Source organism: Komagataeibacter nataicola (genome assembly GCF_003207795.1).
GTDB classification, from domain to species: domain Bacteria; phylum Pseudomonadota; class Alphaproteobacteria; order Acetobacterales; family Acetobacteraceae; genus Komagataeibacter; species Komagataeibacter nataicola.
Genome location: NZ_NIRT01000006.1, coordinates 1 through 54,504, shown reverse-complemented (window position 1 = coordinate 54,504; position 54,504 = coordinate 1). Strand labels below are relative to the sequence as shown.

Below are 54,504 nucleotides of genomic sequence, written 5' to 3'. Positions count from 1 at the left end.
TTCGGCATTGAGGGCGGGGTTGACGCGCAGCCGGGCAAGGGCTGCGAGCACGGCGGAGGCATCGAAGCCACGCGTGCGCGAATCCACGCCAATGGCCACCGGGCGTTCGGCACGGGCTACGATCTCATCGAGCATGCCGAGCGGCGGATTGTCGATCACCTCGTGCCCCAGATCCTCCAGAATACGCAGAATCGAGGATTTGCCCGCCCCGGACAGGCCGGTCACAAGCAGGATGCGACGGGGGAGAGGTGTGTCTTCATGCATGGTGTCAGTCACGCAAAACCCTGACTTCTCTCAGCCATTTGCCGGATGACAGATCGCTGTATCATGGCGGGATCGAAACCTTTTCCTGAACCCATTCTCCCCCGAAAGGGCAATCATGGAAAGTGGCAGCCGCATCACATCTGTCTTTCATCCAGCAATTGGCTCCGTCCGGCAACGCAGTCAAGGATCAGGCCCACGCGCGCCACGGCCGAGGGCTGGGCCGGGTCGAGGCGGAACGCGGGCACGCCGGTCAGCGCATCGGGTTCAGGTGCGGGAGGCAGGCGGGAAGCATAATCGGGCGCTGACACCAGCCTTGCAAGGGCTACCACCCGCACGCGTTGCCGCCATGCCATGCGGATGATGCCGATGCCGCGCACCTCGAGCAACCCCGCAAGGGCTGCAGGCGGGCTGGCCCACCCCGCCTGCAGGCAGACCTGATCATCGGCCACGAGGGCATAGCCCGCATCAATGAGGCGCAGCAGAAGATCCGACTTGCCCGCCCCCGATGCCCCCATGAGCATGATGCCCTGCGCACCGCGCGCGGCACAGGAGGCATGGATGTGGAGCGGCGCGTTCATGCCCGTGCTTTACCGGACGGGGCGTGGTTTCGGGAAAGGAAAAATTTTTATGGACAAAGCATGGCGACTTCATGATTCTTTTGCAGATGGAAGAAAACACGTCGTTGCGCCCGCAGCCCGAACTCCACCTCCGGCACCTGACCGGGATCAACGCGCAGACCGGTGGCTTCCCCCCTGAACTGTTTGGCCAGATCCGCCAGGCGCTCATGACGGGCATGGACCAGCTAGCCAGCCGGGGCATGGGGGCGGAGAACGTCACGCGCATCATCTTCATGCTGCACGACACGGCGGGATTTGCCGCCTGTTTTCCGCTGCTCAACGATCTGTTTGGCCGTACCTGCCCCGCCACCACGTTGCGTCTGGTCAAGCCGTTTGAACAGCCGGGCCAACTTGCCGAGATCGAACTGCTCGCCACAGTCGAGCCGGACGACACGGAGACCTGAAGAACATCAGCCTGAACGAAACGCAGCAATTTTCATGAAATCAGGGGGGATCGTGGTGGAGCTGAGGGGAATCGAACCCCTGACCTCCTCATTGCGAACGAGGCGCTCTCCCATCTGAGCTACAGCCCCACAATCCTCGCGCGATAGATAACCCGCAACGGGCGCAAGTCAAGGCCAAATTTGGGGCTACATATAATTTCCCGCTCCGGTATGGCGGTTCATGGCGGTTGTATGCGCCCTCTGACGACACTAGATTCCGGTGTGTCGTCACCTATGAAAGTTGGCCCGTTGATCCCCATAATCTTTAGCCTGCTGGCTGAACTGATACAGCTTTACACCTATGTGGTGCTGGTCTCGTGCCTGTTCAGCTTCCTGCTGGCATTCGGCATTCTCGACCAGCGCAACCCGATCGTGTGGAATATCGGCAATTTCCTGTATCGCATGACCGAACCGGTGCTACGCCCCATCCGCAGCGTGCTGCCCAACTTTGGCAACATGGATTTCAGTCCGCTCGTACTGCTGCTGCTGATTCAGTACCTGGCGCTGCCGATCCTGTTCAGGATCGAAGGCATGCTGCTTGTTCCCCCGATGTAAGCGGGCTATCGCCGCCGCCATCGTGCGGCCTATAATGGGTGCACGGGCCCTGCTTTTTCACTCGGACCGCATTTTCAGGAGTTAGTATTCACATGAAAAAATCAAACCGTTTCCTGGCGCTTCTCGCCGCCCTGCCCGTAGCGGCAGCCCTTTCTGCCGCCCCCGTGCATGCCGAAGGTCTTGGCAGCCTTGGTGGGCTTGGCGGCGACGCATCGAGCCTGCTGTCGGGCAGTGGCATGAGCATGCCCTCCGTTTCCTCGCTCGCCCCTTCCAACGTCACGGGCCTGATGAGCTACTGCGTGCAGAACAACTACCTGCAGGGCAACACCCCCTCCACCCTGCTTTCCTCACTGAAGCAGAAAGCCGGGCTCGATACCTCGAGCAGCCAGTATTCAAACGGCCAGAACGGCATTCTTGATACCGGCAATGGCAATACCTTCTCGCTGTCCTCGCTGAAAGGCAACATCAAGCAGAAGGTCACCACAAAGGTCTGCAAGGCCGTGCTCAAGCAGGGCAAGTCCCTGCTCTGATCCACGCCTGACGGGGGCCGCCTGATCGGTTCAGAACGGGCGGACCACCACCATGATGACGATGACCATCATCAGCACGGTCGGCACTTCATTGGCCATGCGATAGAAGCGTTCGGGCCGCGTATTGCGGTCATTGGCGAAGTCACGCCGCCACCGTCCGCACGCCCCCTGAAAGCCCGCCAGGGCGAGCACGCAGGCCAGCTTGACCAGCCACCATCCCGCATGCCAGTCGATCACCCCCGGTATGGCGGCCAGCAGCCCGCCAAACACGAAAGTGCTGATCATCGCGGGCGCCATGATGAAGCGCAGCAGCTTGTATTCCATCACCTTGAAGCGTGCTGATTCCGGTGAACCGGCCACCACCTGGCAGTGATAGACAAACAGGCGCGGCAGGTAGAACAGCCCCGCCATCCACGCAATCAGTGACATGATGTGGAACGCCTTGAGCCACAGCATGAAGGGAATGAGGGCGCTACCCATTCACACTGCCCGCCTGCTTCTGGCTGGCCTGGATGCGCGCAAGCAGCGGCACGAATTCATCCAGATGCGCGATCCGCAGCAGCCCCGGCCACTGTGGAGCCGGCAGGTCGGGCGCGCGCAGCAGCACGCAGCCCATGCCCGCGGCCTGAGCCGCGCGGGCGCCGGTATCGGTATCTTCTAAAACGATGCAGCATTCCGGCGGCACGCCCTGCGCCTTTGCCGCCGCCAGATAGACTGCCGGATCCGGCTTGGGCTGGCCCATGTCACGCGCGGAGTGGATGCTGGCAGGCGCAATCAGCGCATCAAGCCCGGTGCGGCCGAATTTGGCCTCCATTTCCTCCACCGAGGAATTGGAGCCGATGCGGTAGGGCAGTCCCAGCTCTGTCACGCCACGCAGCATGGCGGGCGCGCCCTCGATGGTTTCCGCCTCATTGCGCATGAGGGTGACGAGGTTGCGCTGCATCCGGGCAGGCCAGTCAGCGGGCAGGCTGATGCCCTCCTCATCCTCGATCTCGTGCTTGAGCGCGGTCAGGGCATGGCCTGCAAAGCGGCGCACGGCGTCTTCATCGCTGATCTCGGGGCCATAATCGCGCAGGGTACGGGCGATCATGCGGCATGAGGGGCCTTCACTGTCGATCAGCACGCCATCGCAATCGAAAATGACCAGCCTGAGCGCGCCATCTGGGCGCAGGGCGGAGGGCAGCATGGCTCAGACCTCCCGGATGGTCTTGATCAGGTCGCCCACATGCTCGGGCGGCGTGGTGGGAATGACGCCGTGGCCAAGGTTGAACACATGCGGGCGACCCTTCATGGCATCCCGGATGGCGCGCGCCTCGGCCCGCATGCCTTCGCCACCAGCCAGAACGCGTATGGGGTCGAGATTGCCCTGCAGCACCAGCGTGCCGGGCACCTTGTCGGCTACGGCCTTCATGTCCGCCCCAGTATCGAGCGCCATCGCGTTCACGCCGGTTTCACGCCCGTATTCAACTGCCATCAGTCCCGCCAGCCGGGGGAAGCCAATGACCGGCACGCCGGGGTGGCGGGCGTTGATGATGGCGGTAATGCGTTTTGCCGGTTCAATCACATGCTTGCGGAACTGCGAAGGCGGCAGCAGCCCTGACCAGCTATCGAACAGCATGACCGCCTCGGCTCCCGCCTCGATCTGGGCGCACAGCATATCCGCCGTAGACGTGGTGAGCAGGTCGATCAGCCGATCGAAAAACGCGGGATCGGTATAGGCGAGCCTGCGGGTTTCCTCGAACTCACGCGAGCCATGGCCTTCCACCATGTAGCATGCCACCGTAAACGGCGCGCCAGCGAACCCGATCAGCGTCACCTGCCCCGGTCGTGCCGGACCGATCGCCTCCGGCCCATCGACAATGGCCCGCAGCCTGCGCAGGGTCTGCATGACCGGTTCAACCGCCTGCGCCACCCTGCCCGGATCAAGCTGGTCGAGATCGGCCTGTGAGCGCACGGCCCCCAGAACGGGGCCCCGTCCCGGCACGAATTCCAGTGACTGCCCCATGGCCCAGGGCAGGATCAGGATGTCGGAAAACAGGATGGCCCCATCCATGCCGAAACGGCGGATGGGCTGTAACGTAATGTCGACCGCCATGTCGGGGGTCATGCAGCGGGTTATGAAATCCGCCTTTTCACGCAGGGCCCGGAATTCTGGCAGGAACCGGCCCGCCTGCCGCATCAGCCATACCGGAGGGGGCCATGTCGCCTCTCCCAACAGGGTGGCGAGCAGGGGTTTGCGTGTTTCTGTCATCGATCCGTCGTTCTGTTTCGTTGTGGCCGGACTATCTCGTACTTTCGGGCTGACGGATAGCGGGCAGGGCGCAACGCGCGCGCCCCTTTCAAAACAATAAAAGAAAAGAGAAAGAAATTTCTTGATGTGCTTTTAGTGCTGTGGATCACGGGGTACCCATGTTTCCGAAAATGTACCCCGTTTTCCCCACAGTGTGTACCGTTTCCGACTCCAAGGATTCCCACGGAGTCGGAAAGTTATCCCGAATGTACCGACATAAGGCTGTGTACAACTCACCGGAATGGGGCGGGTACACGTTGTCCACGGTACTCGGTACGGCACAGAATTGTTTGGAGTACTGTCCCCATGTACCCCAGTACTCCAGAGCCCCGAATTAAATGTTTCACTTCCGCAGTACGGAGAGCGCGATGCCGGACGACTCCAGTTTAGTACTAAAGCCCGCCCCATTACAGGTGGAGTCGCCACCGATAGTACTGGCCAGCCGCTCGACGGCGCGGCGCGCCCTGATGGAATCGGCGGGACTTTCGGCCCGGTTCATGGCGGCGGATGTGGATGAACACGCCATTCGCGCGGCACAGCGCCGTGCCGGGCACGACGCCAGTGCTGCTGCCCTTGCACTCGCCCGCGCCAAGGCCAGGGCTGTGCAGGTTGACCCCGGCACGGTGGTGATTGGCGCGGACCAGATCCTGTCCTGCGGGGAGGAATGGTTCGACAAGCCCGAAGACTGTGATACGGCCCGCGCGCAGTTGCTGCGCCTGCGCGGCCGCGCGCATGTGCTGCACACGGCGGTGTGCCTGCTGCGCGATGGCCACGAGGTCTGGCATCACGTGGCCTGCCCCGTGCTGCATATGCGTGCCTTCAGCGAGTCCTTTCTCGGGTGGTATCTGGCGGCCGAAGGCGAGGCGATTCTATCCTGCGTGGGGTGCTACCGGCTTGAAGGGCGCGGGATCCAGCTTTTCTCCTGCATTGAGGGGGAACAGTCGGCCATTATGGGCCTGCCGCTGCTGCCGCTGCTCGCGGCCCTGCGCACGCATGGCATTATCTTGCCGTGAATAATCTTCCGGAGGGGGTTGCATCGGTCTGCGCTTGAGGTTATACCCCCGTCACCGGACCACGGTGGCCATGCAGATGGCCAGCACCCGTCGGAACAGTGGGGCCATAGCTCAGTTGGGAGAGCGCCTGAATGGCATTCAGGAGGTCAGGGGTTCGACTCCCCTTGGCTCCACCAGATTCCTTAATCTGGTACCCCCACACTTTAAATTATTGATGATGTCGTCAACGCCTTCATGTGCTGCATGAGGGCTTTGTGCGTCCGGATCTTATGTCCTGAAATCATGAAAAAGGTTTCGGTGATGCTTTTTTCAGACAGTTTCAGATGACGCTGCCTTTTCAAAAAAAGCAGAATCCAAAAATATTTATTTCTTATCAAATGGTTATTTCAAAATATGCCCTTAATCGGTTCGTAACCGATGCTGCGTTAAAACTGCATTTCAAAGTGATGAAATAACCCGACCGGATAGCGAGCACGGCCATGATGCAGCATTCAACCAATTGCCCGACCATGCGAGCGTGCTGAAAGTGGAAACGCAGTCTTCTGTCCGCGCCCGGCCGAATTTGGGCCGCATGGCGGCAGGGCATGCCCTTCAGCTCGAGGCTCTGCCGCTTGAAGGCCTGCTTTTGTTTACTCCGCCCCGTATTGAAGAGGAACGCGGGCTTTCCAGCGCAGCCGGTCTGGCCCGGATCGGCATGGCCAGCCCTTTTGCGCAGGATCACCATTGCCTGTCGCGGCAACGGGGCATGGTGAGGGGCCTTCACGCCCAGGTGGCGCCCCGCGCGCAGGGCAAGCTGGTGCGGTGCACGCGCGGGGCGATATGGGATGTGGCGGTGGATGTGCGCACCGGCTCGCCCACCTTCGGTCAATGGGTGGGTGTTACCCTGAATGCCGGGAATGGCAACCAGTTATGGATACCGCCGGGCTTCCTGCACGGTTTCTGCACATTGACCGACCATACGGAGGTGCACTGGCAGTGCACCACTCCCTCCGACCCCACCTGCGCGCGCAGCCTGCGCTGGAATGATGCAACACTGGGCATTGAATGGCCCGTGACCGATGGCCAGGCCATTGTTTCGGAGCACGATGCGGCGGCACCGCCCTTTTCCGCCGTGATCGACTGGTTCCATTACGCGTAACGCGCCGGCCTTTTCCACCGCAGCTGGGCGGGCGGCGTTCGGTCCTGCCTGCTGACAGGATGCCCTGGCGCGGGGATCAGGCCGAGTGGTCGAGCTCGTCGAGTTCGATCTGCCCGGCTTCGCCGGTCTGGGGCGGGGGAATGACCGGCATGGCCTGTTCCGTGGCCCGGTCGCCCGGGTGCAGGCGTCTCACCACGGAAAAGGCGGTGAGCACCGCGCAGGAGCCAAACAGCACGCTGCCCAGCACCTGCCCCACCTGCACGCCGCCCGGCCCGTAACGCATGCCCATCCACACGAACGGAATGGTGCCCAGCGTCGCCCGCCCCCAGTTGAACAGCGTGGAATACAGCGGGTGGCCCAGATTGTTGAAAGCGGAATTGGCCACGAACAGCATGCCGATGAACACGTAGCCCGCGATGGTCCAGTTACAGAACAGGTGGATCAGCATCGCCGCCGTGCCCTGCGCTGAAAACACCCGCACCACCAGGTCCTGTGTCAGGAACAGGATGGCCCATGTCAGTGCAACACAGCCCGCGACCAGCCACAGCGAGGCCACGAGTGTCGCCCGCACGCGGTCGAGTTTACCCGCGCCAAGGTTCTGCGACATGATCGGCCCCACCGAGCCCGTCAGGGCAAAGACAAAGGCGAAGGCCACCGGCACGATACGCTCGATGGTCGCCTGCCCCGCCACCGCCGCCAGTCCGAACCCCGCCATGGCATGGGTTACGAACACGCTGCCCACCGGCGTTGCCAGGTTGGTCAGGATGGCGGGCATGGCCACCTGCCCCACCAGCTTTGTGTCGGCCACGACATGGGTGCGCACGGGCCATGCCAGCAGGCCGTGACGGCGCGCGCAGCGAAAGCCCATCAGCGCCACGATCCCGCGTGAGAAAATGGTGCTGATCGCCGCCCCCTTGAGCCCCAGCCCGAGGCCCACGATCAGCACGGGGTCGGCTATGGCCGAGATCATGGCGCCGATCAGCGTTACATTCATGGAGATACGGGCCGCCCCGATGGCGCGCAGCAGCCCCGAGCACCCCATGCCTGCCGCGATCAGCGGCAGCCCGGGCGAGACGATGCGCAGGAACGTGGCCGCCTGCCGTGCCGCATTACCCTGTGCCCCGAGCAGGGCCAGCAGGAGCGGTGCGAGCCATGCGGTAAACACCCCGATGAGCAGGCAGCAGCCGAGCATGACAATGCCGAAGGAGGAGGCGACCCGTTGCGCCTGCTCCATCTTGCCCGCGCCGATCAGCCTGCCGGTAATGGCGCCGATACCGATGGACAGCCCGATGGAGACCGCGATCTGCACGAAGCTGATGACACCGGAAAAGCCGATGGCCGCCGTCAGCGCGGGATCGCCAAGCCATGAAATGTAGAAAAGGTTCAGCAGGTCGACAAGGAACACGGCCATCAGGCCGATGGCACCCGTCCCGGCCATGACCACGACATGGCGGACAATGCTGCCCGTGCAGAATGCGGCTTTTGGTCGGGTCGCGGGTTGTCCCCCCATTCGGGTGTCCTGTCTGCTGCAGTGGGGGCGGCCTGGCCGGTGCCGCCATGGTCACGCCCCATGATGCGGGGCATTGAAACCGGGCACAAGACCCCTGTCCGGCCTGTTTTTGCCGCCTGGCAGAAAATTGCCGTGTTGTTGATGTATATAATAAAATTTGATTGTGCAGTGCAAAATAACCATACCGATTGTGCAGTGCAAAAAAAGTAAAATCGTATTTTTATTTATATTTATTGTTGACGTTTAAATAGGGCGATGGCATAAGGGGTTACACGAAGCCGCTGGCTTCCATAAAAACCAATAAAATCCGGTCATGATGCCGGGCTGGACGTGTTACCCTCCGGTATCAACGTTCTACTGACAGGGTCGCCCCATGGGAGGCCCTGTCTTTTTTTGTGCCCTGCCCGTGCAATACCACCTGGCCCGCAAGGGGGGCAGGTCGGGTTAAAAATTGGACCGGGTCGGTCCATTTCTGGCAAAGGTAACAGTCCTGCCGTGCAACCCGATCCGCCTGAGTATCGCCCTTCATGAACCGCATGTCCCTGCCGCCAAAATATTCCTGCCTGCTCATCGGCCTTATGGGCGTTCTGCTCGGGGTGGTGGAGTGGCTGTTTGAACCCGACAGCAGCATACTCGACGACCTGCGCAGTCCGCAGGGACAGCAGATCCTGCAAAACCTGTCAGGCCCGCTGGCGGTTGTAATGTTTATGGCATCCGTGCTGCGCAGGCAGATCATCTATGCACTGGGACACAATATTCTGGACGATACCGTGTGCATGAGCGTGCCTTACTGGTTCATTGGGCATCTATCCCGGCTTCGGCCGCTGCACAGGACCGGGGTGTTCGTGCTGGTGACCCTCAGCCTGCAGGGGGCGTGGGCCTACTGGCAGTGGGGGTATGGCAGCGCCCTCCTGTTTGGCATCGAATGGCTGGAAATCCTGTGCGTGACCACCGCCTATCTCATATCCGCAAGGCACAGGCTGCTTATGACCGTATCCTGCGCCATGGTGTGCAATGTGGTCATGCTGGGTTGTGACTATGTCGTGGCCATGCCGATGCTGTGGGCACGGATGCAGTCCGTCGAGACCGCGCGGCCCCTGCCCGGTGGCCTTGCGCCTGATGGGCGGCATCACGTGGCCCATGAGGTCGAGCAGGATCTGTAAGCCTTCTGCCAAAAGAAGGTTTTGGTGAAGCTTTTTTCAAAAAGCTTCGAAGAACGCTGCCTTTTTGACAAAAGGCGGCACCCGAAAACTTTTATCATTGCGCGGGAGACCGGCGCTTTTACCGCTGGTGGCGAACAGGGCGTCTCCATTACGCTAAAGCCGGTTCCCGCCCGTGGCAGGAACCCCTGCATTAAGGGAGGAATACCGATGTCCAGACTGACGGCGGCCGAACGCAATGCCCTGCCCGATTCAGCTTTTGCCCTGCCGGGCCGACGCTACCCCATACCCGACGCCACCCATGCGCGTGACGCGCTGGCCCGTGCGAGCGAGATGCTGCACCGGGGCGACCTGAGCCAGCAGGACTATGACACGGTGGCCGCCCGCGCCCATGCCGTGCTGGAAAATGAATAGACCCGCATGACAAAAAAAGGGGTGCCGGACAGACCGCCCGGCACCCCTTTACGCATAAGCATGGCCCGCAGGGGTCAGCCTGCCTTGTCGAGTTCGGCCTCAAGCTGCGGCAGGATGGTGAACAGGTCGCCCACAATCCCGTAATCCGCCACCTGGAAGATCGGTGCCTCAGGGTCCTTGTTGACGGCAACAATGACCTTGCTGTCCTTCATGCCGGCCAGATGCTGGATCTGCCCGGAAATGCCCATGGCGATATACAGTTCCGGCGCCACGATCTTGCCGGTCTGGCCCACCTGGTATTCGTTCGAGACAAAGCCCTTGTCCACTGCCGCGCGCGATGCGCCAATGGCGGCGCCCAGACGGTCGGCCAGCGGCTCGAGCAGCTTGAAGTTTTCCTCATTGAGCATGCCGTTACCACCCGAAACCACCACGCGGGCAGATTCCAGTTCCGGCCGCTCGGACTTCGAGAGTTCGGTGGCGACAAAGGTGGAGCCACCTGGGCCCGCGGGCAGGGCGACTTCCTCGATGGTGGCGCTGCCGCCTTCCGCCGGGGCGGGATCGAAGGCGGATGCGCGCACCGTGATGACCTTTTTCGCATCAGCCGACTTCACGGTTGCCAGCGCGCTGCCCGCATAGATCGGGCGCACGAAGGTCTCGGCATCGTTGATGGCGACGATATCGGGGATCGGCTGCACATCAAGCAGGGCCGCCGCGCGCGGCAGCACGTTCTTGGCCGTGGCGGAAGACGCGGCCAGGATATGCGTGTAACCGCCCGCAAGCTGCACCAGCAGGGCTGCGACCGGCTCGGCGAGTTCGCTGTTGCCGGTGGTGTCGGTTACGGCAAATACCTTCTTCACGCCGGGGATGGCGGCAGCCGACTTCGCGGCAGCGGCGGCATCCGGACCGGTGACCAGTACATCGACATCGCCGAGCCTGGTGGCCGCGGTGATGGCGGAGCGCGAAGCCTGGCGGATCACGCCGCCTTCATGATCGAGGTAAACGAGAACGGTCATGATCAGATCACCTTTGCTTCGTTACGCAGACGCGAAACCAGTTCCGCTGCCGAATCGAGTTTCACACCCGCCTTGCGCTCCGGCGGCTCGGCCACCGAGATCACGCTCAGGCGCGGGGTCATGTCCACGCCCAGATCGGCTGGCGTGATCTTTTCCATAGGCTTCTTGCGCGCCTTCATGATGTTGGGCAGCGAGGCGTAGCGCGGCTCGTTCAGGCGCAGGTCGGCGGTGATGATGGCGGGGAGCGCCAGCTTCACGGTCTGTGAGCCGCCATCGATCTCGCGCGTCACCGTAACCGCGCCATCAGCTACTTCCACCTTCGAGGCGAAGGTGGCCTGCGGGCGGTCGAGCAGGCCTGCGAGCATCTGGCCGGTGGCGTTCATGTCATCGTCAATGGCCTGCTTGCCCAGAATGATGAGTTCCGGCTTTTCCTTTTCCACCAGTGCCTTGAGCACCTTGGCAACGGCGAGCGGCTCGGTTACGACATCGGTCTCGACCAGAATGGAGCGGTCAGCGCCCATGGCCATGGCGGTGCGCAGCGTGTCCTGCGCCTTGGCCTCGCCGATGGAGACGGCGATGATCTCGCTCACTACGCCTTTTTCCTTCAGGCGCACGGCTTCCTCGACCGCGATCTCGTCAAACGGATTCATGGACATCTTGACGCCAGCGGTTTCCACGCCGGAACCGTCGGCCTTCACGCGGGGTTTGATGTTGTAGTCAATCACGCGCTTAACGGGTACAAGAACCTTCATTGCATATTTGCCTGTCTGTCTTCGGATAAGGGCAATCGGTGTGGCGGATACATACCGTACCCGCCGGGCAATTACATCCCGCCCGGATAGTTCGGGCCGCCCGCCCCCTCCGGCGTGGCCCAGTCGATGTTCTGTGCGGGGTCCTTGATGTCGCATGTCTTGCAGTGCACGCAGTTCTGCGCGTTGATCTGCAGATGCGGGTCAGTGGCCTCATCGGCCACTTCATACACGCCCGCCGGGCAGTAGCGGCTTTCGGGCGCGCGGAACACATCCCAGTTCACCGTCTTCCACAGCGACATGTTGCGCACCTTGAGGTGGACGGGCTGGTCTTCCTCATGGTTGGTGGCGGACAGGAACACCGAGGAGAGGCGATCGAAGGTGATCTTGCCATCGGGTTTTGGGTAGTCGATTTTTGGCGAGATCGAGGCCGGTTCCAGCACTTCGTTATCGGCGTGGCGGGTGTGCAGCGTCCAGGGCGCACGGCCACGCAGCAGCATGGCGTCGATGCCCGCGTAAAGCGCGCCGCCCTTCATGCCGAATTTGGCGAAGGCGGGACGGATGTTGCGCACCGTGCGCAGTTCATCCCACAGCCAGGAATCCTTGATGCGGCGGGTATAGGAGCCCGGCTCCACGCGGCTGGTGGCCAGCGCTTCGCCCACGGCCTCGGCCGCGAGCATGCCCGACTTCATGGCCGTGTGCGTGCCCTTGATCTTGGGCACGTTGAGGAAGCCCGCCGTATCGCCAATCAGCGCGCCACCGGGGAAGGTCAGGCGCGGGATGGACTGGATCCCCCCTTCCGACAGGGCGCGCGCGCCATAGGCGATGCGCCGCCCGCCCTCGAAATACGGGCGGAAGGAGGGGTGCAGCTTCACGCGCTGCATCTCGTCAAACGGCGAGAGCCAGGTATTGGGGTAATCAAGCCCCACCACAAAGCCGTAGGAGACGAGGTTGTCGCCAAAATGGTACATCCACGCGCCGCCATAGGTCCGGTCATCGAGCGGCCAGCCAAAGCTGTGCTGGATCAGGCCGGGGCGGTGCATCTCTTTCGGAATTTCCCACAGTTCCTTGATGCCCAGCCCGTAGGTCTGCGGGTCCACGCCCTGGCGCAGGTTGTACATCGCCATGACCTGCTTGGTCAGCGAGCCACGGCAGCCTTCGGCAAACAGGGTGTATTTCGCGCGCAGTTCCATGCCCGGCGCGTAATTGCCGGTAGGCTCTCCGTCGCGGCCCACGCCCATGTCGCCCGTAGCGACACCGGCTACGCGCCCGCTGTCATCAACCAGCACCTCGGCCCCGGCAAAGCCGGGATAGATCTCCACGCCGAGTTCCTCGGCGCGGCCCGCCAGCCAGCGGCACAGGTCGCCAAGGCTTACGATGTAGTTGCCGTGGTTGCGCATGTGCGGCATCACGCGGTCGAGGAACGGGACCTCGATACCGCCGTTCTCGGTCAGGTAGAGCATCTGCTCTTCCGTCACGGGCGTGTTCAGCGGTGCGCCTTCTTCCTGCCAGTGCGGCAGGAGTTCCGCCAGCGCGCGCGGCTCGATCACCGCGCCGGACAGGATATGGGCGCCAATTTCGCTGCCTTTTTCAATCAGGCACACGGTGGCATCGGGGGCAACCTGGCGCAGCCGGATGGCCGCGGCCAGGCCAGACGGGCCGCCACCAACAATGACGACATCGAATTCCATAGTCTCGCGCGGGGTCTCGCTCATACCTCTGTTGTCCTCTTGCGTCATGACCGGGATGACATGGGATGAATGGGATTACACTTGTATAGGTGTGTTTCCTAGAACCGATTGGTGCGCGAATAAAGCCTTGCGTGCGTATTCTGTTCCGTCCGGCCGCATCATGGGGCCGTATTCAGGCGGCATGTGGCATCTGGGCCAGTTCCTCGGTCGCCCGCCATTCGGGGCTGACGTAATTGACGATCAGCGTGCGCCGCACCCCCCTGAGCGGCCTGCGCACGAAGCCATGCCATGATTTCGAGGACGGAATAAACAGCAGCCCCGAATTGAACAGCCCCGAGGCACGGGCCACCGGCGTGCCCTCCGCTGTCATGATATCGGTGCCCCAGTCCATCGCCTCAGCCCCCATCGAGAGTGAGACCAGCAGCGTCAGCCGCTTGGCGCCGATATCGGTATGTGGCTCAAGCCAGAAGCCATCGGTATCGAGGCACAGTTCAAGGCGCAGGGCGGCGTCCTGCAGCCGGGCATGGCACTGGTGGGTGAAGCCCGCGCGCGTGGCGGTGGCATCGAACAGGCAGGCCAGCTGGTCGAGTGCGGGATGGGCCGCGCGCTGGGCGGGGGTTACGAACAGCCGGTGCCCATTGCGGCCCGCGCGCTGGCCACCGCTGTCGCCGCCCATGAACCGCGCGCCGGGTACCCATTGCACCAGGGAGGCGGCAATGGCGGCAGGCAGCACGTCATGCAGTTGCCAGTGGGGATAGGGCCATGGCACGACAGGGCTTGCGGCAAGGGCGGCGGTGACGCAGTTGGTTTGCATGAAGGTCTGCTGCTGGCTGTGGGGTGGGCCGTGCTGGTGCCGTGGGGCCGCGCTTACAGGGCGCTGGCGTGGCGGGTGCTGCTCCGGGCCGTGAGGTAACGGTCAAAAACTGCCGCGACATGCCGCACGAAAGGCCGCCCCTTTTCGGTAAGACGCACGTCCCGGCCCGTGAGGGTGACAAGCCCGTCCGCCACCATGGGCGCAAGGCGGTTTCGTTCGGAGTCGAAATGACCGGCGGGCAGGCCGTGGCGGGCGCCCAGCGCATCAAGATCGACCCGCATGGTGCACATGAGCTGCTCAATGATATCGGCGCGTGCCCGGTCATCATGCTGCAGGCGCACGCCACGCGCCACGGGCAGGCTGTCGGGCCGGGCCATGTGGCGGGCATAGGCGGCGGCCGATACGGCGTTCTGCGTCATGCCGCCGGGCAGCGAGGAAATGGCTGAGGCCCCGATGCCGATCAGCACCGGCGCGCTGTCGGTGGTATAGCCCTGAAAATTGCGGTGCAGCGTGCCGGTGCGCAGGGCTTGGGCCATGCTATCATCAGGGCTGACGTAATGATCTAGCCCCACGGGCAGGAAACCGGCCTCGCGCAGCACGCTGTCCATCGCCGCGCGCTGCATGATGCGTTCCTGCGCGCCGGGCAGCTCGCCTACGGGCATGAGATTCTGACGCTTCTGCTTCCATGGCACATGGGCGTAGCCGAACACGGCCAGCCGGTCTGGCTTCAGGCTGGCCACGGCCTGCGCCGTGCGGGCAACGCCCTGCACATCCTGCCGGGGCAGGCCATAGATCAGGTCGATGTTGATGGAGCCAATGCCCGCCCCGCGCAGGGCATCAAGGCAGTCGCGCGTCTGTTCCCAGCTCTGGATGCGGCCACAGGCCTCCTGCACGCGGGCATCAAGATCCTGCACGCCCATGCTGGCGCGGTTGAAGCCAAGCTCATGCAGGAGTGCCGGGTATTCGGGCGGGAGATGGCGGGGATCGACCTCAATGCTGATCTCGGCATCGGGGGCTATCTCGAAGTCACGGCGTATGGCCTGCATCACGCGGCGCATTGCACTCGCGGGCAGTGTGGTGGGCGTGCCGCCCCCCCATTGCAGATGGGTCACGCGGCGACCGGGGCCAATCAGGGCAATGACGCGACGCAGTTCCTCGTGCAGCAGGGCGGCATAGGCGGCCCGCGCATCGGCATTGCGCAGCACGGCGGTGTTGCACCCGCAGAACCGGCATAGCGTGTCACAGAAAGGAACGTGCAGGTAAAGGGAAACCGGCTGGTCCGCCGGGAGGGAGGACAGCCATTCGCGGCTGTCGTCCGGGCCCACCGCATCCGTAAACTGGGCTGCGGTGGGGTAGCTGGTATAACGCGGCAGGTTGCCCCCATAGCGGGAAAGCAGGGTGCTGTCCGCCGCGCTCATGCCATCAGAACCGGTAAGCGATACCAGCGGAGATGACGGTCGGGTCCAGCGAGTCGTGGGCCTTGATCTTGGTGGTTTCACCAGCGTCTTCAGCCTCGGCGTGCATGCGCACGAACATCTGCTTCACATCGAAGTTGAAGAACCAGTTGCCAACCAGCTGGTAGTCAACACCGGCGTTGATGGACGGGCCACCGGTGAAGCTGGAGTTCAGCTTGGTCAGGCCCATTGCGCCGCTGGCATGCATGTTGTGGAACCACATGAAGGTGCCACCAACGCCCACATACGGGTTCAGGCGCTTGTGCGGACGGAAGTGCCAGGCCACCGTGAGCGTGGGGGGCAGGACCCAGGCGCTGCCCACATCGAGCTTGCCACCGACAGCGGCGCCTTCGGCCGCGACTTCATGGCGCGTGCTGGTGGCGATCAGGTCGAGCGAGACGTTGTCGGTCAGGAAGTATTCGAACGTCAGTTCCGGCATCACCTGGTTGGTGGTCTTGATGCGCGTGCCGCTGATCGCGCTATAGCGGCCGCCGCTGGCGGCAGACCACACCCGGCTGTCACGATCTTCGGGCAGCACGCCCACGGCGGACAGGCGGATCATGAAATCGCCGCGGCCCAGGCCGATCTTGGTCGAGGCACAGGTCTCGAAGATGCCGCAGTGGCCCTTCGGCTGCGCCGGGGCAACGGGGGCTGACAGCGGGGCATTGACGTAGGTGGAGGGAGCGGTCGTCTGTGCGTGGCCAGCCACGGGGGCCAGCGCCGAGGCGCCGAGCACTGCCGACAGGGCAAGTTTGCGAATGTTCTTCATGGTAAGCAGACCCTAATTTCTTTCCCGGCTGGCAGGCAGGCGAGAGCGTTAAGAATACTCAAGTTAGTTTGATGTGTGCAGAAATCACGGCCACCTAGCACTCGGCCTTGATATGAATCAATCAACCAGACAGAACTATTTACGTGTTGTGGTCCAGCCTGACTGTTCTTTCGGTAATGTTGCCGTATGAACACAGTCTGGGAAACGCGCTGTGTGTTTTTGCAGCGGGTTTACTATGGGTGATGGTTCGTATGGCGTCACACCCCCACTCGCGCGCCAGTGTTTCCATTGCGGGGAGCAGCGCATCGATAATGGTCTGCGCCCCGGTGTAGGACAGGGTGATGATGTAGTCCGATGTCAGGGTATCGCCCGAACACAGGTCGAACCCGCGCCGGAAGGTGGCCATGCCGCACGGCGGCCTGGCATCGCCATAGCGGGCGACAAGGATGCCCTGCCGCGCCCGCGCGCCGGGGCGGGCCAGCCTGCGGCCGATCCGCATCCATTCGCGCAGCGTGAGGTGTGGAAAGGACAGGCGCACAAGTGGATAAAGGAGCGGGACATCGGCGGGGTCCAGTCGTCTGACCATGGGCGGGGGGACGGCCTGCACGCGTCGGGATTTCCTCGGGCTAAGAATTTTTTGTTATGATCCGTCGTGTTTACCTTATATTTCTGGGTTGACCGCATTGATTTACATCAACCCATCAGCCATAGTCTGCGCTCTTGGCGAATGCATTTATTGTATTTCTAGGGAGCCAGGGCATGTCCGGTTACTTCGGCGCCGGAACGCGGGCGCCTGAAAGTGAATTGGAAATTATCATGTCGGATATGCCTTCGTGTCAGTTTGAATCGAGGCCACGGCGTATCGTGATCGGGTCGGGCGGCGTACAGGCGGATTTCTGCGCCAGTTGCAGCGTTCGCCCCACCAGTGTCTGTAGCGTGATCGAACCCTCCGATATCTCCCGCCTGGCCGAAGTCGCGGTGGAAACCATCATTTCCCCCGGTCGCGGCTTTATCGAGGAAGGCGCACCCGCGACCGACTTCTTCAACGTGACATCGGGTACCGTAAAGCTGTTCAAGGCCCTGCCCGACGGGCGGCGCCAGATTACCGGTTTCGCGGCGCCGGGGCATTTTCTCGGCCTTGCCGTGTCCGACAGCTATGCCTTTGGCGCGGAGGCGATCGACACGGTGCGCGTGTGCCGCTTCTCACGCGAGAAGATGGGCGAGCTGCTCGATGATTTTCCCAAGCTCGAGCGCCGCCTGCTTGAGGAAGCCTCCAACGAACTCGTTGCCGCCCAGAACCAGATGCTCCTGCTTGGCCGCAAGACCGCGCGCGAGCGCGTGGCGAGCTTCCTGCTTGACCAGATGCAGGCAGGCCTCCTGCCCGGCCAGCCGCCGCCATCGGGTGGCCGGCTGCACCTGCCCATGACCCGCGGCGACATTGCCGACTATCTTGGCCTGACCATCGAGACCGTCAGCCGCACGCTGAGCTGGATGCGCGCGCAGGGCATGATCGAGGTGGGCAAGGGTTACGCCATTACCATCGTGTCAACGCCCAAGCTTGAGGTGCTGGCCGCAGGCAACAGCTAGTCTTCCAGCCGGTCGGGGTCTTCACCCGGCGTGGTGCTGTCAGGCATTTCGGTAAAGAGCGGTTTCTGTGGCGCGGGATGGGCCGGGCCACCGACGATGTGGCCCAGCGGGGTCAGAATTTCCACATGGTCGCAGATGATCTTGAACACCGCGAGCAGGGGCACCGACAGGAAGGCCCCGAAAATGCCCCACAGCCAGTCCCAGAACATGAGTGACGCCATGACCAGCACCGGGTTGAGCGTAAAGCGCCGCGCCAGCACCATGGGGGTTATGGTCTCGCCTTCCGTCAGGTGGATGCACAGGTAGATGGCCGGGGGCAGGAGCGCCTGCCACACCGATGGATAGACGAACAGCCCCACCAGAAAATAGATGATGATGCCCATCATCGGCCCGATGATGGGAATGTAGTTGAGCAGGAACGCCATAACCCCCCACAGCAGCGGGTTGGGCATGCCCAGCAGCCAGCACTGCACCATGTTCACCACGCCCACGAGGCTGTTGATGATGGTGATGGTGGCCAGATATTCCGACACATTGCGCTCGATCTGATAGGCGATCTGCACCGTGCGGCGCTTGTCGGCGAAGGTGGGCATGATCTCGACAAAGCGCCTGAGCAGGCTGTCCCCCTGCGCGAGCAGGAAGAACAGCATCAGGATCATGGTAAAGAACTGGCCCATGAAGGCCTGCGTGCCCAGCAGGATGGAGGAGGAAAAGCGGTCCAGCCCCGCCACCCCGCCACCGCCCGTTGGGCTGGACACGATGATGACGTGCCCGTCCTGGGTCTGTGCATCGGTTGCGGCCGCCGTGGCATGCCCGCCTGCGATGGAAAGGAAGTTATGGATCCGGTCCGAGGCGCCGGTCAGGAGCTGGAATGGCCCGCGCAGGAAGGCCAGGCGCTCCTGTAATGTATTGATCGCCTCGGGCGCGCGCTCGAGCCAGCCCGTGGCGGGCACGGAAATGGCGGTGCCCACCGCCCCCACCACGCCAAATACGCACAGGATCAGGCACAGGGCCGCCAGTGGCTTGGGCAGGTGCAGCCGCGTGTGCAAAAAGCGCAGCGGCGAGGACAGCAGCAGGTTGACCACCAGCGCCAGGATCATGGGCAGGATGATGGCCGAGGCGAAATACAGCGTATAGAACACCGCCAGCACGCTGAGCAGCAGCAGGCAGGCCGTGCGGGTGTCGAGGCGGCTGTGGCGCATGACCTCGATGGCGCGCTGCTGCTGGACCTGCTCGTAGGATGGTGGCGGTGGGGGCGGTGTCTCGGGCGGCATCGGTTCAGGTCCTGGCTTGTGCTGGCTTGGCCCGTATGGCCGGGGGGCTGGTTGTCCGCTTTCCCGTGCCCACCCGCTCCTTATGGCTGTATCGGGCAGGCAGGACCAAGGATTTTGGCACATTCCCGCTACGCAACCATTGCAGGGGGCGGCGCGGTACACGCTAACGTGAATTTTCCGGCCCCATATGCCCCCTCACACGACTTGAAAGTGGCGGGAGACAGGGATCAAATACGCCTTAGACGAAGGTTCCTGCCTTTCGCATACAATCAATGGAGAGTCCCATGGCCTGGAATACCCCCAAGATCGTTGAAGTCCCCCTGGGCGCCGAGATCAACAGCTACGTCTGCGGCGAAAAGAAGTAAGATGGAAACATCGCCGCCTGTCTCGCACAGGCGGCGATTTTCTTTTACACTCTGCGTCCATGATCGACATTATCGTTCTCGGCGCGGCGGCGGGTGGCGGATTTCCCCAATGGAACTCCAACGCTCCCGGTTGCAGGCGGGCCAGGGCCGGCGATCCGGCAGCCCTGCCCCGCACACAGGCTTCCATCGCCATCAGTGGAGATGGAAAAAACTGGTTCGTGGTCAACGCATCGCCTGACCTGCGTACCCAGATCAACCAGACCCCGGCCCTTCACCCGCATGAAGGCCTGCGCTCCACGCCCATCGCCGGCGTGATCCTGACAGGTGGCGAGGTGGATACCATCACCGGCCTGCTCACCCTGCGCGAGCGACAGCCCTTTACCCTTCTGGCCACGCCCGAAGTGCTGTCCATGCTGGACGCCAACCCCATTTTTGAGGCCCTGAACCGCGCGGTCGTGACCCGTGAACCGATGGGACTCGACCAGCCCCTGGCGCTGAAGCTGACCGATGGCGCGCCCGCGGGCCTGACCATCGTGCCCTTCGCCGTGCCTGGCAAGGTGCCGCTTTATGCCGAGTCCGGCCCCGATCCCGCCGCCATATGCGAAAATGGCGAGACGATCGGCCTCGAGATTTCCGATGGCAGCCACCGCGTATGCTTCGTGCCCGGCTGCGCGCGCATGACCGATAACCTGCGCGTGCGCCTGCGCGGGGCGGATGCCGTCTTCTTTGACGGCACGCTGTGGGTGGATGACGAGATGGTGCGCGCGGGCCTGGGTGAAAAGACCGGGCGCCGCATGGGCCACATGTCCATGGATGGCATGGACGGCACCATCGCCGCCCTGCGTGACCTGGGCATCAGGCGCAGGATTTTCATACACATCAACAATTCCAACCCTGTGCTGCTGGCGGATACGCCCGAGCGCGCCGCCGTCGAGGCCGCAGGGTGGGAAATCTCCCATGACGGGATGAGGATTACGGCATGAGCGCACCCCTGCTTTCCCCCGATGAACTCGAGGCGGCACTCCGCGCCATCGGGGCGGAACGCTATCATAACCTGCACCCCTTCCATCGTGCGCTGCATGACGGGCGGCTGAACCGTGCGCAGGTGCAGGCCTGGGCGCTGAACCGCTATTATTACCAGGCCAGCATTCCCGCCAAGGACGCAACGCTGCTTGCCCGCCTGACCACGGCGGAACTGCGGCGTGAATGGCGCCGGCGGCTGGTCGACCATGATGGCGATGCACCGGGCACCGGCGGCGTAGCGCGCTGGCTCAAACTGACCGACGGGCTGGGTCTGGACCGCGCCTATGTGGAGTCGCTCGAAGGGCTGCTGCCCGCCACCCGCTTCGCGGTGGATGCGTATGTGGCTTTCGTGCGCGACCGTTCCATCCTCGAGGCCATTGCCTCGTCGCTGACCGAGCTGTTCTCGCCCACCATCATCAGCGAGCGCGTGGCGGGCATGCTGCGCCATTACGACTTCATCACGCCCGAGACGCTGGCCTACTTCCAGCCGCGCCTCACACAGGCCCCGCGTGATTCCGATTTCGCGCTGGCCTACGTGAAGGAGCATGCCCGCACGCCCGAGCAGCAGCAGGCGGTGCTTGGCGCGCTCAAGTTCAAATGCGGCGTGCTGTGGGCCATGCTCGATGAGCTGGAATATGCCTACGTCAATCCCGGCCGCATCCCGCCCGGTGCGTTCCGCCCGGACGCGGCATGAGCGCAGACCTCACAGACGACAGCATTATCCGCTTCGCGCGCGGGGTGCGGCTGCAGCATGACCGCGTGCGCGAGCGCTGGATCATCCAGGCGCCGGAGCGGGCCTTCATTCCCGACCCCATCGCGGCGGAGGTGCTGAAGCTCGTTGATGGCACGCGCACGCTGGGCCAGATCATTGCCGATCTGGCCAGCCGCTTCGCGGCCCCGGTTGATGTGATCGGGCGCGATGTCCATGTCATGGTGACTGATCTCATGACCCGACAGGTGCTGGTGGCATGACCGAAACCATTCTCTCGCCCATGAGCCTGCTGGCGGAACTCACGCATCGCTGCCCGTTGCAGTGCCCGTACTGTTCCAACCCGCTGGCGCTGGAGCCGCGTCAGAACGAGCTTTCCACCGCCGAGTGGATCAGCGTGCTCGACCAGGCCGCCGAGATGGGGGTGCTGCAGGTCCATTTCTCGGGTGGCGAGCCGATGAGCCGCCCCGATCTGCCCGAACTCATCCGTCATGCGGTGGGGCTGGGGCTATACACCAACCTCATCACCTCCGGCGTGCTGCTTAACGAGAAGACCTTCCCGGCGCTGGTGGAGGCGGGACTCGATCACGTCCAGCTTTCGTTTCAGGATATTGATACGGCAAATGCCGAGCTTGTTGGCGGCATGAAGGGCGCGCAGGCCCGCAAGATCGAGGCGGCGCGGCTGGTTGCAGCCGACGGCATGCCGCTGACGCTGAACTTCGTCATCTACCGCGAAAATGCTGCGCGCGTGCCACAGATGCTTGAGGCCGCCGTGCAGATGGGCGCGCGCCGGGTCGAGATCGCCCATACGCAGTATTATGGCTGGGGGCTGGCCAACCGGGAGGCCCTCATGCCCACAGCCGCCCAGCTTGAGCAGACGACCGAGGCGGTGGAAGCCGCGCGCAAAAAATACGAAGGCCGCCTGACCATCGATTACGTAACACCCGATTACTATGCCGACCGGCCCAAGCCGTGCATGGGCGGCTGGGGGCGGCGGTTCATCAACATCTCGCCCTCGGGCCGGGTGCTGCCGTGCCATGCGGCCGAGACCATCCCCAACGTCGCCTTCCCCGACGTAAAGCATGACACGCTGGACCATATCTGGCGCGAGGCCCCGCTTTTTACCATGTTCCGCGGCACGGACTGGATGCCCCAGCCCTGCCGCAGCTGCGACCAGCGTGAGAAGGACTGGGGGGGCTGCCGCTGCCAGGCGCTGGCGCTGGCGGGTGATGCGGCAGCGACCGACCCGGTATGCGCGCGCGCGCCGGACCATGAGCGGGTCAAGGCCGTGCTTGATACCCTGCCTGCTGAACCGCCGCCCTTTCGCTACCGGCGTTACGCGCGTGCTACGGATGAGGTCGGCTGACCTCACCCTTCACATCCACGCGCGGCAGGCAGATCACGAAGCGGGCGCCCTGCACGTGGCCATCGGCATCCATGCGGTTTTCAGCACTGATGGTGCCGCGCAGGGCCTCGATGATCTGCTTGCTGATCGACAGGCCCAGGCCGGAATGCTGGCCGAAATTCTCGCTGCTCGGCCGCTCGGAATAAAAGCGGTCGAAAATGTTGTCGAGCTTGGCCTGCGGGATGCCGGGGCCTTCATCGCTGACCGCAATCTCCACCATGCCGCCCGCAGGCACCGCGCTGAGCAGGATCTTGCCATCAGGCGGCGAGAACGAGATGGCGTTGCCGATCAGGTTGCGCAGCACCTGCACCAGCCGGTCCTCCACCGCCAGCACCACCAGCCTGCGCTCGGGGCTGTCGCCGCTGCTGGCCACAGCCATGAAGGGCTGGCCCGGCTGGCGCGTGGCCTGATGGATTTCAGCCAGAACAGACAGCAGCGGCACGATGGCCACCGGCTCGGCGCGGGTGCGTGAGAGTTCGGCATCGACGCGGCTGGCATCGGAAATATCGGTAATCAGCCGGTCAAGCCTGCGCACGTCGTCATTGATGATCGACATCAGGCGGCGCTGGCGCTCGGGGTCATCAATGCGCAGCAGGCTTTCAATGGCCGAGCGGATGGAGGAGAGCGGGTTCTTGATCTCGTGGCTGACATCGGCGGCAAAGCGCTCGATGGCATCCATGCGGGCCCACAGCGCGCTCGCACTGTCCTGCAACGCGCGGGCGACCTCGCCAATCTCGTCACGCCGGGCCAGCAGGCGCTCGGGCACCATGTCGGTGCGGTCGGAGGATTCGCGCATGGTATGGGCCGAGGCCGCGAGCCGCAGCAGCGGCCGTGCGATGGTGAGCGACAGATACCATGACAGCAGGATGGTCAGCGCCAGCGCCATGAGGAACAGCGACAGGATGGAAGAGCGCACCGCAAACAGCGAGCGGTCAACATCGCGCGCCTCACGCGTGAGCTGGATGATGCCCACCGTGGTCTGCCCCGCATGCATGACAGGCTCGGCCACCGTCACCATGAGCTGGTGGTCGGCGTTGCGACGGATATAGGGCGGGATCTCCATCACCCGCGTGCCATCAGGTTGGGTGACAGGCTGGATCGACGGGTCCGAATCCGGCGTGTCCAGCTTCATGATCCGCTCGCCCGAGAGCGTGGGCAACTGCGCCAGCAGCCAGTTATAAAGCCGCTCGCCCATATTGATCGAGGCCCCGTGGGGGGGAGGCGGATGTTCGTCTTCCTCGGCGGGTGGAAGGGGTGTGGCCTTGATGCCGAAGCCTGCCTGTTCCACGCGGCTGTCGGCCACGACCTGCCCATCAGGGGCGAACAGGCGGGCATGCGCACTCGGGCTGGGCTCTGTCAGGCGTAGCAGCAGCGGGCCTGCAAGGTCAGGGGCCAGGGTCACGTCGCGGTGCGACACGATCACGGCGCTCTGCCCCAGCGCGCCCGCATAGATGCGCGCCTGCTCGCGCAGCGCCGAGACCTCGGCCTCGAGCAGGCTGTTCTGGAACTGGGTCAGGTAGAGCAGCGTCAGCGCCAGCAGGCCGAGCGGCAGCGTATTGACCAGCAGGATGCGCCGCATGAGCGGCGAAACCAGCCGGGGGCGGTATTCCATGAATTCCGCAACCGCGTTCTGTTGCTCCCCGCTCCACCGCCGGGGCAGCAGGCGGCGCAGCGGGCGGGAAAACGGCAGGGAAGACAGGAGGAGACGGGACACCGGCGTGCTCATTCCTCCTTGTAGCGGTAGCCGATTCCGTACAGCGTCTCGATCTGGTTGAACTCGTCATCCACCTGCCGGAACTTCTTGCGCACGCGCTTGATGTGGCTGTCGATGGTGCGGTCATCCACGTAGATGTTCTCGCCATAGGCCGCGTCGATCAACTGGTCGCGCGACTTGACCAGGCCGGGGCGGGCGGCCAGCGCCTTGACGAGCAGGAACTCGGTGACCGTAAGCTGGATGTCGCGCCCGTGCCACAGGCACTGGTGGCGGGTCTCGTCGAGCGACAGGCCGCCGCGCACCATGGTGCCGGTAGGGCTGATGCCCGCCGCCTCGCTGCGGCTGACCTCGTTGCGGCGCAGCAGCGCGCGGATGCGCTCGAGCAGCAGACGCTGGGAGAACGGCTTGGTGATGTAGTCATCAGCCCCCAGGCGCAGGCCCATGAGCTGGTCCACTTCCTCATCCTTGGAAGACAGGAAGATCACCGGCAGCTGCGAGCGCGCGCGCAGGCGCTGGAGCAGTTCCATCCCGTCCATGCGCGGCATCTTGATATCGAGCACCGCCAAGTCGGCCGGGCGCGATGACAGACCATGCAGCGCACTCTCGCCATCGGTATAGGTGCGGACGATGAAGCCTTCCGCCTCCAGTGTCATCTGCACGGAGGTCAGGATGTTCCTGTCATCGTCAACCAGCACGATCGTCTGTTTCGTTGGCTCCATGGGGGCTCTCTTTTTGCTCCTTCGCCGATCCGGGCATGACCGCCAGCATCTTGCCTGGCAGGCGCGCGCAGCATAGCGTCATAACCGCCCGCATGTCATGAGGGGATGCGGGCGCCGGGATCCCCTGGAATGATAACGTCATTCCGGCTGCTCCGTTCACGTCGGGGATGTTGCGCAAAATCGGCATGCCTGCCGGGAGCGCAATGCCTTGTCCATCGGTCAGTCGTTACCTACTTGTAAGAGCATGAGCGAGAACACAGACCCCACCCCCTTTGCCGACGCCACCCCCGGCGACGGCACGCCCTCCGGCGCGCAAGGCGCCCACGCCCATGAATCGGCTCCCCCGCCCGAGGCGGAGGCCGGACCCGATCCGCGCATAGCCGAGCTTGAAGCCGAAGTCTCGGCCATGCGCGACAAGTGGATGCGCGCGGAAGCCGACATGCAGAACCTGCGCACCCGCACCAAGCGCGAAGTGGAAGACGCCCGGCAGTATGCCGTGCAGAAATTCGCCAAGGACGTGGTCGAGGCCGCCGAGAACCTCAAGCGCGCGCTCGCCAGCCTGCCCCAGCCCACCGAGGGCGAGGACAAGCTGCTGACCAGCATGCGCGAAGGCATCGAGAGCACCGAGCGTTCGTTCATGGGCATTCTCGAGCGCAATGGCATTAAGGCGGAAGACGCGAAGGGCAAGCCCTTTGACGCCAACCTGCATCAGGCCATGAGCCAGCAGCACAGCGACGAACACCCCGCCGATACCGTGATGGAGGCCTGGACTCCGGCCTGGACCCTGCACGGGCGGCTGCTCAAGCCGGCCATGGTGGTCGTATCAAAAGGACCGGCGCAGGCAGGGTGAAATCCCGCCCGTGCATGGCTGGATCCTCTTGAAAGCGATGCCCGGGCTGCCTACATCGGATAATGATGACGGCGTGCGGATGGATGTGAAAAAACAGTCCGCGCCACACGCCGGAATACTGAAAAAGAAGGGTCTGTCCCGATGCTTCGGGTCCGGACAGGCCGCTGAAAAGGAGAAGACTTTATGAGCAAGGTTATCGGTATCGACCTTGGTACGACCAATTCCTGCGTTGCCGTGCGTGAAGGCGACGAGACGCGGGTTATCGAGAACAGCGAAGGCGCACGCACGACCCCGTCGATGGTCGCCTTTACCGACAGCGGCGAAATGCTCGTCGGCCAGGCCGCCAAGCGCCAGGCGGTCACCAACCCCGCCAACACGCTTTATGCCGTCAAGCGCCTGATCGGCCGCCGTTATGACGACCCGACCGTGGCGAAGGACAAGGGTCTTGTCCCCTACGAGATCGTCAAGGGCGACAACGGCGATGCATGGGTCGAGGCGCAGGGCAAAAAATATGCTCCCGCGCAGATCTCCGCCTTCATTCTGGGCAAGATGAAGGAAACCGCCGAGTCCTATCTTGGCGAGCCGGTCAAGCAGGCCGTCATCACCGTTCCGGCCTACTTCAACGACGCCCAGCGTCAGGCCACGAAGGATGCGGGCCGCATCGCGGGCCTTGAAGTGCTGCGCATCATCAACGAGCCGACCGCTGCTGCACTGGCCTATGGCCTGCAGAAGAAGGACGGCGGCACCATTGCGGTCTATGACCTTGGCGGCGGCACGTTCGACGTGTCCATCCTCGAGATCTCCGATGGCGTGATCGAGGTGAAGTCCACCAACGGTGACACCTTCCTCGGCGGTGAAGACTTTGACGCCCGCATCATCGGCTTCCTGGCCGACGAGTTCAAGCGCGAGCAGGGTATCGACCTGCGTCAGGACAAGCTGGCCCTGCAGCGCCTGAAGGAAGCGGCGGAAAAGGCGAAGATCGAACTCTCCTCCTCCAAGGAGACCGAGATCAACCTGCCGTTCATTACCGCTGATGCATCCGGCCCCAAGCACCTTGTGGTCAAGCTGAGCCGTGCGAAGCTCGAAAGCCTGGTCGATGACCTGATCCAGCGCACGCTCGAGCCCTGCCGCGCGGCGATGAAGGATGCGTCGGTTTCGGCTGGCGAGATCGACGAAGTCATCCTCGTGGGCGGCATGACCCGCATGCCCAAGGTGATCGAGGCCGTCAAAGAGTTCTTTGGCAAGGAACCCGCCCGCAACGTGAACCCCGACGAAGTGGTCGCCATCGGCGCCGCCGTGCAGGGTGCGGTGCTGCAGGGTGACGTGAAGGACGTGCTGCTGCTCGACGTGACCCCGCTGTCGCTGGGCATCGAGACGCTCGGTGGCGTGTTCACCCGTCTGATCGACCGCAATACGACCATCCCGACCAAGAAGAGCCAGACCTTCTCGACCGCGGAAGACAACCAGAACGCCGTGACCATCAAGGTCTATCAGGGCGAGCGTGAAATGGCGGCTGACAACAAGCTGCTTGGCAACTTCGACCTGACCGGGATTGCGCCCGCACCGCGTGGCGTGCCCCAGATCGAGGTGACGTTCGACATCGACGCCAACGGCATCGTGTCCGTCTCGGCCAAGGACAAGGCGACCGGCAAGGAACAGCAGATCAAGATCCAGGCTTCTGGTGGTCTGTCCGAGTCCGACATCGAGAAGATGGTGAAGGACGCCGAAGCCAATGCCGAGGCCGACAAGGCCAAGAAGGAGCAGGTCGAGGCCCGTAACCAGGCTGAAGGTCTGACCCATCAGGTCGAGAAGTCGCTGGCTGAAGGTGGCGACAAGATCCCGGCCGCTGACAAGACCGAGGCGGAAGCCGCGATCGCCGCCGTGCGCAAGGCGCTTGAAGGCACCGATGCCGAGGCGCTGAAGACCGCGACCGATAACCTGACGCAGGTTGCCATGAAGGTTGGCGAGGCCATCCACAAGGCAGGCCAGGCCGAGGGTGCCGCAGGTGCCGCCGCAGGTGGGGCAGCACCGAAGGACGAAAAGGTCGTGGACGCCGACTTCGAGGACGTGGACGACTCCAAGAAGTCCTGATTGCCGCAAGGCGTCATACAGGCTCCGGAAAGCGGGGCGCGGGCCTGAGGCGCCGCGCTCCCTTTCCACCAGGGTGGCGCCCGTGCTTCTTTGAAGACGGGCGCTTTTCATATGCTGCCCAACAACCAAAGCTGGAACGCGAGGATCGTGCCGCGACAAGCCGGGCGGCCGCGTTTGCTAGAGGACCAACATGGCCACCAAGATAGATTATTACGCAGCCCTTGAAGTTTCGCGCGATGCCAATGGTGACGAGATCAAGCGGGCGTATCGCAAGCTGGCCATGAAATACCATCCCGACCGCAATCCGGGTGATGCGGACGCGGAAAACAAGTTCAAGGAAATCAGCGAAGCCTACGACGTGCTGAAGGACGACCAGAAGCGCGCCGCCTATGACCGCTTTGGCCATGCCGCATTCGAGGGCGGTGGCCCGGGCGCGGGTGGCTTCGACTTCGGTGGCGGCGGCCTTGGCGACATCTTCGAGCAGATGTTTGGCGACATGATGGGTGGCAGGCGCGGTGGCCGCCGCTCGGGCGCTGATATCCAGGTGCAGGTCACCATCACCTTCGCCGAGGCCTTTGCGGGGGTGAAGAAGGAAATCACCATCCCCACCCGCGTCACCTGCAAAAGCTGCGACGGCACCGGCTCGGCGGACAAGGACCAGCCGCCCGAAACCTGCCCCTCGTGCCACGGCGCGGGCAAGGTGCGCGCGCAGCAGGGCTTTTTCGCCATCGAGCGCCCCTGCCCCACCTGTCACGGCACCGGCCGCCTGATCCGCAACCCGTGCAAGGAATGTCATGGCGCGGGCACGGTGGAAAAAAACCGCGTCATCGAGGTGGCGATCCCCGCAGGCGTTGAGGATGGCACGCGCATCCGCATCACCGGTGAGGGCGAGGCCGGTGGCAAGGGCGTGCCGGCAGGCGACCTGTATGTGCATGTGTCGGTAGAGGCGCATGCCATCTTCCAGCGTGATGGCGCCAATATCTATTGCCGCGTGCCGGTGCGCATGGGTCAGGCCGCCCTTGGCACCGAGATCGAGGTGCCAGTGGTTGATGGCTCGCGCGCCAAGGTCAAGATTCCGGCCGGCACCCAGACGGGCGAGCACTTCCGCCTGCGCGGCAAGGGCTTCTCGGTGCTGCGCTCTTCCGCGCGGGGCGACATGTATATTCAGGTCGTGGTCGAGACCCCGCGCCATCTGAGCAAGCGCCAGCGTGAACTGCTGGAGGAATTCGAGACCGATGCGGCAGGCCACGCCAAGGGCAGCCCCGAGAGCACCGGCTTCTTCAGCAAGGTGAAGGACTTTTTTGAAGGCAAGCTGTAAGCCTGTTCTCACGCCACGGAGACCATGGCGTGCAGATGGTTGAAATTGCTGATGGGTCAGGTGTAGGGTCGAACCACTATTCATGGTGAATCCCCCCCAACCTGCACCATGGATAGAGTTCAGGCGGCGCGATCCCCCGGTCGCGCCGCCATTTGCATATCTGGGCACTGGTGGAGAAAACAGCATGAACGCGCAGCCCCTGCGGATCGGTATTGCGGGCCTCAATGGCCGTGTCGGTCGCCTTCTGGCGCAGGAAGTGCCAGCGGCAGGGGCCGTGCTGGCCGGTGGCACGACGCGCGATGGCCGTCGTGTTGACGGGATCGACTGCCCCGTTCATGCCGATATCGCCGATCTGGCTGCGCAGTGCGATGTGGTGATCGACTTCACCCATGTCAGCACGGTGGCGGCGCATGCCCGGGCCCTGGCAACGGCAGGCACGGCCTGGGTGCTGGGCACGACCGGCCTGTCAGGTGCCGAGCAGCAGGCGGTCGATCAGGCCGCGACCCGCATTGCCGTGGTGCAGGCGGCCAATTTCTCGCCCGGCGTAACGCTGGTGACCCGCCTTGCACGCCAGATGGCCGCCGTGCTGCCCGGCAGCGAGTATGATGCCGAGATCCTTGAAATGCATCATCGGCAGAAAGTGGATGCTCCATCGGGTACTGCCCTGGCCATGGGCCGCGCCGTGGCCGACGGGCGGGGCATCAGGCTTGAAGATCATATTGAAAGCGGGCGTGATGGCCATACCGGCCCGCGCGCCGATGGCGCGATCGGTTTCGCTGCCCTGCGCGGCGGGCAGATCGTGGGTGAGCATTCGGTCATTTTCACCTCCAGCCATGAACAGATCAGCCTGACCCACCGCTCCTTTGACCGCAGGGTGTACGCCACGGGCGCAGTGCGGGCCGCGCACTGGCTGCGCGGGCACAAGGCAGGGCTTTATGACATGGAAGATGTGCTGGGCCTGCCGCGCGACTAAAATCAAACCATTGATAAAAAACAATAAAAGTTTTCAAGTGTCGCCTTTTTTCGAAAAAGCGGCGTCTTTTGAAGCTTTTTGAAAAAAGCTTCAGCAAAAACTTTTCCATGTTCAGACAATGTTTGTGTGACCGGTTTTTCAGATAGCGCCCTGACCATCCGCGCGCCGCAGGCCGTGCGGGAGGGTGCTATTCGGGGAAATGGCTTGACGCTTGGGCGGGTTTCGGCCAAACGCATGCGATCGTACGCCCGGTTTCGCAGGCGTTATTCTACTCCATACGAGGCAGACAGGACCATCATGCGCAATAAAGGCGATTTTCTGTTTACATCGGAATCAGTATCCGAAGGGCATCCCGACAAGGTCGCTGACCGGATCAGTGATACCGTTCTTGATGCGTTCCTGACAGCAGACGGTGAATCCCGCGTTGCGTGTGAAACGATGGTCACCACCAACCGCATCATCCTTGCCGGTGAAGTACGTGGTCCGGCTTCCGTAACGCCTGACCTGCTGATTCAGGGCGCGCGCGACGCGGTGAAGGATATCGGCTACGACCAGGCCGGCTTCTCGTGGCGCAATGCCGAGGTGGAATACTACCTGCATGCCCAGTCCGCCGACATCGCCGTGGGCGTTGACAGCGCGGGCGAGAAGGACGAAGGCGCAGGCGACCAGGGCATCATGTTCGGCTTCGCCACGCGCGAGACCGAAAGCCTCATGCCCGCGCCGCTGTTCTACGCGCATGACATCCTTCACCGCGTGCGCGACCTGCGCAAGGCGGGCGATCCGCGCGCCGCGGCCCTGCAGCCCGATGCCAAGAGCCAGGTCACGCTGCGCTATGTCGATGGCAAGCCCGTGGGCGCCACTTCGGTCGTGATCTCGACCCAGCACGTGGAAGGCGCCAGCCAGGCCACCATCCGCGACGAACTCGGCAGCATCGTGCGTGACGTGCTGCCCGAGGGCTGGATGCCGCCGGAAGACGAATTCTACGTCAACCCGACCGGCGTGTTCGTGATCGGCGGCCCCGATGGCGATTGCGGCCTGACCGGGCGCAAGATCATTGTCGACACCTATGGTGGCGCGGCCCCGCATGGTGGTGGCGCGTTCTCGGGCAAGGACCCCACGAAGGTGGACCGCTCGGCAGCCTATGCCTGCCGCTACCTGGCCAAGAATGTCGTTGCCGCAGGCCTTGCCGATCGCTGCACGCTGCAGATCTCCTACGCTATTGGCGTGTCTCACCCGCTTTCGGTCTATGTGGACCTTGATGGCACGGGCAAGGACATTGACGAGGCGAAGCTCGGCCGCGTCCTGCGCGAGGTCATGGACCTCAGCCCGCGCGGCATCCGCAAGCACCTGCGCCTCAACCGCCCCATCTACACCCAGACCTCCGCCTATGGCCATTTCGGTCGTACGCCGGATGCGGCGAAGGACGATTTCACCTGGGAGCAGACCGACCTGGTCGATGCCCTGCGTGGCGCGTTCAACCGCTAAAAGGTGGTCTGAAAAAAATAAAAGTTTTTGGGTGCCGCCTTTTTTCGGGAAAGCGGCAGTCCTTGAAGCTTCCTGAAAAAAGCTTCACCAGAAACTTCCCGGCCTCTATACGGGCCGGGGCCTTTCGGGGGCCTGCCCTGACCGCTTGCAAAAGCCGGTCGTGGCGGCCCCTGTTGCGTTCCATCAGGGTAATCATGCCGTATGGCCCGGCTATTACGGCAGCAGGAGCAGGATTTTCGGATAGATGACGGCCTCCGTGGATGTAAAGGCATCGCCAGACCGACTTTATGGGCGCCAGCGCGGCCATCCGCTGCGCCCGCGCCAGCAGCGCCTTCTGGACCAGACGCTGCCGCGCCTGCGCTTTCCGCAAGGCGCCATCGCTGATCCTGCATCAGGCTTTGGCCACAGGCCCGCGCAGGTCTGGCTGGAAGTAGGCTTTGGCGGGGGCGAGCATTCGCTGGCCCAGCACGCAGCCCACCCCGATGTGGGCTATATTGCCTGCGAGGTGTTCGAGAATGGTCTGTGTTCCCTGCTCTCGCGCGTGGTGCCCGATGGCGGCGAGGAAACCGCCCCCGTGCCCGACATGCTGCGGGTGTGGGATGAGGATGCCCGCATCCTGCTGCGGGGCCTGCCCGATCAGTCGATCGACCGCATGTTTCTCATGTTCCCCGACCCCTGGCCCAAGTCGCGCCATGCCAAGCGCCGCTTCGTACACCCCGAAACGGTCAGGATGGCGGCCCGCATCCTGCGCCCCGGCGCCGTGTGGCGCGTGGCCAGCGATGACCCGACCTATCAGGCCTGGGTGGAGGAAGTGATGGGCGCGCAGGACCTGTTTGATACAGCCCAGCCCGCCACCGTGCGGCCCGAAGGCTGGCCACCCACCCGCTACGAGGCCAAGGCGCTCAAGGCGGGCCGCCAGCCGCTGTACTGGACCTTTACGCGCCGCTGATTACGAAAGCGACGTGCCGGTCAGCCGTTCCGCCGCCTGCCACAGCCGCCGTGCAATGGTCAGGTCGCGGGCGGCGGGCGGCACGAAGGCTTCGGTTACCGGCCCCCGGCGCTCGCCCCAGCCACCGGGGCCGTAATAACCGCCATCACGCGCCTCGGGCGCCATGGCGGCGAATTCGATGGGCAGCGCGCCATCGACTGCCGACTGCCCCATCAGGCGGAACGCCCACACCGCGCCAAAGCGGGTCATGCGCTCATGCAGGCCCTGGTCGTTATTGAGGCGGCTGGTGGCGATATCGGTCATGGACCAGCCGGGGTGGGCTGCGATGGAATGCAGGTTCCAGCCATGCGCGCGGGCCTGCCGGTCAAGCTCCAGCGCTAAAATGAGGTCGGCCAGCTTGCTCTGGCGGTAGGCACGGAACGGCGCGTAGCGGCGGCGGGCCTGCAGGTCATCAAACACGATCTGGCCGGTCAGCGCCGCAAGGCTTGCCACCGTCACCACCCGCCCGCCATGCCGGGGTGCGCACAGCAGCGGGCGCAGGCGCGCGGTGAGCGCGAAGGGCCCGAGGAAATTGGTGCCGAACTGCAACTCGAACCCGTCGCGCGTTTCCAGCCGGTGGGGCGTGCCCATCACGCCTGCATTGTTGACCAGCACATCGAGCGTATCGGTTTCATCCGCCAGATCGCGGGCAAAGGTCGCAATCGAGTCAAGGGAGGCGACATCAAGCAGGCGGAAAGAGGCATTGGCCCCTGGCGCGTCGTGTTGCAGGCGCGTGAGTGCCGCCAGCCCCTTGTCGGGGTTGCGGCCCGCCAGTATGACCCGCGCGCCGCGCCGCGCCAGGCCAAGGGCGGTCTGGTAGCCCAGGCCACCGGTCGCACCCGTGACCAGGGCCAGGCGCCCATCCATGCGGGGGGCCTGTTTTATGGTCCAGTGTCTGCTCATGGTTCAGCCTGTTCTCCGGGTTGGTTCATTTCTTTCTCGGCGGCGGCTTCCGCCTCGGCTGTCAGCCGCGCTTCGTTGCGCCGCAGGAAGATGATGACACACACCAGCACGATCCCGCCACAGATGGCCACCGTCATCCCCACCGGCCCCGACAGTCGGGTGATCCGGTTGCCCAGGTAGTAGGCCGCGTAGGCATATCCTCCCGCCCATAATACGCCCCCCATGGCATTGAACAGGAGGAATTTGGGCCATGACATGTGGTTGGCGCCTGCCAGCAGGGCAACCAGCACCCGCAATATGGCGATAAAGCGCCCGAGGAACACGATAAGGCCCCCATGTCGGCGGAACAGGAAGCGCCCGAGCTGCAGCCGCCGCGCAGTCAGCCCGATCCGCGCGCCCTTGCGCTCGAGCAGCGGGTAGCCCAGCCATTTGCCGATCAGGTAGCCGCAGTTGTCACCCATGATTGCGCCCACGATGGCGGCCGTCGCCACCCATCTGATGTCCAGCCTGTGGGTGGTGGCGCAGTAAAGTGCTGCGGAAATGACCAGTGTTTCCGCCGGAAGCGGGATGCCCATGCTCTCGAGCATGACAATGACCCCGATAACGCCATAGCCGTAATGCTGGAAAAGGGATTCAAGATGGTGAAGCAGCGGACTACCTGTCAGAGATAAGAAGATTATGTAGGGTACGGGCACAGGCCGTGAAACACGGTTTGGGCAATCCCGACACCATTGTCACGCACAAATGGCAGGAGCAGAAGCATGACCCAGTCCCGCACCAGCGGCAAGACGGACATCGAAACAAGCCCTTATGGCACATGGCCCTCACCCGTCAGCGCGGCGCTGGTGGCGGGGCAGACGGTGTCGCTGTCCGATGTCCGGGTCGATGGGCGGGATATTTACTGGATCGAGGGCCGCCCCGCAGAGGGAGGCCGCCGGGTGCTGGTGCGTGCCCGTGCAGGACAGGTGGCCGATGTAACGCCCGCGCCGTTTGATGTCGGCACCCGCGTGCATGAATATGGCGGGGGCGCCTATGCCGTGTGCCAGGGCCGGGTTGCGCTGAGCAACCGGCGCGATGGCAGCGTGTGGCTGATGGAAGGCGGACAGTCGCGCTGCCTCGCCGCAGGTGCAGGGCTGCGCTTTGCCGACCTGACCTTCAGCGCCGATGGCCGCTTCCTGTTCTGCGTGCGCGAGGATCATGGCGTGGCGGAGGGCGAACCCGCCGCCGCCATCGTGGTGCTGGACTGCACGGCGATGGTGGAGGACCCGGCCTTCAATGGCGGAACCCCGCTGGTGATGGGTCCGGATTTCCTGTCATCGCCCCGCCCCTCCCCCGATGGGCGGTACCTGGCGTGGATCGAGTGGGACCATCCTGCCATGCCGTGGGACGCCACCCGCCTGCGTGTCGCCACTCTGCTGCAGGAAGGCAGCGACCCCCCTCGCCTCGCAGCACCCTGGACGCTGGCGGGCGATGACGGGCAGGCGGAATCCGTCATTGAACCGGGCTGGGATGCGGCAGGCCGCCTGCTCGCCCTGTCGGATCGCAGCGGGTGGTGGAACCTCTATCGGTTCGACACCACAGCCTCCGCCCCGGTGGCGCTGGCCCCCATGCAGGCCGAAATTGGCCAGCCGCACTGGATCTTTGGCCTGCGCAGCTACGCGCTGCTGGCCGATGGCACGATCCTGGCCATGATCGTAAATGGTGGCGAAGCCCGCATGGCCTGCCTGCGCGATGGCGTGGCCACACCCGTGGCCCTTGGCCACCCCTCAGGCTGCCCCGTACCGGTGGAAGGCGGCGGCTTTGCGTGGCTTGACGTGCCGCCTGACAACGCGGCGGCGGTGGTAACGGGCATGCCCGGGCAGCCGCCCCATGTGCTGCGCCGCGCCACCGACCTGCCGCTCGGAGCGGCTGATATCGCCCTGCCGCGCGCCATCACCTTTCCCCTGCCCTCGGGCGATGGTCTGGGCCAGGCCTTTTTCTATGCGCCCACCAGCAGCCGCCATGTCGGCCCTGCGGGTGAAAAGCCGCCGCTGGTGGTTATGGCCCATGGCGGCCCGACCGGGCGGGCAAGTGCCGCCTTCTCGTTCAAGGTGCAGTGGTGGACCAGTCGTGGCTTTGCGGTGGTGGATGTCAATTATGGCGGCTCGACCGGCTTTGGCCGCGCCTACCGCCAGCGGCTGGAAGGCCAGTGGGGCGTGGTGGATGTGGATGACTGCATCGCCGCCTGTCATTACCTGGCCGACCGGGGGCTGGTGGACCCGACCCGCATCGTCATACGCGGCAGCAGCGCCGGGGGGCTGACGGTGCTTCTGGCGCTGGCGCGTTCCGAACTGTTTGCCGCAGGCACCAGCCTGTATGGCGTGACCGACCTGCGGGCGCTGGCAACCGATACCCACAAGTTCGAGTCACGCTATCTTGATACACTTGTTGGCCCCTACCCTGCCGATGAAGCGACCTATCTGGCCCGCTCCCCCCTCACGCAGGTGGCGCATATCCGGGCGCCGGTGCTGTTTTTGCAGGGACTTGATGACAAGGTGGTGCCGCCCTCGCAGGCGCGCTCCATGGTGGAAGCCCTGCGTGGGCAGGGCGTGCCGTGCGCCCTGTATGAATTTGCGGGCGAGGGCCATGGCTTCCGGCAGGAGGCCACCATACGGCAGGCCTGGGAGCTTGAACTGGCCTTCTACCAGCAGGTGCTGCGCCTGCCCGTGACCCCTGCCCTGCCGGTTGAACTGAAGGCGTAAAAAAGAATGCCGCCTTTTTCAAAAAGGGCGGCACCCAGAAACTTTTATTCTTCTTCTTCCACGATCGCGGTGTTGCCGCGCGTGGGGCGGAAGCGGCCTTCGCGCAGGGCTTCCTCGATATCCTCGAGCGATGCGCCGCGCGTTTCGGGCACCATGAAATACACGAACAGCACCGAAAGCAGGTTCACCCCGGCATAGAACCACATGGTTCCCCCCAGCGTGATCTTGGTGACCAGCGTAAGCGCCGTGCTGGTGACAAGCAGGTCACTGCCCCACAGCATGGCGGAATGCAGGCTGGTGGCGTTGCCGCGCATGGAAAGCGGGAACATCTCGGCGCCGAGCAGCCAGCCCACCACCTGAATGCCACCGGCGTTGAACACCATGAACAGCAGCATGAACACAATGATCAGCCAGCTGCCCATGCTGCCCGGCTGCGGGTGGGCAATGAACATGATGCCCAGCCCGATCAGACTCAGCACGCTGCCCGGCCCCATGACCAGCACAAGGCGGCGGCGGCCGATGCGGTCAACAATGTTCGAGCCCAGCACGGTCATGACCAGGTAGATGATGGAAATGCCGATGCTGGCCATCAGCGCCGATGAACTGCCAAACCCCGCATCCGACAGGAAGGTCGGCGCGTAATAGATCATCATCTCCAGCCCGCCTGCCTGCGTGAAGAAGGCAACGCCAAGGGCGGCGATGAGTGCGGGGCGCACCCAGGGCTGGCGGATGCCGCGCCAGCCGACATCGCGCGGGTCGGTTTCCTCATTGGCATTGGCGTGGATGCGGCGCATCTCGCGACGGATCTCGCGCTCGGAGGTGCGGATGCGCTGGAGCTGCTCAAGGGCGGAATCCAGGCTTTCATGCTCGGCCGCCCAGCGCGGGCTCTTGGGCAGGAAGAACATGGAGATGAACACGCCTGCCGCCGGAATGGCCGCAATGGCCACCATCGGCCGCCAGCCCCACGCATCACGCGCGGCGAAGCCTATGATGTTGGCGGCAAAGATGCCGATGCCGATGGCGATGTTGAACATCGTGACCATGTGGCCGCGCTTGTGCGCGGGGGCAAGCTCCGAGATGTACATCGGCACCACCTGGGTGGAGCCACCCACCGCCAGCCCGAGGAACACGCGCGCCGCGATCAGCGTATACACATCAGGCGAGAAGGCGCAGGCCAGCGCGCCGAGCACGAACACCGCCGTTACGATCATGACCGATTTGCGTCGGCCATAATGTTCCGACAGCCAGCCGGTGAGCAGCGAGCCCAGCACCGCGCCCGCGAGGATGGCGGAGGCCACCATCTCCTGCAGGAAGCTGCTGAGGTGGAAGTCCTTGGTAATGAGCAAAAGCGCGCCCGATACGATGCCGGTATCGTAACCATAGAGGCCGCCACAGATTGCGGCCACGATGGCTGCGAGCCACAGGGTCTTGCGCGCGTTGGGGGAAATCTCGATCTGCGACAGATCGGGTAGCGGTTCGGTGGGCTGCTGCGTGGTCTGGGTTGGGGGGGACTGGGTGTTCATGCGGGTGCCTTTTCCTTTCCTTGTTGTTATAATTCATCCGTATCGGCCCGGTTCCCCCGCAGGGTCAGCCTGCCCCTTCGTGGGGCTGGGCGTTCAGGGCCGCTTTCATGCGGGCAATGTGCCCCATGGTGGCGTGCAGGCCGCTCCAGTCATCGGCCGTGGCGATGGGCTGCCACAGGGCTTCCACAGTCTCGACCGGCATCAGGCATGGCGCCCCGTCAGCAAAATAGGGGTGCGACAGATCACAGCCAGGCATGGGCTCATGCTGCATGAGCGCGTCCCGCACAGGGCGGAAACTGTCCTGTGCATAAAAAGATGCATGTGGCCCCGATATGGCCCGTTTTTGGCTCTTGGGGCCACCATACCAGTCAAAAAACGGAAATTCAAACCCAATCTGGCTTTCTTCCATGAATGAGAACAGACATTCACGCAGATGTTGCGATGATTTTCTTGAAATTTCATTGACGCCAAGCCGGTTTAATACAGAAATATCAAGGAATCTTTCGTATTTCTCCCAGAATTCATCAAAAATACTTTGAATTTTCTCAAGTGACGAAAGCGCGATCAGGCACTCGCCCAGCCGGGCCACGTTCCACATCATCGCCTCGGGCTGGCGGCCATAGGCATATAGGCCTGAATGGTCGAAATAGGCGGCGGTGAAGCGGGGGTCGAAACTGGGCAGGAACCGCCACGGGCCGTAATCGAAGCTCTCGCCGGTCAGATTAATGTTATCGGTATTGAGCACCCCGTGCACGAAGCCCGCCGTCATCCACTGCGCCGTCATCTCGGCCATGCGGGTGGTGGCGGCTTCGTACAGTGCCGCCGCCGGGTCGGGTTCATTGGCAAGGTGGGGGTAATAGGTCTCGAGCACATAGGCCACGAGGTGCTTCAGGCTGGTCTGGTCATCATTGGCCACAAGGCGCTGGAACGTGCCGATGCGGATATGCGAATGGCTGAGCCGTGCGAGCACGCATGAGCGCGTGGGCGAGGGTTCATCGCCCCGGTGCAGCGCCTCGCCGGTTTCGATCACGCTCAGTGTGCGCGAGGTGCGCACGCCCATCGCATCAAGCCGCTCGCTGGCCAGGATTTCACGCACGCCGCCCTTGAGCGTCAGCCGCCCGTCTCCCCCGCGTGACCATGGCGTGGTGCCGCTGCCCTTGGTGCCGATATCGAGCAGGCGGCCATCCACGCTGTCCATGAGTTGCGCGAACAGGAAGCCCCGCCCATCGCCCAGATCGGGATTGTACGACCGGAACTGATGCCCGTGATAGCGCAGCGCCAGAGGCTGGGGCAGCGAACCGGGCAGGGGGTCGAAATGGCCGAAATGGCGGATCCACTCCGCATCCGTCAGCCCGTCGAGGCCGATGCGCCATTCGGCATCATGATTGCGGTAACGCAGGATATGGGCGGGGAAGGTGGCGGCCTGAACCACGTCATAGAATTCATCGCCGAGACGGCTGTGATGGGTGGCGGGGGCATAACGGGTGGAGAAGGGCATTTTCATATACTTTATGTGTGATAATTTATTTTTCCTGATCCGCATCGAGCACGGGCAGGTCGAGGGAAAAGGATGCATGGTTTTGCAGGCAGGAGGCAATTTCCCGTCCGGACACGTCGCCCAGCGTGGGCGGTGACCAGCGCGGCGCATTGTCCTTGTCGATCAGGCGGGCGCGCACCCCCTCGGCGAAATCGGGGCGGCGCAGCAACTGGCTGATTAACTGGAATTCCTGTTCGAGCACATGGTCAAGGTCGGGCAGGGCGCGCGCGGCATGGTAGGCGGCATAAGTGATGCACAGCGAGAACGGGCAGGCTCCCTGCATGGCGGCAAGGTCGGCCTGCGCCCATGGGGCCGGATGGGCCTGTAGCCGCGCCATTACCGTCGCCACGTCCGGCGCGTCATAGACCGGGGCGATGGTGGCGGTGTCCGGGCCGCCATCAAGGGCAGGGCAGGGTGGCAGGCTGTCCATCACCTGCCCTGCGGGCAGATGGGCGAGCGCCTGCCTTATGCTTTCAAGCTGGCCGGAGGGGGCCTGCCGGTCGGCAAAGCCCGCGGCGATGGCCGTGGTGGCGTTCATGCGCCCGCCGGTCAGGGCAAGGCGCAGCCCGCTCAGCCCCGGCGCGCGGGAGAGCAGGTAGGACCCGCCCGCATCCGGTGTCAGCGCAATGGCGTTCTCCGGCATGGCCACGCAGGCGCGCTCGGTCACGATGCGGTGGCGTACATGCCCGCCAAGCCCCACGCCGCCGCCCATGCAGATCCCGTCAAGAAACGAGACAACCGGCTTGGGGTAGCCTGCCAGCATCGAGGCCAGCCGGTAGCTGTGGCGGAAGGGTTCTGCCGCCGCTTCTACCCCGCGCTCGTGCAGCAGGGCGCGGATGGCGCGGATATCCCCGCCCGCGCAGAAGGCTCTGGGGCTGGTGCTGTCAAGCAGCACGGTTTCAACGCTCGGATCATGGCGCCACGCGCGCAGGGTGGCGGCAAGGTGGTGGATCATGTCCAGGTTCAGGGCATTGAGCGCCTCGGGGCGGGCGAGCGTGATGCGGCCTAGCGCGCCTTCCTGGCGGGTGCGGATGGGTTCGGGGGGCACGGGTTGCGTCCTTTCGTGTGGTTTTGCGGTATTCAATGACGATAGAATGCGCTACCTCCGCTGCTGTCCGGCGTCACGGCTGCGTGCGGACCACAGGCATGCACAGTTACCGAGGCAGAAGCACCATGGGGATTGACGCCCTCACCTTTCGCAACGCCATGGCCCGCCTTGGCGCGGCCGTAAATGTTGTCACGACGGGAACACTGGAAGACCCGGCGGGTTTTACCGCGTCCGCCGTGTGTTCGGTTACCGATACGCCGCCCACGGTCCTGGTCTGCCTCAACCGCAACTCCCGCGTGCGCGACCGCTTCCGGGTGGATGCGGCCATGTGCATCAACGTACTTGCCGCTGACCAGCAGGACATATCGGGCGTGTTCGCAAGCCCGCTCGAGCAGGCCGAGCGCTTCCGTTCCGGCCATTGGGATACGCTGACCACCGGTGCGCCCGTGCTGAACGAGGCCGTGCTGTCGCTTGACTGCCGCATTGAGCGGATTGTGGAAGTGGGTACCCACAGCGTCATGTTCGGCGCGGTGGAAAGCCTGCGCAATTCCAGCCCCCGTGGCGGGCTGGTCTATTTCAACCGCAGCTACCACATGCTGCCCCATGCGCCGGGCGAATAGTGCCGCTTTTTTAAAAAAAGACGCTGTTTTTTCTGAAGATTTTTGAAAAAGCTTTATCAGAAATTTTTTATACGTCTTCTACATTAAGAAAAAATCCAGCCTTCTGGTGCATGCATGGCAATGCAACAGAATGGAGCCAACGCCATGACACAGACCCCGCGCGCCCGTGCCCCGCAGGTTCCTGTCTTGACGCTGCGCGGGCTGATCTGGATACATGCGGGACTTGCCCTTTTTTTGGCCCTGATGGCCATGTGGGTGGATCACCTGCCGGACTGACCGCCTGCCGGGGCATAGGGCAGGGTGGTTGGAGCCTCCCGGCAACCGCACAGGAGCACAGCAGTGGCCCGCATGACACAGACGGCTGGAACCGGCCTGCCCGCAGGGATGGAGTCCCTGCTTGAGCAGGCTGCCAGCCTGTGCGCCGCGCGCGCGGTCAGGCTGACCGACATGCGCCGCCTGGTGCTCGGGCTGGTGCTGGCCGCCGACCGGCCGCTGGGCGCTTATGAACTGCTTGAACAGATCCGTGCCAGCCGTGGCCGCCCGGTGGCGCCGCCCACGGTGTACCGGGCGCTGGATTTTCTGATGGAGCAGGGGCTGATCCACAAGATCGAGCGGCTTTCCGCCTTCGTGGGGTGCAGGCACATGCTGGAATCGGGGCATGCCTGCCACGGGCATGTTCATGCGGCGCAGTTCCTGATCTGTAGCGCGTGCGGGCGCGTGACCGAACTCGATGATCCCCATATCCTCAAGGCGCTGCTTGAAGTGACAAAGGCGCGGGGCTTTACGGTGCGGCAGACCACCATCGAGGCTGAAGGCCTGTGCGCCGCGTGTGGCTGAGGGTGGTTGAACGGAGCAGGCGCGGCCCTGGCGGGGCGTGAGCCGGTATTGATGGGGCGGATGCATGGGGCAGGGGCGCAAAGGCAGGATGGCGGGACTGCCGCTCATACCCACCGCACCCCGGCACCCGCGCCGCAGGCGGCCTGCGGCCCCGCCCGTTGCGCCGCCACCCGTGGCCGGGGCGCAGCCCGACCTGTTTGCCGGGGCCACGACGGATCGCCCGCACGCGCTGACCTATCTTGATATCACGGCGCTGGGGCTGGCCGTGGTGCCGGTCCACGCCCTGCGCCCGGATGACGGGCCGGATGGCTATCTTTACCACATCACCACTGCCGCCGGGCTGGATATGCTGCGTGCGCGCGGCACGCTCCTGTTCTCGCCGCGCGCGCCCCTTGTGCTGACCGAGCGCCCCGGCGTGCTTCCATGGCTTGCAAATATGATGGAAGTCATGGAATCGGATAGTGAAGCAGGGCATAGATCAGATAGCCCCGTTGTTTTTAGGGTAAAACGATTTGTCATCGACAGGCTGCTGGAACATGATCCCGACCAGACGCGCGAATATGGTGTATCGTTCTTTCTCCTGACCGGTCTCGCGCGGCAGGAATAATGTGATCACCGGCAACAAGAAAAATATCAAAGGACCGGATTTTAATGGAAAATCAGCCTGCGCCGCCCGTATTTGATTCGGCCCGGATGCGTACCCTCATCATTGGTTGCCTCGCGGCGCTCGCAGGCCTCATGGCCGGGCTTGATATCGGGGTCATATCCGGTGCGCTCGACCTGCTCGCCGCCAACTTCCACGCCACCACCTTCGAGCAGGAATGGATTGTCAGCGCCATGATGGGGGGCGCTGCTATCGGCTCGCTGTGCGGGGGCTGGATGTCGCACCAGATCGGGCGCAAGCATGCGCTGCTGGTGGGGGCGGCCGTGTTCGTGGCGGGTTCGCTGGCCTGCGCGCTGGCGTGGTCCATCCCGTCCATGATTGCGGGGCGGCTCATCATGGGGCTCGCCATCGGGGTGGCGGCGTTCACGGCGCCACTCTACCTGTCCGAGATTGCAAGCGAGCAGGCGCGTGGCGCCATGATCTCGACCTACCAGCTCATGATTACGGCGGGCATTTTCATCGCCTTTCTCAGCAACACCATGTTTAGCTATTCGGGCAACTGGCGCGGCATGTTCGCCGTGGCCGCCGTGCCGGGCGTGCTGTTCCTGATTGGCGTGCTGTTCCTGCCCTACAGCCCGCGCTGGCTCATGATGCGCGGCCGCCGCAAGGAAGCACTGGAAGTGCTGGAAGACCTGCGCAACGACAGGAGCGTCGCCATGCAGGAGATCCAGAACATCAGCCGCCAGCTTCAGCAAAAGCAGCGCGGCTGGAGCCTGCTGCGCAACAACCGCAATTTCCGCCGCTCCATCTTTCTGGGCATGACGCTGCAGGTCATGCAGCAGCTCGCGGGCGTGAACGTGGTGATGTATTACGCCCCCAAGATCTTCGCGCTCGCAGGCTATGTCGGCCCCGCGCAGCTTTGGTGCACGGCCATGGTGGGGCTGGTGAACATGCTGGCCACCTTCATTGCCATTGGCCTTGTCGATCGCTGGGGGCGCAAGCCGATCCTCTATACCGGTTTCCTGATCATGGCGGTGGGCATGGGCAGCCTTGGCTTCATGCTCAACCGCCCGCATCTGGACCAGTCGGAGCAGATCATCGCGGTGTTCATGCTGCTGATCTATATTTCCGGCTTCGCCATGTCGGCGGGTCCGCTGATCTGGGTGCTGTGCTCGGAGGTGCAGCCACTGCAGGGGCGTGACCTTGGCATTTCCATCTCCACGCTCACCAACTGGATCGCCAACATGATCGTGGGCGCAAGCTTCCTGTCGCTGCTGCAGTGGATGGGCAATGGCCCCACCTTCTGGCTGTTTGCGGGCTTCAACCTGTTTTTTGTGCTGGTCACGTGGCGCTTCATCCCCGAGACGCGGGACATGTCGCTTGAAAAGATCGAGCAGCGCCTGATGGCGGGGCTGCCGCTGCGCGAGATCGGGCGGGGCGCGCCACTGCCGGAGGATAAATAGAAAGTAAAGGTTTTTGGGTGCCCCTTTTTTCAAAAAGGCGGCTTCTTCTGAAGCTTTCTGGAAAAGGCTTCACCAAAAACGTTTATCTGTTTTCAGTCCGGCCGCCAGCCATCGCGCTGTAGCGCCACGCCGGCCAGGTACAGGCTGCCGCATATGATCACGCGGGCAGGAGGGGCATCCGCGCCTGCTCCGGCCACAAGATGGCTCAGGGCAGCGTGCAGGGTCGGGCCTGCCGTGGCGCGGCCGCCTGATGCGGCCACGATGTCGGCCACGGGCTGGGCCAGATGCTGGCCTTCTTCCGCTACAGCCTGGATGGAGGCGGCGCGCGGCAGCAGCGGAGCGAGGAAACCGGTGGCATCCTTGGTCTGCTTCATGCCAATGACCAGATGGGTGGGCCTGTCTGCCCACTCATCCATCACCTGCGCCAGCACTTCGCCCGCGCCGGGGTTGTGGCCACCATCAAGCCATAGTTCCCACCGGGCAGGCAGAAGGGCCGCCAGATGGCCCGACAGGCGCTGCATGCGCGCGGGCCAGCGTGCCTGGGCAATGCCCGCCCAGCCCTGAGCGGGCACGGGCAGGGTGCTTGCCCGCAGGGTGGCGATGGCCAGCCCCGCATTATCAATCTGGTGGGCGCCGCGCAGGCCGGGCAGGGGCAGCTCCAGCGTGCCATGGGCGTCACGGTAGCGCAGGGCGGTGCCCTGAGCCGTGGGGGCGATGAACCATTCATGGTCACGCCGCCACAGCGGGGCCGCCTGCGCGCGCGCGGTGCGGGCAATGACCTCCATTACCTCGGCAGGCTGGCGGCCTGTGGCCACTGGCACGCCGTGCTTGATGATGCCGGCCTTCTCGCCCGCAATGGCGCCGAGCGTATCGCCCAGAAAGGCCTCATGGTCCATCGAGATGGCGGTAATGGCGCAGGCTGCGGGGCGCTGGATCACGTTGGTCGCGTCGCACCGGCCACCGAGGCCGACCTCAACAATTGTCAGCTCCGCCGGGTGGCGGGCGCTGAGCATGAAGCCTGCCGCTGTCAGCACCTCGAACACCGTAATGGGGGCGCCTGCGTTGACCTGTTCGATCTCTTCAAGCACGGCGGCGAGTTCGTGCTCGCTCACGATCTGGCCCGCAATGCGGAAGCGCTCGGTCACATGCACGAGGTGGGGCGAGGTGAGCACATGCACGCGCCAGCCCGCCGCCTCGGCCACGGCGCGCATGAAGGCGCAGGTACTGCCCTTGCCGTTGGTGCCCGCCACGTGCACGACAGGCGGCATGTGGCGCTCGGGGTGGCCAAGGCGGCCAAGCAGCGTTTCAAGCCGGGTGAGCGACAGGTCGATCAGGGCCGGATACAGCCGGTTCAGCCGTTCCAGTATCTGCCCTGTGCGGCCCACGAATTCCGGCCCGAGGGCAGGCGCTTTCATGTGCGGGGTTTCCGTAGCTTAAGCGGCGCGGGGGGCTATGTGGCGGTAGTTGAGCTGCGCGGTAAGGCGGCCAAGCACCTCGCGCAGGTCGCCGCGCTTGACCACCATGTCGAGCATGCCATGCTCAAGCAGGTATTCCGCGCGCTGGAAGCCTTCTGGCAGCTTCTCGCGCACCGTATCCTCGATCACGCGCTGGCCCGCGAAGCCGATCAGTGCATTGGGCTCGGCAATCTGCACATCGCCCAGCATGGCGAACGAGGCGGACACCCCGCCCGTGGTCGGGTTGGTCAGCACCACGAAGTAGGGCAGGCCTGCTTCCTTGAGCATCTGCACGGCCACCGTGGTGCGCGGCATCTGCATCAGGCTTATCATGCCTTCCTGCATGCGCGCCCCGCCTGAGGCGGTGAACACGATCAGCGGTGACTGCTGCAGGATGGCCAGGCGGGCGGCGGCAAGGAACGCCTCGCCGAGTGCCGCGCCCATGGTGCCTGCGATGAACTCGAACGCCATCACGGCCACCACCGCGTTATGGCCACCAATCTGGCCATGGGCCACGGCCATTGATTCCTCAAGGTGGGACTTGGCGCGCTCATCCTTGAGGCGGTCGGTATAGCGCTTGCGGTCACGGAAGGAGAGCGGGTCAACCGGCACCTTGGGCAGTTCGATGCGGGTGTATTCCCCGTTATCGAATGTCCATTCCAGCCGCTCGGGCACGGTGGCGCGCATGTGGTGGCCGCAATGCGGGCACACGTTCAGCGCCTTGCGCAGGTCCTTGGTCAGGATCATCTGCTCGCATGAGTCGCAGTTGGTCCACAGGTTGTCCGGCACTTCCCGCTTGAGCAGGCCGCGGATCTTGGGGCGGACATATTCGGTCAGCCAGCTCATATTGCCTCTCCCTTAAGCTTTCTGGAGGCCTGTTCCATACAGGCAGATGAACGATTGGGCCAGATTGTCATTGCAGGGGACGTTGTGGAAAATCGCCAGCGAAACGGCCCGCAAATCATAAAAGGTTTTTTGGTGAAGCTTTTTTCAAAAAGCTTCAGAAGAACGCCGCCCTTTTTGAAAAAAGGCGACGCCCGGAAACTTCCGTTTTTTATCAATGGATTATTTTGAGTCGGTTTTGTCCACGGCATGCACGGCATCGGCCAGGCCGCGCAGTTGCGCCAGCACGTCGGGCACGGTGCGGGGCGTGGCTTTGCCATCCGCATCAAGCGTGCCCTCAAGCGTGTTGAGCAGGGCCGAGGCCACTACCGCGGCATCAGCCACGCGCACGGCGCTGGCCGCAAGCGCGGGCGTGCGGATGCCAAAGCCGATGGCGATCGGCAGGTCGGTGGCGCGGCGCAGGCGCGGCAGGGCTGCGGCCAGTTCATCGGTGCTGGCGGTGCGCGTGCCGGTAACGCCCGTGATGCTGACGTAATACACAAAGCCCGACGCGCCACTGAACACGACGGGCAGGCGCGCGTCAGGCGTGGTGGGGGCGACAAGGCGAATGATGTCCAGCCCGCTGGCCGCTGCCGGGCCTGCCAGCAGGTCGGCTTCCTCCGGTGGCATGTCGACCACGATCAGCCCGTCCACGCCCGCGGCTTTTGCATCCGTGCAGAAGCGTTCCGGCCCGTAGGCCTCGATGGGGTTGGTGTAGCCCATCAGGATGATCGGCGTCTCGTTATCGCCTTCACGGAAAGCCCGCACCATCTCCAGCACGCGCTTCATGGTCGAGCCGCCCTTCAGCCCGCGCAGGGCGGCCTTCTGGATGGTCGGGCCATCGGCTGACGGGTCCGAGAAGGGCACGCCAACCTCGATCAGGTCGGCGCCTGCGGCAGGCATGCCGCGCAGGGTGGCGAGCGAGGTGTCGTAATCGGGGTCGCAGGCCTCGACATAGGGGATGAGGGCGCCACGGCCCTGCGCGCGCAGGGTGGCGAAGCGGCGGGCGATGCGGCTCACAGTTTCACTCCCAGATGTTCGGCAACGGTGAAGATGTCCTTGTCTCCCCTGCCGGAAATGTTGATCACGATGATCTGGTCCCTGCCCATGGCGGGCGCGATCCTGGCGGCATAGGCGATGGCGTGGGCACTTTCCAGCGCGGGGATGATGCCCTCGGTGCGGGTGCAGAGCTGGAAGGCGTCGAGCGCCTCCTGGTCGGTCGCACCCACATATTCCGCGCGGCCAATATCGCTGAGCCATGAATGCTCGGGGCCGACGCCGGGGTAGTCGAGGCCCGCGCTGATGGAATGCGCTTCGGTGATCTGCCCGTCATCATCCTGCAAAAGGTAGGTGCGGTTGCCGTGCAGCACGCCCGGTTTGCCCCGTTCGATGGAGGCGGCGGTGCGCCCGCTGTCCAGCCCGCAGCCTGCCGCCTCGACGCCGATCAGCTTCACCTCGGGGTCATCGAGGAAGGGGTGGAAAATGCCCATCGCGTTCGACCCGCCACCGATGGCGGCCACGATGGCGTCGGGCAGGCGGCCCTCGGCCGCCAGGATCTGCTCTTTTGTTTCCACCCCGATGATGGACTGGAAGTCACGCACCATCTGCGGGTAGGGGTGGGGGCCCGCCACGGTGCCGACCAGAAAGTAGGTGTCATGCACGTTGGTCACCCAGTCGCGCATGGCCTCGTTCATGGCATCCTTCAGCGTGCCGGCACCGGCCGTGACGGGAACCACTTCCGCGCCGAGCAGCCGCATGCGGAATACGTTGGGCTTCTGGCGTTCGACATCGGTGGCGCCCATGTAGATGGCGCATTTCATGCCGAACAGCGCGCACACGGTGGCGGTGGCAACGCCGTGCTGGCCCGCGCCCGTCTCGGCCACGATGCGCGTGCGGCCCATGCGGCGGGCGAGCAGGATCTGGCCCATGACATTGTTGAGCTTGTGGGAGCCGGTGTGGTTCAGCTCCTCGCGCTTCATGTAGATCTTTGCGCCACCGAGCTGCTCGGTCATGCGGCGGGCAAGCCATAGCGGGCTGGGACGGCCGACGTAATCCTTGAGGTAATAATCCAGTTCGCGGTGGAATTCGGGGTCGGCCTGGGCGGCCTTATAGGCGGCGTCCAGCTCCAGCAGGAGCGGCATCAGGGTCTCGGCCACGAAGCGGCCCCCAAAAATGCCGAAACGGCCGCGCCCGTCCGGCCCGCTGCGCAGGCTGTTGGCGCCTGCCTGTGTGTCTGTTGCGCTCAACTTCTCTACTCCGCAAGAAATAGGTGCGTGGCTCAGGGGTTTTGCCATGCAGCCGTCCCGGGCTGCCGTGTCATGCGGTTCTGGACTGGATGGCGGTAAAATACCAGCCCCCGGGGGCCACAGGAGCGTGTCATGATTTGACATGCTTGCCCCGGCATGATGGATGAACAACGACAGGAACCAACGAAAGACAGCCCATGTTTCTAGCGCATCACCCCGGCGCGCCGGCCCGCACCGTGACCGCAGCGGCAGACGCGGCAGGTGCGGCATGGCTGGACCTGCTTGACCCCACCCCCGATGAGGAAGCCCTGGCCGCCCAGATTACGGGCCAGCGCATTCCCACCCGCGCCCAGCTTGACGAGATCGAGAGTTCATCGCGGCTGTTCATGGAAGATGACGCCGTCTACCTTTCCACCCCGCTGGTGCGGAAGACGCCGGATGATTTTTTCGTCTCCCCCGTTGGCTTCGTGCTGATGCATGAGCAGATCCTGACCATCCGCTTTACCGGTTTCAGCGCGTTTGACGTGGTGGCGCGGCAGGTGGCGGGGCAGACCGCGCCGCTGAGCGCCAATGAGGCGGGGATCATGCTGCTCGAGGCCATCGTGGACCGGCTGGCCGATATTCTCGAGCATCTGGGGCAGGCGCTTGATGGCATGTCGAAGGATGTGTTCCAGTCGGAAGCGCCGGGGCAGGCGCAGGCGGGCACGCTGCTGCGCAACATGCTGCGCCGGGTGGGCCGTTCGGGTGATCTCGGCTCATCGGTGCGTGACAGCCTGCTGGGGCTGGAGCGGATCTCGATCTTTCTGGGCGAGAACAAGCGCCATGACCTGAGCGAGCGGCTGCAGGCGCGCTTGGGCACGGTGGGGCGTGATATCCGCTCGCTCAATGATTTCGTGTCACAGACCGCCAACAAGGTGCAGTTCCTGCTTGATGCGACGCTGGGCTTTATCAGCATCGAGCAGAATAACGGCATGAAAATTCTGACCGTGGTCAGCTTCATTGGCGTGGCGCCCACGCTGGTGGCCGGTATTTATGGCATGAACTTTCACGATATTCCGGAGCTGAACTGGAAATACGGCTACTGGTACTCCCTGGCCCTGATGGCGGCCACCGTTGTGCTGCCGCTCTTGTGGTTCTGGCGGCGGGGATGGCTGGGAAAGTAAGGATATATCTTATACGATATTATTATAATATCGAACCATTTCAATAATTTAGGTTTCAGGCACGCGGAAAATAAAATAAAAGAAATTTCATGATTGCCGGACACGGGCGCGCATGCCACGGTGCTGTCCGCAGATGCCGAAGGGGAACAGCCTGTCATGAAATCACACCACCGGGTTTGGGGTCTTCTGGTGGTCGCCTGCCTTTTTACCGGCGTTTCAGGCAAGGCGCGGGCGCAGGTAAAGGTGTTTTCCGGGCTGGGGCATGACACGGGTTTCACACGGTGGCTGGGCGGCGTGACCCTGACGGGCCAGATCGAAGGCGGCATCATGGCCAACCCTGCCCGCCCCCAGCCCGGCTATAATTTTGGTGATTTCTTTGCCGACCACGCCAATCAGGTACAGCTGAACCAGGCGGAATTCACGCTTGCCAAAGCCATTGATTCCACCCGCAATACCTATCAGGTCGGTTTTACGCTTGAAGGCATGTACGGCTCGGATGCCCGCTATTACCAGCTGCTTGGCGTGAGTGACCGGGAATGGAACGCGCGTTACCAGCTTATTCCCGCACAGGCGCATGTGGATGTGCACCTGCCCTGGGCCACCCGGGGCGGGCTGGACATGCAGGCAGGCATATTGCAGGCCCCGATGGGGGTGGAGGGGCTCGACCCCACCTCGCGCCCTTTCTACACGCTGGCCTATACATCTGAATATTCGGTGCCGTTCCAGCATATCGGGGCCATGTTCAACTGGCACGTGACGCCGATGATTGATGTGACGTTCGGGATTGATACCGGCAACCAGACATCCTTTGGCCACGCCGACAACAACAATGCGCCCGCAGGCTATTTTGGCTTCAACCTGAACAATCTCGCCCACGGCAGGCTGAAGATTGTGGAACTGAGCCGGGTCGGGCCGGAAAATGCCTGGCGGGACATCGGGCATTACGAAGCCGATCACACCCAGCGTTTCTGGAATGATGTCAGCGCCTATTACCAGGTCAACAAACGCCTGAGCCTGACGGCGGAGTTCAATTACCTGCATGATGAAGGCACGCGCGGCATGGGCGCGCGCGGACAGTTTGCAGGCGTGGATGCAGAGAGCTTCATCAGCTTCCTGAGCTACCGCATCAACCGCGACCTGACTTTCAACTATCGTGGCGAGATCTATCGCGACAACAACAACGCCATGGTCTCGACCTTCAGGGGCAACAATTCCTACATGGAGGCCCTGGCAGGCACGGGGGGCGAAGTCGTGCCGGGGCCATCAGCCTCCAGCCATGGCACGACCTATGGGGAAATGACGCTTGGCGTAAGCTACCGCCCGCAGATTGGCCACCATGTGCGCGTGTTCATGCTGCGGCCTGAAATCCGCTTTGACCGGGCGCTCAATGGCACCACGCCATTCAATGGCGGGCGCAATAACGGCATGTTCACCTTTGGTGGGGATGCGGTCATCGGATTTTAAGTGGAAAATTGGAAACAGTACAGGTTTTATTGAATATATTGTTTTTTAAGTATTATACGTAAGTATATGTAGAGTTTTAATTTTATTTGCCGTCTCTTTTTCTGTATTGTAATGGAGACATTCTTTAAAAAATGGTCCGGTAACGCCCTGAAATTATAAAAGTTTTTGGTGAAGCTTTTTTCAAAAAGCTTCGGAAGACGTCGCCTTTTTGAAAAAAGACGACACCCAAAAACTTTTCCGGTTCTTATCAATGATCTGTTTTTACACACGCGCTTGGTTATGTTGGTATCAGATTGAATGTATCAGGAAGAATATAATTTCTTCTTATAAAGCATTTCCATGCGTTTGATGGCCTGGAGCCTGTCATCTATGGAAAGGGCCCTGTAGAGATTTATGATATTTTCTTCGTCCTTTGTAATGGACATCTGCGTTTTTTCGCTGCTCTGCCCATTGAGGAAAACCTCCTCGCTGATACCGAAAATTTTCGCGATACGGGGCACATGCCTGCTTATCATGTTGGGGCGCCCCGTTTCCCAAAACCCAACGGCGGTACGGGAGACACCAAGCATGTCGGCCAGGGCCTGCTGGCTCAGCCCCGCCGCCTTGCGCAGGAGTTGAATCCGCTGGCCGATTTCACGTGAGGGGGAAAACCCATGGATACTGGCAGCATTCAGCCCATCATTGGACACGGCCTGACTCTGCTGGATCCATTTACGAAATCCCATGATCGTCGTGGTCTGATATGTCAGGAAACGGCGCTTTGATGTCTGTTTGTGGAATGAGACTTCGGTTTCCCCCACTTCATCAATGCCGCGTATTTCGCTGCGTGGGGGCGCGCCGGTCCAGATCTGTCCGGCTTTGAGGGTAAAGGGTGTATTCATGCTTTTTAAGACCGGTCGGTCCCCGCACCCGCTCAGGGTGCAGGGATCATCTCTCACGCTGTCAGGGACTGGGGCTGGGGAGCGGACCTGATGACATAGGGGCCACCTGCAAGGATTTCGAGGCAGAGCAGCCCCATGAGCGTGGGGTGCCGGGGGCCCAGATCCACGGTGGCCTGTCCGTCCGTCCAGCGGCAGGGAACATTTTCGGGTGCGTACCAGCCATCATACCAGCCTTCAGGCGCTTCATTGGCAAGGTGGGTGGTAATGGGGCGCGCCACGCTGCCTTCGAACAGCCTGATGTCCTTGACCAGAACGCCGAGCTGACGGCGATCGTCAATATAGGGTCCGATCGTGTCCGATGGGCGGCTGGTCCGGGACATGATGCGTACGGTCTCCACTCCAGGCGGGATCATGAAGAAGGCAAATCCGTTTGCCTCACGCATCTTGTGGATGATGGCGCCAGCCTGCGTCATCAGATGCAGGTCGGCCTCGTCTGTCAGGGCGGTGGTTTCGGCCTGGGGGGCATGCCCTGCCGCAGCGGCACGGGCCGCAATCTGGCGGAACAGCGGCTCGACGAAACCCGGCGACACGTCCAGTGGGGCTGCGGCGTGGGCCCATGTCAGGTTGCGGCTGCCACTGAGTAAGACGACATTGTCTTTCTGTCGGAAGGCACGGCGGTTGCCGGTATCGAGATAGCTTTCGGTCAGCATGCCATCAGCGATGATGACCGCGTGTTCCTGCGTTTCAATATGGTAGTAATCGTAGGATGTGATCGTGTGATCATAGAAAATGGACGTGTGATTGACGAGCATGCGCGCGGGCACGAACCTGCCCTCGAAATACAGGCAGTGCTCCGCCGTAATCAGCATGTCCTTGTAAGGCACGCCCTCGCTTATGGCGTCTTTGAGGATGCGGACCGGGTAACCCGCTTCATCATCGGGCAGTTCGGGGTGAACCGTGGCATGCGCCCTGCCTGCCCATGTGATGGTGCGGGGCTCGGGTGCGCCATTCACCATGACGGTGATGGTGTCGCCAGCGCACAGGTCTTCAACGGCGATGTCCGCTCCGGGGGTGCGGATCATGGAGCCGGCGAGGAAGCAGACCAGGACCGTGCCTTCGCCATCGGCATCGGGCACGGTGGAAACATAACCGGCAGCCTGCGGGTCCGTATCCTGATACTGGCCCTGGAGCGCCAGCGTATCCCCGTTGGAAAACGTGAGGGTGGACGTGCCAAACAGGCCATTATAGCTGATGCCGGTAACGGTTGCGGGGACGCCATCATTCTCCACGATAATGGAATCACCACTGCCGAAGTTATTGATGGATACGCCAGACAGTAGCGCAATGCCGGTACTGGAACCGGCAAGGTTGAGCGTGCCGCCACCGCTGCCAAAATTGATGGTGGCACCCGCCAGGGCCGAAATAATGCCAGACCCGTTGAATGTGCCGCCATTTGTCAGATTGATGGTCACCCCGCTTGCAGCATTCAGCAGGCCGCCAGCCAGAGCGACCGTGCCGCCGTTTGCATCGAGGGTGGTTGTGGTCAGCGCGTTTACGGCGCTCGCACTGACTGTCACGACCGTATTCTTTTCGGCCGTGATGGTAAAAGTGGCAGCGGCGGTGACGGGCAGGTCAAGCAGTCCGGCCAGATTGATGGTTGCATCGACGGGCGTGCCGTCAGCAGAGGAGACGGTCATGTCCGCAGGGGAAAGAAGGCCGAGCACGCCGCCAGGATCCAGCGTATATGAGCCACTTTGGGTTACGGTGTTGCCTGTTCCGTAGTACACACCGAGAATGTCAGTCATATTCATGCTCCTGAATTTGTATAGCCGGACTGTATTGTTTTGGAATTTTTAGGATGCACGCCAATATATAATATTTACTTAAACATATTGTTATGATTGCTTTTTGAAAGCATTGTATGAACACCTGTCCGAAAAGTCAGGTCCAATCAAACCCTGAAATTATAGAAGTTTTTGGCAAAGATTTTTTCAAAAAGCTTTTGAAGGCACTGCCTTTTTGAAAAAGGCGACATCCAAAAAACTTTTCTTTTTTATCAATTATTTGTTTTCAAACCCTTTTTAAGGGCTCCATGCTGGTCGCTTATGCGTCTTATACCAACCATTGTTTGGCCTGACTCACGGGGTACCCATCGGTTTAAAAATGTGATTCATAGGATGCAGACCATTCTCTGAAGGAGGCATTCTGGATGG

The 54,504-nt window shown here is 63.1% G+C and carries 56 protein-coding genes and 2 tRNA genes (1 of these 58 only partly in view); 29 read left to right on the top strand and 29 right to left on the bottom strand.

From position 1 onward, the window contains the following. A protein-coding gene (rapZ, locus tag CDI09_RS05045; RefSeq protein WP_078525543.1) for an RNase adapter RapZ crosses the window boundary here: on the bottom strand, nucleotides 1-264 show its 5' portion. The gene continues 708 nt to the left of window position 1, outside the view; 264 of the gene's 972 nt are visible here — the first part of the coding sequence; its start codon is at nucleotides 262-264; its stop codon lies off the left edge, out of view. Between the two features lie 134 nt (nucleotides 265-398). Further along, the gene (locus tag CDI09_RS05040; protein ID WP_078525544.1) at nucleotides 399-842 is read right to left on the bottom strand and encodes an HPr kinase/phosphorylase; all 444 of its coding nucleotides are present in this window, start codon (nucleotides 840-842) and stop codon (nucleotides 399-401) included. A 71-nt stretch (nucleotides 843-913) separates the two neighbouring features. Between CDI09_RS05040 and CDI09_RS05035 the strand changes: the two genes are divergently transcribed. After that, nucleotides 914-1,285, top strand: a complete 372-nt coding sequence (locus CDI09_RS05035; protein ID WP_078525545.1) for a RidA family protein — start codon at nucleotides 914-916, stop codon at nucleotides 1,283-1,285. 53 nt (nucleotides 1,286-1,338) lie between these two features. Here the strand turns inward: CDI09_RS05035 and CDI09_RS05030 are convergent. Next, a tRNA-Ala gene (locus CDI09_RS05030) sits at nucleotides 1,339-1,414 on the bottom strand. Between the two features lie 144 nt (nucleotides 1,415-1,558). On the opposite strand from CDI09_RS05030, the gene CDI09_RS05025 reads away from it, so the two are divergent. Further along, complete coding sequence (locus CDI09_RS05025; protein ID WP_078525546.1) at nucleotides 1,559-1,879, top strand: YggT family protein; 321 nt, start codon at nucleotides 1,559-1,561, stop codon at nucleotides 1,877-1,879. A gap of 92 nt (nucleotides 1,880-1,971) precedes the next feature. Continuing rightward, nucleotides 1,972-2,409 (top strand): YjjA family protein, encoded by a 438-nt coding sequence (locus CDI09_RS05020; RefSeq protein WP_078525547.1) that lies wholly within the window; start codon nucleotides 1,972-1,974, stop codon nucleotides 2,407-2,409. A 30-nt stretch (nucleotides 2,410-2,439) separates the two neighbouring features. Here CDI09_RS05020 and hemJ read toward each other — a convergent pair whose 3' ends face one another. Genes hemJ through hemE form a run of 3 tightly spaced genes read right to left on the bottom strand, consistent with a single transcriptional unit; the run spans nucleotide 2,440 to nucleotide 4,660 of the window. Further along, nucleotides 2,440-2,889: a protoporphyrinogen oxidase HemJ gene (gene hemJ, locus CDI09_RS05015; protein ID WP_078525548.1), complete on the bottom strand. Its 450-nt coding sequence runs from the start codon at nucleotides 2,887-2,889 to the stop codon at nucleotides 2,440-2,442. Continuing rightward, on the bottom strand, nucleotides 2,882-3,595 hold the full coding sequence (locus CDI09_RS05010) for an HAD family hydrolase (protein ID WP_078525549.1): 714 nt from the start codon (nucleotides 3,593-3,595) through the stop codon (nucleotides 2,882-2,884). Before CDI09_RS05010 ends, hemJ begins: the two co-directional genes overlap by 8 nt. Before the next feature lie 3 nt (nucleotides 3,596-3,598). Continuing rightward, nucleotides 3,599-4,660 carry a uroporphyrinogen decarboxylase gene (hemE, locus tag CDI09_RS05005; protein WP_078525550.1) on the bottom strand — a complete coding sequence of 354 codons (1,062 nt, stop codon included), beginning with the start codon at nucleotides 4,658-4,660 and terminating at the stop codon, nucleotides 3,599-3,601. Nucleotides 4,661-5,067: 407 nt separating this feature from the next. On the opposite strand from hemE, the gene CDI09_RS05000 reads away from it, so the two are divergent. The 3 genes from CDI09_RS05000 (at nucleotide 5,068) to rfbC (ending at nucleotide 6,850) form a co-directional block, all read left to right on the top strand. Continuing rightward, complete coding sequence (locus tag CDI09_RS05000) at nucleotides 5,068-5,712, top strand: Maf family protein (protein WP_236944438.1); 645 nt, start codon at nucleotides 5,068-5,070, stop codon at nucleotides 5,710-5,712. A gap of 100 nt (nucleotides 5,713-5,812) precedes the next feature. Continuing rightward, nucleotides 5,813-5,888 (top strand) — tRNA-Ala (locus tag CDI09_RS04995). A gap of 395 nt (nucleotides 5,889-6,283) precedes the next feature. Then, nucleotides 6,284-6,850 (top strand): dTDP-4-dehydrorhamnose 3,5-epimerase, encoded by a 567-nt coding sequence (gene rfbC / locus CDI09_RS04990; protein WP_078527873.1) that lies wholly within the window; start codon nucleotides 6,284-6,286, stop codon nucleotides 6,848-6,850. A gap of 76 nt (nucleotides 6,851-6,926) precedes the next feature. On the opposite strand, the gene CDI09_RS04985 is transcribed toward rfbC, so the two are convergent. Next, a complete protein-coding gene (locus CDI09_RS04985; protein ID WP_078525552.1) occupies nucleotides 6,927-8,360 on the bottom strand; it encodes an MATE family efflux transporter in 1,434 nt (477 codons plus the stop codon). 527 nt (nucleotides 8,361-8,887) lie between these two features. Between CDI09_RS04985 and CDI09_RS04980 the strand changes: the two genes are divergently transcribed. Then, entirely contained in the window at nucleotides 8,888-9,523 is a 636-nt protein-coding gene (locus CDI09_RS04980; RefSeq protein WP_078525554.1) for a hypothetical protein, read from the top strand. A 207-nt stretch (nucleotides 9,524-9,730) separates the two neighbouring features. Then, nucleotides 9,731-9,934, top strand: a complete 204-nt coding sequence (locus CDI09_RS04975) for a hypothetical protein (protein WP_078525555.1) — start codon at nucleotides 9,731-9,733, stop codon at nucleotides 9,932-9,934. Between the two features lie 74 nt (nucleotides 9,935-10,008). Here the strand turns inward: CDI09_RS04975 and CDI09_RS04970 are convergent, their stop codons facing one another. The 7 genes from CDI09_RS04970 to CDI09_RS04940 form a co-directional block, all read right to left on the bottom strand. Beyond that, nucleotides 10,009-10,947: an electron transfer flavoprotein subunit alpha/FixB family protein gene (locus CDI09_RS04970; RefSeq protein WP_078525557.1), complete on the bottom strand. Its 939-nt coding sequence runs from the start codon at nucleotides 10,945-10,947 to the stop codon at nucleotides 10,009-10,011. 2 nt (nucleotides 10,948-10,949) lie between these two features. Then, complete coding sequence (locus CDI09_RS04965) at nucleotides 10,950-11,699, bottom strand: electron transfer flavoprotein subunit beta/FixA family protein (RefSeq protein WP_078525559.1); 750 nt, start codon at nucleotides 11,697-11,699, stop codon at nucleotides 10,950-10,952. A gap of 71 nt (nucleotides 11,700-11,770) precedes the next feature. Then, nucleotides 11,771-13,411: an electron transfer flavoprotein-ubiquinone oxidoreductase gene (locus CDI09_RS04960; protein ID WP_078525562.1), complete on the bottom strand. Its 1,641-nt coding sequence runs from the start codon at nucleotides 13,409-13,411 to the stop codon at nucleotides 11,771-11,773. 148 nt (nucleotides 13,412-13,559) lie between these two features. Next, nucleotides 13,560-14,201 carry a 2OG-Fe(II) oxygenase family protein gene (locus tag CDI09_RS04955; RefSeq protein WP_078525565.1) on the bottom strand — a complete coding sequence of 214 codons (642 nt, stop codon included), beginning with the start codon at nucleotides 14,199-14,201 and terminating at the stop codon, nucleotides 13,560-13,562. A 53-nt stretch (nucleotides 14,202-14,254) separates the two neighbouring features. Next, a complete protein-coding gene (gene hemN / locus CDI09_RS04950; protein WP_110571206.1) occupies nucleotides 14,255-15,619 on the bottom strand; it encodes an oxygen-independent coproporphyrinogen III oxidase in 1,365 nt (454 codons plus the stop codon). Between the two features lie 4 nt (nucleotides 15,620-15,623). After that, complete coding sequence (locus CDI09_RS04945) at nucleotides 15,624-16,424, bottom strand: OmpW/AlkL family protein (RefSeq protein WP_078525571.1); 801 nt, start codon at nucleotides 16,422-16,424, stop codon at nucleotides 15,624-15,626. A gap of 139 nt (nucleotides 16,425-16,563) precedes the next feature. Beyond that, on the bottom strand, nucleotides 16,564-17,031 hold the full coding sequence (locus CDI09_RS04940) for a hypothetical protein (RefSeq protein WP_249033997.1): 468 nt from the start codon (nucleotides 17,029-17,031) through the stop codon (nucleotides 16,564-16,566). A gap of 209 nt (nucleotides 17,032-17,240) precedes the next feature. Between CDI09_RS04940 and CDI09_RS04935 the strand changes: the two genes are divergently transcribed. Then, entirely contained in the window at nucleotides 17,241-18,011 is a 771-nt protein-coding gene (locus CDI09_RS04935; RefSeq protein WP_078527875.1) for a Crp/Fnr family transcriptional regulator, read from the top strand. Here CDI09_RS04935 and CDI09_RS04930 read toward each other — a convergent pair. Then, a complete protein-coding gene (locus CDI09_RS04930) occupies nucleotides 18,008-19,285 on the bottom strand; it encodes an AI-2E family transporter (RefSeq protein WP_408884487.1) in 1,278 nt (425 codons plus the stop codon). The two genes, CDI09_RS04935 and CDI09_RS04930, sit on opposite strands and share 4 nt — an antisense overlap. A 284-nt stretch (nucleotides 19,286-19,569) precedes the next feature. Here CDI09_RS04930 and pqqA point away from each other — a divergent pair, with 284 nt between their 5' ends. From pqqA to pqqE, 5 genes are read left to right on the top strand one after another with little or no spacing between them, the layout of a single operon-like run. Then, nucleotides 19,570-19,650: a pyrroloquinoline quinone precursor peptide PqqA gene (gene pqqA, locus CDI09_RS04925; protein ID WP_010508617.1), complete on the top strand. Its 81-nt coding sequence runs from the start codon at nucleotides 19,570-19,572 to the stop codon at nucleotides 19,648-19,650. 59 nt (nucleotides 19,651-19,709) lie between these two features. After that, nucleotides 19,710-20,633, top strand: coding sequence for a pyrroloquinoline quinone biosynthesis protein PqqB (pqqB, locus tag CDI09_RS04920; protein WP_078525576.1), 924 nt, complete (start codon nucleotides 19,710-19,712; stop codon nucleotides 20,631-20,633). Continuing rightward, entirely contained in the window at nucleotides 20,630-21,367 is a 738-nt protein-coding gene (pqqC, locus tag CDI09_RS04915) for a pyrroloquinoline-quinone synthase PqqC (protein WP_078525579.1), read from the top strand. Before pqqB ends, pqqC begins: the two co-directional genes overlap by 4 nt. Further along, nucleotides 21,364-21,645, top strand: a complete 282-nt coding sequence (gene pqqD, locus CDI09_RS04910; RefSeq protein WP_078525582.1) for a pyrroloquinoline quinone biosynthesis peptide chaperone PqqD — start codon at nucleotides 21,364-21,366, stop codon at nucleotides 21,643-21,645. Before pqqC ends, pqqD begins: the two co-directional genes overlap by 4 nt. Then, a complete protein-coding gene (gene pqqE / locus CDI09_RS04905; RefSeq protein ID WP_078525584.1) occupies nucleotides 21,642-22,748 on the top strand; it encodes a pyrroloquinoline quinone biosynthesis protein PqqE in 1,107 nt (368 codons plus the stop codon). The genes pqqD and pqqE overlap by 4 nt, the downstream gene beginning before the upstream one ends. Here pqqE and CDI09_RS04900 read toward each other — a convergent pair. Together CDI09_RS04900 and CDI09_RS04895 are read right to left on the bottom strand one after the other, a co-directional pair. Beyond that, nucleotides 22,729-24,399 (bottom strand): stimulus-sensing domain-containing protein, encoded by a 1,671-nt coding sequence (locus CDI09_RS04900; RefSeq protein ID WP_205836709.1) that lies wholly within the window; start codon nucleotides 24,397-24,399, stop codon nucleotides 22,729-22,731. The two genes, pqqE and CDI09_RS04900, sit on opposite strands and share 20 nt — an antisense overlap. Before the next feature lie 110 nt (nucleotides 24,400-24,509). Beyond that, nucleotides 24,510-25,220, bottom strand: coding sequence for a response regulator transcription factor (locus tag CDI09_RS04895; protein WP_061275238.1), 711 nt, complete (start codon nucleotides 25,218-25,220; stop codon nucleotides 24,510-24,512). A gap of 244 nt (nucleotides 25,221-25,464) precedes the next feature. Here CDI09_RS04895 and CDI09_RS04890 point away from each other — a divergent pair, with 244 nt between their 5' ends. The 4 genes from CDI09_RS04890 (at nucleotide 25,465) to dapB (ending at nucleotide 30,452) form a co-directional block, all read left to right on the top strand. Continuing rightward, entirely contained in the window at nucleotides 25,465-26,070 is a 606-nt protein-coding gene (locus CDI09_RS04890) for a nucleotide exchange factor GrpE (protein WP_078525587.1), read from the top strand. A gap of 183 nt (nucleotides 26,071-26,253) precedes the next feature. Next, on the top strand, nucleotides 26,254-28,161 hold the full coding sequence (gene dnaK, locus CDI09_RS04885; RefSeq protein WP_078525590.1) for a molecular chaperone DnaK: 1,908 nt from the start codon (nucleotides 26,254-26,256) through the stop codon (nucleotides 28,159-28,161). A gap of 190 nt (nucleotides 28,162-28,351) precedes the next feature. After that, complete coding sequence (gene dnaJ / locus CDI09_RS04880; RefSeq protein ID WP_078525592.1) at nucleotides 28,352-29,479, top strand: molecular chaperone DnaJ; 1,128 nt, start codon at nucleotides 28,352-28,354, stop codon at nucleotides 29,477-29,479. A 184-nt stretch (nucleotides 29,480-29,663) separates the two neighbouring features. Beyond that, a complete protein-coding gene (dapB, locus tag CDI09_RS04875; protein WP_078525593.1) occupies nucleotides 29,664-30,452 on the top strand; it encodes a 4-hydroxy-tetrahydrodipicolinate reductase in 789 nt (262 codons plus the stop codon). Nucleotides 30,453-30,454: 2 nt separating this feature from the next. On the opposite strand, the gene CDI09_RS18060 is transcribed toward dapB, so the two are convergent. After that, on the bottom strand, nucleotides 30,455-30,688 hold the full coding sequence (locus CDI09_RS18060) for a hypothetical protein (RefSeq protein WP_167370195.1): 234 nt from the start codon (nucleotides 30,686-30,688) through the stop codon (nucleotides 30,455-30,457). Nucleotides 30,689-30,749: 61 nt separating this feature from the next. Between CDI09_RS18060 and metK the strand changes: the two genes are divergently transcribed. Continuing rightward, on the top strand, nucleotides 30,750-31,937 hold the full coding sequence (metK, locus tag CDI09_RS04870) for a methionine adenosyltransferase (RefSeq protein ID WP_078525594.1): 1,188 nt from the start codon (nucleotides 30,750-30,752) through the stop codon (nucleotides 31,935-31,937). 244 nt (nucleotides 31,938-32,181) lie between these two features. After that, nucleotides 32,182-32,886: a tRNA (guanine(46)-N(7))-methyltransferase TrmB gene (gene trmB, locus CDI09_RS04860; protein ID WP_078525595.1), complete on the top strand. Its 705-nt coding sequence runs from the start codon at nucleotides 32,182-32,184 to the stop codon at nucleotides 32,884-32,886. Here the strand turns inward: trmB and CDI09_RS04855 are convergent, their stop codons facing one another. Next, entirely contained in the window at nucleotides 32,887-33,828 is a 942-nt protein-coding gene (locus tag CDI09_RS04855; protein ID WP_078525596.1) for an SDR family oxidoreductase, read from the bottom strand. Continuing rightward, nucleotides 33,825-34,415 (bottom strand): DedA family protein, encoded by a 591-nt coding sequence (locus CDI09_RS04850; protein WP_167370196.1) that lies wholly within the window; start codon nucleotides 34,413-34,415, stop codon nucleotides 33,825-33,827. Before CDI09_RS04850 ends, CDI09_RS04855 begins: the two co-directional genes overlap by 4 nt. A gap of 174 nt (nucleotides 34,416-34,589) precedes the next feature. Here CDI09_RS04850 and CDI09_RS04845 point away from each other — a divergent pair, with 174 nt between their 5' ends. Next, the gene (locus CDI09_RS04845) at nucleotides 34,590-36,569 is read left to right on the top strand and encodes a S9 family peptidase (RefSeq protein WP_078525597.1); all 1,980 of its coding nucleotides are present in this window, start codon (nucleotides 34,590-34,592) and stop codon (nucleotides 36,567-36,569) included. Between the two features lie 44 nt (nucleotides 36,570-36,613). Here the strand turns inward: CDI09_RS04845 and CDI09_RS04840 are convergent, their stop codons facing one another. From CDI09_RS04840 to CDI09_RS04830, 3 genes are all read right to left on the bottom strand, one after another. Then, complete coding sequence (locus CDI09_RS04840; protein WP_078525598.1) at nucleotides 36,614-38,092, bottom strand: sugar porter family MFS transporter; 1,479 nt, start codon at nucleotides 38,090-38,092, stop codon at nucleotides 36,614-36,616. A 64-nt stretch (nucleotides 38,093-38,156) separates the two neighbouring features. Further along, nucleotides 38,157-39,590 carry a protein adenylyltransferase SelO family protein gene (locus CDI09_RS04835; RefSeq protein ID WP_078527883.1) on the bottom strand — a complete coding sequence of 478 codons (1,434 nt, stop codon included), beginning with the start codon at nucleotides 39,588-39,590 and terminating at the stop codon, nucleotides 38,157-38,159. A 25-nt stretch (nucleotides 39,591-39,615) separates the two neighbouring features. Beyond that, nucleotides 39,616-40,677 (bottom strand): enoyl-CoA hydratase/isomerase family protein, encoded by a 1,062-nt coding sequence (locus tag CDI09_RS04830; RefSeq protein ID WP_078525599.1) that lies wholly within the window; start codon nucleotides 40,675-40,677, stop codon nucleotides 39,616-39,618. 125 nt (nucleotides 40,678-40,802) lie between these two features. Between CDI09_RS04830 and CDI09_RS04825 the strand changes: the two genes are divergently transcribed. From CDI09_RS04825 to CDI09_RS04810, 5 genes are all read left to right on the top strand, one after another. After that, nucleotides 40,803-41,297, top strand: a complete 495-nt coding sequence (locus tag CDI09_RS04825; protein ID WP_078525600.1) for a flavin reductase — start codon at nucleotides 40,803-40,805, stop codon at nucleotides 41,295-41,297. Nucleotides 41,298-41,441: 144 nt separating this feature from the next. Next, entirely contained in the window at nucleotides 41,442-41,573 is a 132-nt protein-coding gene (locus CDI09_RS18780) for a hypothetical protein (protein ID WP_265001034.1), read from the top strand. Nucleotides 41,574-41,645: 72 nt separating this feature from the next. After that, the gene (locus tag CDI09_RS04820) at nucleotides 41,646-42,134 is read left to right on the top strand and encodes a transcriptional repressor (protein WP_110571208.1); all 489 of its coding nucleotides are present in this window, start codon (nucleotides 41,646-41,648) and stop codon (nucleotides 42,132-42,134) included. Between the two features lie 88 nt (nucleotides 42,135-42,222). Continuing rightward, complete coding sequence (locus tag CDI09_RS04815; protein ID WP_078527885.1) at nucleotides 42,223-42,741, top strand: hypothetical protein; 519 nt, start codon at nucleotides 42,223-42,225, stop codon at nucleotides 42,739-42,741. 44 nt (nucleotides 42,742-42,785) lie between these two features. Further along, a complete protein-coding gene (locus CDI09_RS04810; RefSeq protein ID WP_110571204.1) occupies nucleotides 42,786-44,201 on the top strand; it encodes a sugar porter family MFS transporter in 1,416 nt (471 codons plus the stop codon). A 92-nt stretch (nucleotides 44,202-44,293) separates the two neighbouring features. Here the strand turns inward: CDI09_RS04810 and CDI09_RS04805 are convergent, their stop codons facing one another. Together CDI09_RS04805 and accD are read right to left on the bottom strand one after the other, a co-directional pair. Continuing rightward, entirely contained in the window at nucleotides 44,294-45,616 is a 1,323-nt protein-coding gene (locus CDI09_RS04805) for a bifunctional folylpolyglutamate synthase/dihydrofolate synthase (protein ID WP_078525604.1), read from the bottom strand. 18 nt (nucleotides 45,617-45,634) lie between these two features. Next, nucleotides 45,635-46,501: an acetyl-CoA carboxylase, carboxyltransferase subunit beta gene (accD, locus tag CDI09_RS04800; RefSeq protein ID WP_078525606.1), complete on the bottom strand. Its 867-nt coding sequence runs from the start codon at nucleotides 46,499-46,501 to the stop codon at nucleotides 45,635-45,637. Nucleotides 46,502-46,555: 54 nt separating this feature from the next. Here accD and CDI09_RS18055 point away from each other — a divergent pair, with 54 nt between their 5' ends. Beyond that, a complete protein-coding gene (locus CDI09_RS18055) occupies nucleotides 46,556-46,729 on the top strand; it encodes a hypothetical protein (RefSeq protein ID WP_167370198.1) in 174 nt (57 codons plus the stop codon). Here CDI09_RS18055 and trpA read toward each other — a convergent pair. Then, entirely contained in the window at nucleotides 46,721-47,557 is an 837-nt protein-coding gene (trpA, locus tag CDI09_RS04795; RefSeq protein ID WP_078525608.1) for a tryptophan synthase subunit alpha, read from the bottom strand. The two genes, CDI09_RS18055 and trpA, sit on opposite strands and share 9 nt — an antisense overlap. Beyond that, a complete protein-coding gene (gene trpB / locus CDI09_RS04790; RefSeq protein ID WP_078525610.1) occupies nucleotides 47,554-48,783 on the bottom strand; it encodes a tryptophan synthase subunit beta in 1,230 nt (409 codons plus the stop codon). Before trpB ends, trpA begins: the two co-directional genes overlap by 4 nt. A gap of 197 nt (nucleotides 48,784-48,980) precedes the next feature. Here trpB and CDI09_RS04785 point away from each other — a divergent pair, with 197 nt between their 5' ends. Both CDI09_RS04785 and CDI09_RS04780 read left to right on the top strand, forming a co-directional pair. After that, the gene (locus tag CDI09_RS04785) at nucleotides 48,981-49,946 is read left to right on the top strand and encodes a magnesium transporter CorA family protein (RefSeq protein WP_078525612.1); all 966 of its coding nucleotides are present in this window, start codon (nucleotides 48,981-48,983) and stop codon (nucleotides 49,944-49,946) included. Nucleotides 49,947-50,102: 156 nt separating this feature from the next. Continuing rightward, on the top strand, nucleotides 50,103-51,410 hold the full coding sequence (locus tag CDI09_RS04780; RefSeq protein WP_078527887.1) for an outer membrane beta-barrel protein: 1,308 nt from the start codon (nucleotides 50,103-50,105) through the stop codon (nucleotides 51,408-51,410). 302 nt (nucleotides 51,411-51,712) lie between these two features. On the opposite strand, the gene CDI09_RS04775 is transcribed toward CDI09_RS04780, so the two are convergent. Together CDI09_RS04775 and CDI09_RS04770 are read right to left on the bottom strand one after the other, a co-directional pair. After that, nucleotides 51,713-52,291 (bottom strand): helix-turn-helix domain-containing protein, encoded by a 579-nt coding sequence (locus CDI09_RS04775; RefSeq protein WP_078525614.1) that lies wholly within the window; start codon nucleotides 52,289-52,291, stop codon nucleotides 51,713-51,715. A gap of 53 nt (nucleotides 52,292-52,344) precedes the next feature. After that, nucleotides 52,345-54,096 (bottom strand): Hint domain-containing protein, encoded by a 1,752-nt coding sequence (locus CDI09_RS04770; protein WP_078525616.1) that lies wholly within the window; start codon nucleotides 54,094-54,096, stop codon nucleotides 52,345-52,347. Nucleotides 54,097-54,504: the final 408 nt, after the last annotated feature.

What these genes read in the sequence shown, in the direction of transcription:
- CDI09_RS05040 (WP_078525544.1), bottom strand. Translation starts at nt 842, where the DNA reads ATGAACGCGCCGCTCCACATCCATGCCTCCTGTGCCGCGCGCGGTGCG.
- CDI09_RS05035 (WP_078525545.1), top strand. Translation starts at nt 914, where the DNA reads ATGATTCTTTTGCAGATGGAAGAAAACACGTCGTTGCGCCCGCAGCCC.
- CDI09_RS05025 (WP_078525546.1), top strand. Translation starts at nt 1,559, where the DNA reads ATGAAAGTTGGCCCGTTGATCCCCATAATCTTTAGCCTGCTGGCTGAA.
- CDI09_RS05020 (WP_078525547.1), top strand. Translation starts at nt 1,972, where the DNA reads ATGAAAAAATCAAACCGTTTCCTGGCGCTTCTCGCCGCCCTGCCCGTA.
- hemJ (WP_078525548.1), bottom strand. Translation starts at nt 2,889, where the DNA reads ATGGGTAGCGCCCTCATTCCCTTCATGCTGTGGCTCAAGGCGTTCCAC.
- CDI09_RS05010 (WP_078525549.1), bottom strand. Translation starts at nt 3,595, where the DNA reads ATGCTGCCCTCCGCCCTGCGCCCAGATGGCGCGCTCAGGCTGGTCATT.
- hemE (WP_078525550.1), bottom strand. Translation starts at nt 4,660, where the DNA reads ATGACAGAAACACGCAAACCCCTGCTCGCCACCCTGTTGGGAGAGGCG.
- CDI09_RS05000 (WP_236944438.1), top strand. Translation starts at nt 5,068, where the DNA reads ATGCCGGACGACTCCAGTTTAGTACTAAAGCCCGCCCCATTACAGGTG.
- rfbC (WP_078527873.1), top strand. Translation starts at nt 6,284, where the DNA reads ATGGCGGCAGGGCATGCCCTTCAGCTCGAGGCTCTGCCGCTTGAAGGC.
- CDI09_RS04985 (WP_078525552.1), bottom strand. Translation starts at nt 8,360, where the DNA reads ATGGGGGGACAACCCGCGACCCGACCAAAAGCCGCATTCTGCACGGGC.
- CDI09_RS04980 (WP_078525554.1), top strand. Translation starts at nt 8,888, where the DNA reads ATGAACCGCATGTCCCTGCCGCCAAAATATTCCTGCCTGCTCATCGGC.
- CDI09_RS04975 (WP_078525555.1), top strand. Translation starts at nt 9,731, where the DNA reads ATGTCCAGACTGACGGCGGCCGAACGCAATGCCCTGCCCGATTCAGCT.
- CDI09_RS04970 (WP_078525557.1), bottom strand. Translation starts at nt 10,947, where the DNA reads ATGACCGTTCTCGTTTACCTCGATCATGAAGGCGGCGTGATCCGCCAG.
- CDI09_RS04965 (WP_078525559.1), bottom strand. Translation starts at nt 11,699, where the DNA reads ATGAAGGTTCTTGTACCCGTTAAGCGCGTGATTGACTACAACATCAAA.
- CDI09_RS04960 (WP_078525562.1), bottom strand. Translation starts at nt 13,411, where the DNA reads ATGAGCGAGACCCCGCGCGAGACTATGGAATTCGATGTCGTCATTGTT.
- CDI09_RS04955 (WP_078525565.1), bottom strand. Translation starts at nt 14,201, where the DNA reads ATGCAAACCAACTGCGTCACCGCCGCCCTTGCCGCAAGCCCTGTCGTG.
- hemN (WP_110571206.1), bottom strand. Translation starts at nt 15,619, where the DNA reads ATGAGCGCGGCGGACAGCACCCTGCTTTCCCGCTATGGGGGCAACCTG.
- CDI09_RS04945 (WP_078525571.1), bottom strand. Translation starts at nt 16,424, where the DNA reads ATGAAGAACATTCGCAAACTTGCCCTGTCGGCAGTGCTCGGCGCCTCG.
- CDI09_RS04935 (WP_078527875.1), top strand. Translation starts at nt 17,241, where the DNA reads ATGTCGGATATGCCTTCGTGTCAGTTTGAATCGAGGCCACGGCGTATC.
- CDI09_RS04930 (WP_408884487.1), bottom strand. Translation starts at nt 19,285, where the DNA reads ATGCCGCCCGAGACACCGCCCCCACCGCCACCATCCTACGAGCAGGTC.
- pqqA (WP_010508617.1), top strand. Translation starts at nt 19,570, where the DNA reads ATGGCCTGGAATACCCCCAAGATCGTTGAAGTCCCCCTGGGCGCCGAG.
- pqqB (WP_078525576.1), top strand. Translation starts at nt 19,710, where the DNA reads ATGATCGACATTATCGTTCTCGGCGCGGCGGCGGGTGGCGGATTTCCC.
- pqqC (WP_078525579.1), top strand. Translation starts at nt 20,630, where the DNA reads ATGAGCGCACCCCTGCTTTCCCCCGATGAACTCGAGGCGGCACTCCGC.
- pqqD (WP_078525582.1), top strand. Translation starts at nt 21,364, where the DNA reads ATGAGCGCAGACCTCACAGACGACAGCATTATCCGCTTCGCGCGCGGG.
- pqqE (WP_078525584.1), top strand. Translation starts at nt 21,642, where the DNA reads ATGACCGAAACCATTCTCTCGCCCATGAGCCTGCTGGCGGAACTCACG.
- CDI09_RS04900 (WP_205836709.1), bottom strand. Translation starts at nt 24,399, where the DNA reads ATGGAATACCGCCCCCGGCTGGTTTCGCCGCTCATGCGGCGCATCCTG.
- CDI09_RS04895 (WP_061275238.1), bottom strand. Translation starts at nt 25,220, where the DNA reads ATGGAGCCAACGAAACAGACGATCGTGCTGGTTGACGATGACAGGAAC.
- CDI09_RS04890 (WP_078525587.1), top strand. Translation starts at nt 25,465, where the DNA reads ATGAGCGAGAACACAGACCCCACCCCCTTTGCCGACGCCACCCCCGGC.
- dnaK (WP_078525590.1), top strand. Translation starts at nt 26,254, where the DNA reads ATGAGCAAGGTTATCGGTATCGACCTTGGTACGACCAATTCCTGCGTT.
- dnaJ (WP_078525592.1), top strand. Translation starts at nt 28,352, where the DNA reads ATGGCCACCAAGATAGATTATTACGCAGCCCTTGAAGTTTCGCGCGAT.
- dapB (WP_078525593.1), top strand. Translation starts at nt 29,664, where the DNA reads ATGAACGCGCAGCCCCTGCGGATCGGTATTGCGGGCCTCAATGGCCGT.
- CDI09_RS18060 (WP_167370195.1), bottom strand. Translation starts at nt 30,688, where the DNA reads ATGCGTTTGGCCGAAACCCGCCCAAGCGTCAAGCCATTTCCCCGAATA.
- metK (WP_078525594.1), top strand. Translation starts at nt 30,750, where the DNA reads ATGCGCAATAAAGGCGATTTTCTGTTTACATCGGAATCAGTATCCGAA.
- trmB (WP_078525595.1), top strand. Translation starts at nt 32,182, where the DNA reads ATGACGGCCTCCGTGGATGTAAAGGCATCGCCAGACCGACTTTATGGG.
- CDI09_RS04855 (WP_078525596.1), bottom strand. Translation starts at nt 33,828, where the DNA reads ATGAGCAGACACTGGACCATAAAACAGGCCCCCCGCATGGATGGGCGC.
- CDI09_RS04850 (WP_167370196.1), bottom strand. Translation starts at nt 34,415, where the DNA reads ATGCTCGAGAGCATGGGCATCCCGCTTCCGGCGGAAACACTGGTCATT.
- CDI09_RS04845 (WP_078525597.1), top strand. Translation starts at nt 34,590, where the DNA reads ATGACCCAGTCCCGCACCAGCGGCAAGACGGACATCGAAACAAGCCCT.
- CDI09_RS04840 (WP_078525598.1), bottom strand. Translation starts at nt 38,092, where the DNA reads ATGAACACCCAGTCCCCCCCAACCCAGACCACGCAGCAGCCCACCGAA.
- CDI09_RS04835 (WP_078527883.1), bottom strand. Translation starts at nt 39,590, where the DNA reads ATGCCCTTCTCCACCCGTTATGCCCCCGCCACCCATCACAGCCGTCTC.
- CDI09_RS04825 (WP_078525600.1), top strand. Translation starts at nt 40,803, where the DNA reads ATGGGGATTGACGCCCTCACCTTTCGCAACGCCATGGCCCGCCTTGGC.
- CDI09_RS18780 (WP_265001034.1), top strand. Translation starts at nt 41,442, where the DNA reads ATGACACAGACCCCGCGCGCCCGTGCCCCGCAGGTTCCTGTCTTGACG.
- CDI09_RS04820 (WP_110571208.1), top strand. Translation starts at nt 41,646, where the DNA reads ATGACACAGACGGCTGGAACCGGCCTGCCCGCAGGGATGGAGTCCCTG.
- CDI09_RS04815 (WP_078527885.1), top strand. Translation starts at nt 42,223, where the DNA reads ATGGCGGGACTGCCGCTCATACCCACCGCACCCCGGCACCCGCGCCGC.
- CDI09_RS04810 (WP_110571204.1), top strand. Translation starts at nt 42,786, where the DNA reads ATGGAAAATCAGCCTGCGCCGCCCGTATTTGATTCGGCCCGGATGCGT.
- CDI09_RS04805 (WP_078525604.1), bottom strand. Translation starts at nt 45,616, where the DNA reads ATGAAAGCGCCTGCCCTCGGGCCGGAATTCGTGGGCCGCACAGGGCAG.
- accD (WP_078525606.1), bottom strand. Translation starts at nt 46,501, where the DNA reads ATGAGCTGGCTGACCGAATATGTCCGCCCCAAGATCCGCGGCCTGCTC.
- CDI09_RS04785 (WP_078525612.1), top strand. Translation starts at nt 48,981, where the DNA reads ATGTTTCTAGCGCATCACCCCGGCGCGCCGGCCCGCACCGTGACCGCA.
- CDI09_RS04780 (WP_078527887.1), top strand. Translation starts at nt 50,103, where the DNA reads ATGAAATCACACCACCGGGTTTGGGGTCTTCTGGTGGTCGCCTGCCTT.
- CDI09_RS04775 (WP_078525614.1), bottom strand. Translation starts at nt 52,291, where the DNA reads ATGAATACACCCTTTACCCTCAAAGCCGGACAGATCTGGACCGGCGCG.
- CDI09_RS04770 (WP_078525616.1), bottom strand. Translation starts at nt 54,096, where the DNA reads ATGACTGACATTCTCGGTGTGTACTACGGAACAGGCAACACCGTAACC.